Annotated in this window: 54 protein-coding genes and 1 tRNA gene (1 of these 55 cut by a window edge); 24 read left to right on the top strand and 31 right to left on the bottom strand. The window is 68.1% G+C overall.

The window, feature by feature from the left end:
- On the bottom strand, positions 1-228 hold the beginning of the coding sequence (leuA, locus tag NBRGI_RS43145) for a 2-isopropylmalate synthase (protein ID WP_029904150.1). Its footprint begins 1,566 nt before the window's first position; the window shows 228 of its 1,794 coding nt (coding positions 1-228); its start codon is at positions 226-228; its stop codon lies off the left edge, out of view.
- A 239-nt stretch (positions 229-467) separates the two neighbouring features.
- On the opposite strand from leuA, the gene NBRGI_RS43140 reads away from it, so the two are divergent.
- The 4 genes from NBRGI_RS43140 to NBRGI_RS43125 all read left to right on the top strand — a co-directional run bounded on the left by NBRGI_RS43140 (position 468) and on the right by NBRGI_RS43125 (position 5,704).
- Positions 468-1,235, top strand: a complete 768-nt coding sequence (locus tag NBRGI_RS43140) for a sulfite exporter TauE/SafE family protein (RefSeq protein ID WP_029904148.1) — start codon at positions 468-470, stop codon at positions 1,233-1,235.
- Between the two features lie 81 nt (positions 1,236-1,316).
- Positions 1,317-2,942: an alpha/beta hydrolase gene (locus NBRGI_RS43135; protein WP_029904146.1), complete on the top strand. Its 1,626-nt coding sequence runs from the start codon at positions 1,317-1,319 to the stop codon at positions 2,940-2,942.
- 185 nt (positions 2,943-3,127) lie between these two features.
- Complete coding sequence (locus NBRGI_RS43130) at positions 3,128-4,780, top strand: GMC oxidoreductase (RefSeq protein ID WP_235211304.1); 1,653 nt, start codon at positions 3,128-3,130, stop codon at positions 4,778-4,780.
- 81 nt (positions 4,781-4,861) lie between these two features.
- Positions 4,862-5,704 carry an ion transporter gene (locus NBRGI_RS43125; protein ID WP_029904142.1) on the top strand — a complete coding sequence of 281 codons (843 nt, stop codon included), beginning with the start codon at positions 4,862-4,864 and terminating at the stop codon, positions 5,702-5,704.
- Here the strand turns inward: NBRGI_RS43125 and NBRGI_RS43120 are convergent.
- The 4 genes from NBRGI_RS43120 to NBRGI_RS43105 form a co-directional block, all read right to left on the bottom strand.
- Positions 5,682-6,893: a low temperature requirement protein A gene (locus tag NBRGI_RS43120; RefSeq protein ID WP_029904140.1), complete on the bottom strand. Its 1,212-nt coding sequence runs from the start codon at positions 6,891-6,893 to the stop codon at positions 5,682-5,684. The genes NBRGI_RS43125 and NBRGI_RS43120 overlap by 23 nt on opposite strands.
- Before the next feature lie 102 nt (positions 6,894-6,995).
- Positions 6,996-7,454 (bottom strand): SRPBCC family protein, encoded by a 459-nt coding sequence (locus NBRGI_RS43115; protein ID WP_029904138.1) that lies wholly within the window; start codon positions 7,452-7,454, stop codon positions 6,996-6,998.
- Positions 7,455-7,640: 186 nt separating this feature from the next.
- Positions 7,641-7,826, bottom strand: a complete 186-nt coding sequence (locus NBRGI_RS43110) for a DUF1918 domain-containing protein (protein WP_029904136.1) — start codon at positions 7,824-7,826, stop codon at positions 7,641-7,643.
- Between the two features lie 64 nt (positions 7,827-7,890).
- Entirely contained in the window at positions 7,891-8,478 is a 588-nt protein-coding gene (locus tag NBRGI_RS43105) for a TetR/AcrR family transcriptional regulator (protein WP_029904134.1), read from the bottom strand.
- A 58-nt stretch (positions 8,479-8,536) separates the two neighbouring features.
- Here NBRGI_RS43105 and NBRGI_RS43100 point away from each other — a divergent pair, with 58 nt between their 5' ends.
- On the top strand, positions 8,537-9,112 hold the full coding sequence (locus NBRGI_RS43100) for a dihydrofolate reductase family protein (protein ID WP_029904132.1): 576 nt from the start codon (positions 8,537-8,539) through the stop codon (positions 9,110-9,112).
- A 37-nt stretch (positions 9,113-9,149) separates the two neighbouring features.
- Positions 9,150-9,725, top strand: a complete 576-nt coding sequence (locus NBRGI_RS43095; protein WP_029904130.1) for a dihydrofolate reductase family protein — start codon at positions 9,150-9,152, stop codon at positions 9,723-9,725.
- Between the two features lie 160 nt (positions 9,726-9,885).
- Here NBRGI_RS43095 and NBRGI_RS43090 read toward each other — a convergent pair whose 3' ends face one another.
- Entirely contained in the window at positions 9,886-10,308 is a 423-nt protein-coding gene (locus tag NBRGI_RS43090; RefSeq protein WP_029904128.1) for a secondary thiamine-phosphate synthase enzyme YjbQ, read from the bottom strand.
- Positions 10,309-10,481: 173 nt separating this feature from the next.
- Between NBRGI_RS43090 and NBRGI_RS43085 the strand changes: the two genes are divergently transcribed.
- Both NBRGI_RS43085 and NBRGI_RS43080 read left to right on the top strand, forming a co-directional pair.
- On the top strand, positions 10,482-11,747 hold the full coding sequence (locus tag NBRGI_RS43085) for an aspartate kinase (RefSeq protein ID WP_014981150.1): 1,266 nt from the start codon (positions 10,482-10,484) through the stop codon (positions 11,745-11,747).
- 3 nt (positions 11,748-11,750) lie between these two features.
- Positions 11,751-12,785: an aspartate-semialdehyde dehydrogenase gene (locus NBRGI_RS43080; RefSeq protein WP_029904125.1), complete on the top strand. Its 1,035-nt coding sequence runs from the start codon at positions 11,751-11,753 to the stop codon at positions 12,783-12,785.
- A gap of 45 nt (positions 12,786-12,830) precedes the next feature.
- On the opposite strand, the gene NBRGI_RS43075 is transcribed toward NBRGI_RS43080, so the two are convergent.
- The 5 genes from NBRGI_RS43075 to NBRGI_RS43055 form a co-directional block, all read right to left on the bottom strand.
- Positions 12,831-15,272 carry a glycoside hydrolase family 3 protein gene (locus NBRGI_RS43075; RefSeq protein ID WP_029904123.1) on the bottom strand — a complete coding sequence of 814 codons (2,442 nt, stop codon included), beginning with the start codon at positions 15,270-15,272 and terminating at the stop codon, positions 12,831-12,833.
- Positions 15,273-15,419: 147 nt separating this feature from the next.
- Positions 15,420-16,022, bottom strand: coding sequence for a TetR/AcrR family transcriptional regulator (locus tag NBRGI_RS43070; RefSeq protein ID WP_029904121.1), 603 nt, complete (start codon positions 16,020-16,022; stop codon positions 15,420-15,422).
- Between the two features lie 75 nt (positions 16,023-16,097).
- Positions 16,098-17,018: a class A beta-lactamase gene (bla, locus tag NBRGI_RS43065; RefSeq protein ID WP_029904119.1), complete on the bottom strand. Its 921-nt coding sequence runs from the start codon at positions 17,016-17,018 to the stop codon at positions 16,098-16,100.
- Between the two features lie 119 nt (positions 17,019-17,137).
- Complete coding sequence (locus tag NBRGI_RS43060) at positions 17,138-18,625, bottom strand: catalase (RefSeq protein ID WP_029904110.1); 1,488 nt, start codon at positions 18,623-18,625, stop codon at positions 17,138-17,140.
- Between the two features lie 60 nt (positions 18,626-18,685).
- Positions 18,686-19,126 (bottom strand): Fur family transcriptional regulator, encoded by a 441-nt coding sequence (locus NBRGI_RS43055; protein ID WP_029904108.1) that lies wholly within the window; start codon positions 19,124-19,126, stop codon positions 18,686-18,688.
- Between the two features lie 310 nt (positions 19,127-19,436).
- On the opposite strand from NBRGI_RS43055, the gene NBRGI_RS43050 reads away from it, so the two are divergent.
- Both NBRGI_RS43050 and NBRGI_RS43045 read left to right on the top strand, forming a co-directional pair.
- A complete protein-coding gene (locus NBRGI_RS43050; RefSeq protein WP_029904106.1) occupies positions 19,437-20,789 on the top strand; it encodes a serine hydrolase domain-containing protein in 1,353 nt (450 codons plus the stop codon).
- 66 nt (positions 20,790-20,855) lie between these two features.
- A complete protein-coding gene (locus tag NBRGI_RS43045) occupies positions 20,856-22,211 on the top strand; it encodes a serine hydrolase domain-containing protein (RefSeq protein ID WP_029904105.1) in 1,356 nt (451 codons plus the stop codon).
- Positions 22,212-22,218: 7 nt separating this feature from the next.
- Here the strand turns inward: NBRGI_RS43045 and NBRGI_RS43040 are convergent, their stop codons facing one another.
- Complete coding sequence (locus NBRGI_RS43040) at positions 22,219-22,956, bottom strand: TetR/AcrR family transcriptional regulator (protein ID WP_029904103.1); 738 nt, start codon at positions 22,954-22,956, stop codon at positions 22,219-22,221.
- A 161-nt stretch (positions 22,957-23,117) separates the two neighbouring features.
- Here NBRGI_RS43040 and NBRGI_RS43035 point away from each other — a divergent pair, with 161 nt between their 5' ends.
- The 3 genes from NBRGI_RS43035 (at position 23,118) to NBRGI_RS43025 (ending at position 27,252) form a co-directional block, all read left to right on the top strand.
- Positions 23,118-24,668: an MFS transporter gene (locus tag NBRGI_RS43035; protein ID WP_029904101.1), complete on the top strand. Its 1,551-nt coding sequence runs from the start codon at positions 23,118-23,120 to the stop codon at positions 24,666-24,668.
- A gap of 773 nt (positions 24,669-25,441) precedes the next feature.
- The gene (locus tag NBRGI_RS43030) at positions 25,442-26,668 is read left to right on the top strand and encodes a cytochrome P450 (RefSeq protein WP_029904099.1); all 1,227 of its coding nucleotides are present in this window, start codon (positions 25,442-25,444) and stop codon (positions 26,666-26,668) included.
- Positions 26,665-27,252, top strand: a complete 588-nt coding sequence (locus tag NBRGI_RS43025; RefSeq protein WP_029904097.1) for a TetR/AcrR family transcriptional regulator — start codon at positions 26,665-26,667, stop codon at positions 27,250-27,252. Before NBRGI_RS43030 ends, NBRGI_RS43025 begins: the two co-directional genes overlap by 4 nt.
- Positions 27,253-27,258: 6 nt before the next feature.
- Here the strand turns inward: NBRGI_RS43025 and NBRGI_RS43020 are convergent, their stop codons facing one another.
- The 4 genes from NBRGI_RS43020 to NBRGI_RS43005 all read right to left on the bottom strand — a co-directional run bounded on the left by NBRGI_RS43020 (position 27,259) and on the right by NBRGI_RS43005 (position 31,438).
- Positions 27,259-28,488 (bottom strand): FAD-dependent monooxygenase, encoded by a 1,230-nt coding sequence (locus tag NBRGI_RS43020; RefSeq protein WP_029904095.1) that lies wholly within the window; start codon positions 28,486-28,488, stop codon positions 27,259-27,261.
- Between the two features lie 99 nt (positions 28,489-28,587).
- The gene (gene atzF, locus NBRGI_RS43015; protein ID WP_148311183.1) at positions 28,588-30,306 is read right to left on the bottom strand and encodes an allophanate hydrolase; all 1,719 of its coding nucleotides are present in this window, start codon (positions 30,304-30,306) and stop codon (positions 28,588-28,590) included.
- Positions 30,307-30,355: 49 nt separating this feature from the next.
- Complete coding sequence (locus NBRGI_RS43010; protein ID WP_051728473.1) at positions 30,356-31,057, bottom strand: GntR family transcriptional regulator; 702 nt, start codon at positions 31,055-31,057, stop codon at positions 30,356-30,358.
- Positions 31,058-31,093: 36 nt separating this feature from the next.
- Positions 31,094-31,438 carry a hypothetical protein gene (locus tag NBRGI_RS43005; RefSeq protein WP_200882298.1) on the bottom strand — a complete coding sequence of 115 codons (345 nt, stop codon included), beginning with the start codon at positions 31,436-31,438 and terminating at the stop codon, positions 31,094-31,096.
- A gap of 89 nt (positions 31,439-31,527) precedes the next feature.
- Here NBRGI_RS43005 and NBRGI_RS43000 point away from each other — a divergent pair, with 89 nt between their 5' ends.
- The gene (locus tag NBRGI_RS43000) at positions 31,528-32,541 is read left to right on the top strand and encodes an SCO2522 family protein (RefSeq protein WP_029904087.1); all 1,014 of its coding nucleotides are present in this window, start codon (positions 31,528-31,530) and stop codon (positions 32,539-32,541) included.
- Positions 32,542-32,914: 373 nt separating this feature from the next.
- Here the strand turns inward: NBRGI_RS43000 and NBRGI_RS42995 are convergent, their stop codons facing one another.
- From NBRGI_RS42995 to NBRGI_RS42985, 3 genes are all read right to left on the bottom strand, one after another.
- Positions 32,915-33,340: a GNAT family N-acetyltransferase gene (locus NBRGI_RS42995; RefSeq protein WP_158440036.1), complete on the bottom strand. Its 426-nt coding sequence runs from the start codon at positions 33,338-33,340 to the stop codon at positions 32,915-32,917.
- 246 nt (positions 33,341-33,586) lie between these two features.
- Positions 33,587-34,327 carry an SDR family oxidoreductase gene (locus tag NBRGI_RS42990; RefSeq protein WP_029904083.1) on the bottom strand — a complete coding sequence of 247 codons (741 nt, stop codon included), beginning with the start codon at positions 34,325-34,327 and terminating at the stop codon, positions 33,587-33,589.
- Positions 34,328-34,422: 95 nt separating this feature from the next.
- On the bottom strand, positions 34,423-35,604 hold the full coding sequence (locus NBRGI_RS42985) for a DUF418 domain-containing protein (RefSeq protein ID WP_029904081.1): 1,182 nt from the start codon (positions 35,602-35,604) through the stop codon (positions 34,423-34,425).
- A 125-nt stretch (positions 35,605-35,729) separates the two neighbouring features.
- On the opposite strand from NBRGI_RS42985, the gene NBRGI_RS42980 reads away from it, so the two are divergent.
- Positions 35,730-36,485, top strand: coding sequence for a TetR/AcrR family transcriptional regulator (locus NBRGI_RS42980; RefSeq protein WP_200882297.1), 756 nt, complete (start codon positions 35,730-35,732; stop codon positions 36,483-36,485).
- 254 nt (positions 36,486-36,739) lie between these two features.
- Here the strand turns inward: NBRGI_RS42980 and NBRGI_RS42975 are convergent.
- The 3 genes from NBRGI_RS42975 to NBRGI_RS42965 form a co-directional block, all read right to left on the bottom strand.
- Positions 36,740-36,813: transfer RNA gene (locus NBRGI_RS42975), tRNA-Pro, on the bottom strand.
- Positions 36,814-36,893: 80 nt separating this feature from the next.
- Positions 36,894-38,411 (bottom strand): hypothetical protein, encoded by a 1,518-nt coding sequence (locus tag NBRGI_RS48880; protein WP_029904077.1) that lies wholly within the window; start codon positions 38,409-38,411, stop codon positions 36,894-36,896.
- 38 nt (positions 38,412-38,449) lie between these two features.
- Positions 38,450-39,412, bottom strand: coding sequence for a metallophosphoesterase (locus NBRGI_RS42965; RefSeq protein ID WP_042254997.1), 963 nt, complete (start codon positions 39,410-39,412; stop codon positions 38,450-38,452).
- A 159-nt stretch (positions 39,413-39,571) separates the two neighbouring features.
- Here NBRGI_RS42965 and NBRGI_RS42960 point away from each other — a divergent pair, with 159 nt between their 5' ends.
- Positions 39,572-40,036 (top strand): GatB/YqeY domain-containing protein, encoded by a 465-nt coding sequence (locus tag NBRGI_RS42960; RefSeq protein WP_014981176.1) that lies wholly within the window; start codon positions 39,572-39,574, stop codon positions 40,034-40,036.
- Between the two features lie 69 nt (positions 40,037-40,105).
- Here NBRGI_RS42960 and NBRGI_RS42955 read toward each other — a convergent pair whose 3' ends face one another.
- Positions 40,106-42,472, bottom strand: coding sequence for a penicillin-binding protein (locus NBRGI_RS42955; RefSeq protein WP_029904072.1), 2,367 nt, complete (start codon positions 42,470-42,472; stop codon positions 40,106-40,108).
- Positions 42,473-42,831: 359 nt separating this feature from the next.
- Between NBRGI_RS42955 and NBRGI_RS42950 the strand changes: the two genes are divergently transcribed.
- Positions 42,832-43,155, top strand: a complete 324-nt coding sequence (locus NBRGI_RS42950; RefSeq protein WP_014981178.1) for a WhiB family transcriptional regulator — start codon at positions 42,832-42,834, stop codon at positions 43,153-43,155.
- A 97-nt stretch (positions 43,156-43,252) separates the two neighbouring features.
- On the opposite strand, the gene NBRGI_RS42945 is transcribed toward NBRGI_RS42950, so the two are convergent.
- Positions 43,253-44,374: an ArsA family ATPase gene (locus NBRGI_RS42945; RefSeq protein WP_029904069.1), complete on the bottom strand. Its 1,122-nt coding sequence runs from the start codon at positions 44,372-44,374 to the stop codon at positions 43,253-43,255.
- Positions 44,371-45,390, bottom strand: a complete 1,020-nt coding sequence (locus NBRGI_RS42940) for an ArsA-related P-loop ATPase (protein ID WP_029904067.1) — start codon at positions 45,388-45,390, stop codon at positions 44,371-44,373. Before NBRGI_RS42940 ends, NBRGI_RS42945 begins: the two co-directional genes overlap by 4 nt.
- A gap of 194 nt (positions 45,391-45,584) precedes the next feature.
- On the opposite strand from NBRGI_RS42940, the gene NBRGI_RS47915 reads away from it, so the two are divergent.
- The 3 genes from NBRGI_RS47915 to NBRGI_RS42925 all read left to right on the top strand — a co-directional run bounded on the left by NBRGI_RS47915 (position 45,585) and on the right by NBRGI_RS42925 (position 47,265).
- On the top strand, positions 45,585-45,746 hold the full coding sequence (locus NBRGI_RS47915) for a DUF4177 domain-containing protein (RefSeq protein WP_014981181.1): 162 nt from the start codon (positions 45,585-45,587) through the stop codon (positions 45,744-45,746).
- A 13-nt stretch (positions 45,747-45,759) separates the two neighbouring features.
- Positions 45,760-46,227 (top strand): RidA family protein, encoded by a 468-nt coding sequence (locus NBRGI_RS42930; protein ID WP_029904065.1) that lies wholly within the window; start codon positions 45,760-45,762, stop codon positions 46,225-46,227.
- A gap of 246 nt (positions 46,228-46,473) precedes the next feature.
- On the top strand, positions 46,474-47,265 hold the full coding sequence (locus NBRGI_RS42925; protein ID WP_029904063.1) for an MBL fold metallo-hydrolase: 792 nt from the start codon (positions 46,474-46,476) through the stop codon (positions 47,263-47,265).
- Between the two features lie 66 nt (positions 47,266-47,331).
- Here NBRGI_RS42925 and NBRGI_RS42920 read toward each other — a convergent pair whose 3' ends face one another.
- Entirely contained in the window at positions 47,332-48,006 is a 675-nt protein-coding gene (locus tag NBRGI_RS42920) for a Crp/Fnr family transcriptional regulator (RefSeq protein ID WP_011206875.1), read from the bottom strand.
- A gap of 218 nt (positions 48,007-48,224) precedes the next feature.
- Positions 48,225-48,452, bottom strand: coding sequence for a hypothetical protein (locus NBRGI_RS42915; RefSeq protein ID WP_014981184.1), 228 nt, complete (start codon positions 48,450-48,452; stop codon positions 48,225-48,227).
- 238 nt (positions 48,453-48,690) lie between these two features.
- On the opposite strand from NBRGI_RS42915, the gene nth reads away from it, so the two are divergent.
- The 4 genes from nth to NBRGI_RS42895 are packed head-to-tail and all read left to right on the top strand — an operon-like array spanning position 48,691 to position 51,944.
- On the top strand, positions 48,691-49,392 hold the full coding sequence (gene nth, locus NBRGI_RS42910) for an endonuclease III (protein ID WP_051728478.1): 702 nt from the start codon (positions 48,691-48,693) through the stop codon (positions 49,390-49,392).
- The gene (locus NBRGI_RS42905; RefSeq protein ID WP_029904057.1) at positions 49,389-50,027 is read left to right on the top strand and encodes a TlpA disulfide reductase family protein; all 639 of its coding nucleotides are present in this window, start codon (positions 49,389-49,391) and stop codon (positions 50,025-50,027) included. The genes nth and NBRGI_RS42905 overlap by 4 nt, the downstream gene beginning before the upstream one ends.
- Positions 50,024-50,740 carry an NUDIX hydrolase gene (locus NBRGI_RS42900; RefSeq protein ID WP_029904056.1) on the top strand — a complete coding sequence of 239 codons (717 nt, stop codon included), beginning with the start codon at positions 50,024-50,026 and terminating at the stop codon, positions 50,738-50,740. Before NBRGI_RS42905 ends, NBRGI_RS42900 begins: the two co-directional genes overlap by 4 nt.
- Positions 50,741-50,750: 10 nt before the next feature.
- Positions 50,751-51,944, top strand: coding sequence for a MarP family serine protease (locus NBRGI_RS42895; RefSeq protein WP_029904054.1), 1,194 nt, complete (start codon positions 50,751-50,753; stop codon positions 51,942-51,944).
- Positions 51,945-51,995: 51 nt separating this feature from the next.
- On the opposite strand, the gene NBRGI_RS42890 is transcribed toward NBRGI_RS42895, so the two are convergent.
- From NBRGI_RS42890 to NBRGI_RS42875, 4 genes are all read right to left on the bottom strand, one after another.
- Complete coding sequence (locus NBRGI_RS42890) at positions 51,996-52,931, bottom strand: alpha/beta fold hydrolase (protein ID WP_014981189.1); 936 nt, start codon at positions 52,929-52,931, stop codon at positions 51,996-51,998.
- A gap of 45 nt (positions 52,932-52,976) precedes the next feature.
- Positions 52,977-53,507, bottom strand: a complete 531-nt coding sequence (locus NBRGI_RS42885; RefSeq protein ID WP_029904052.1) for a phage holin family protein — start codon at positions 53,505-53,507, stop codon at positions 52,977-52,979.
- Complete coding sequence (nhaA, locus tag NBRGI_RS42880; RefSeq protein WP_235211307.1) at positions 53,504-54,760, bottom strand: Na+/H+ antiporter NhaA; 1,257 nt, start codon at positions 54,758-54,760, stop codon at positions 53,504-53,506. The genes NBRGI_RS42885 and nhaA overlap by 4 nt, the downstream gene beginning before the upstream one ends.
- Positions 54,761-54,939: 179 nt before the next feature.
- Positions 54,940-56,284: acetate--CoA ligase (locus NBRGI_RS42875; protein ID WP_029904048.1), on the bottom strand; the 1,345-nt coding region annotated here is incomplete at its 5' end.

Raw genomic sequence — 56,284 nt, 5'->3', positions numbered from 1 at the left:
GTCGCGCAGGTCGACCGCGCACCAGCCGGGCGCGACGTCGATGATCTTGTCCGGCCAGGTGCGGTCGGGCACCGAGACGGGCTCGACCTCCTCGGCGAACGGACGGTACCGGAAGGTCGGCATCGACGAGTTCTTCTGCGCGTTCCAGCCGGGCTGGTCGGCCGGCGCGGGCTTGGACGGCGGGGTGATGGTGCGGGAGCCGGATACGAAGGCGTCAGCGGGGGACATGGCGATTTTCTCCGAGGGGGTGTGGTGTTTCCCAAAGGTTTGGGTCGACCGGCGCGGCAAAACCCCGCGACGGGAGCCGGTCCAATCAGAACCCGTCGCGGCGGCCGAGAAGAAGTGCCCGCTGCATGATGTCGGCGAGTTTACCGGGTGGCAATACACGGGCGGAAGCCCGGTCCCGTCGTCGGGTCATCCGACGTCGGCGCTAGCGTTCGGCAAAGAAGCAAGGAACGGATTCTCCTATGACATGGCTCGAACAGCTCGCCATCTTCGGCGCGGGCATCGCGGCGGGCGGGATCAACACGATCGTCGGGTCGGGCACCTTGATCACCTTTCCGGCGCTGCTCGCCTTCGGCTTGCCGCCGGTGACCGCGAACGTCTCCAACACCATCGGCCTGGTCCCGGGGGCCGTCAGCGGTGTCCACGGTTACCGTCGTGAGCTGGCCGGACAGCGCGAACGCCTGGTGCGCCTTGGTACCGCTTCGCTTCTCGGCGGCATCACCGGCGCGGTGCTGCTGTTGACGCTGCCCGCGAACGCGTTCAAGGCGATCGTGCCGGTGCTGATCATCCTGGCGCTGGTCCTTGTGGTCGTGCAGCCCCGGTTGTCGCGCTGGGTGAAGGCGCGGCGCGCGGACGGGGCGGGGCCCGCGCCGAAGCACGGCGGGCCGGTGCTGTTCGTCGCGGTGTTCGCGACCGGCATCTACGGCGGCTACTTCGGGGCTGCCCAAGGTGTGCTGCTGCTCGGTTTGCTCGGTGTTCTCGTGCACGAGGACATCCAGCGGCTCAACGGCGTCAAGAACGTGCTCGCGCTGATCGTGAACGGCGTGTCCGCGCTGATCTTCATCGTGATCGCGGACGTGAACTGGCAGGCGGTCGGGCTGATCGCGCTGGGCTCGATCATCGGGGGTCAGCTCGGTGCGAAGATGGGCAGGCGAATGCCGCCGAACGTCTTGCGTGCGGTCATCGTCGTGGTCGGCACCATCGCGGTGGTCCGGCTGTTGATGTCCTAGGAGGTGGTCAGTGCCGGCTCAGGGTGCAATTCATCCCTGCGGGGGACGACGGCCGCGTCCGCGCGGCACAAGATAATCGATATGCGTGGGTGGAGGATCGTCGTTGTCGCTGCGCTCGCCCTGCTGGTGGCGCCGCTGAGCGGCTGCGGCACCCCGGACGAGCACGAACAGGCCGTGGCCGACCTGGCCGGGCAGGCCGACGCCGCCGCGACCCCGCGGCTGGACTGGGCGTCGTGCCAGGACCAGGCGTTGAGCAAGCTGCAATGCGCGAGCGCGACCGTCCCGCTGGACTACGCGCAGCCGCAGGGGGAGACGATCGAGCTCGCGGTCGTGCGTCAGCCCGCGACGGATCAGTCCCGCCGGATCGGCACCCTGTTCACCGCCGCGGGCGGGCCGGGCGGTTCGGGCCTGCAGTGGGCGGCACGAGGCGAGATGTTCCCCGGCGAGATCGCGCGCCGCTTCGACGTGGTGACCTTCGATCAGCGCGGTACCGGCCGCAGCGCGCCGGTTCGCTGCTTTGCGAATCCTGAAGAGCAGCAGCGTTTCTGGGCTGCCGCATGGCTGCCGCCGGTGACCGCCGAGCAGGAGGCGCAGCAGGCGCGGGCCAGCCGCGACCTGGCCGCGGGCTGTGCCGCGCACAGCGCCGCCTTGCTGCCGCACCTGACCACGGTCGACGCCGCCCGCGACCTCGACCTGCTGCGCCGCGCGGTCGGCGACCGCCAGCTCACCTTCGAAGGCGGTTCGTACGCAAGCTATCTCGGCGAGGTGTACGGCGCGCTCTTCGGCGACCGGGTGCGGGCGCTGAGCCTCGGCTCGATGATCGACCCGGACGCCTACACCTCCGATACCCGCACCGAGGTCGCGAACTCCGCGGCGGGCACCGAGGAGGTGCTCGCGGAGTTCTTCCGGCTGTGCGCGCAGGCGGGTCAGCCGCGCTGTGCCTTCGCGAGCGCCGGTAAGCAGACCACCGCCGATCCGGTCGGCCAGATCCGCACCGAGCAGAAGCCGACCGGCGGTGAGGATCTGCGCGCCAGGGACAACGCGCTGCTGGACCGATTGCGGCAGGGGCCGATTGTGGTCGGCACCGGGGACCGGGCTCGTTCGGTCACCTATCACGAGGTCATCGCCCCGCACGCGCTGCTGCTGTACGACTCCGAAAAGGGTTGGCCCGCACTGGCGCAGCTGCTCACCGAGGTGGAGCGCGGTGCGGAGGGCAACCCCGACGTGGTGCGCACCGTGCTGGGCGCGAGCGCGCTGCCGGCCGGGTTCCTGGACTCGTTCACCGCGATCTCCTGCGCGGACAACACTTTTCCGCGTGACCCCGCGCAATGGGCCGCGCTGGCAAGGGATTTGAGTGCGCAGAGTCCGATCTACGGCGCGTTCTGGCTGGCCATCCGCCAGCCGTGCGCCGCGTGGCCGGCTCCCGAGGGCGGCTACCCGCAGCGGTACGCGGGTCCCTGGATCATGCGCTCGGACGTGCCCGCGCTGCTGTTCAGCAACCGATACGACCCGGTGACGCCGCTGTCCGCGGCCCGCACCGCGCAGCAGGCCTTGGTGAACGCGCGCCTGGTGGTCATCGACGACGGCTATGGCCATGACACCACCACCGACTGCACCCGGCGGCTGCAGGAGCGCTACCTCATCGATCAGCAACTCCCGGCGCCGGGCGCGACCTGCGAGCCGGACGAGGCGCCGTTCGCGCGGTGAATCCGGCTCGGCGACCGTGCCGTCAACCGGGGTCGACCCGGCTCGTTGCCCAGGCGTCACCTGGCCGTTGCCCGCTGCGCGCGCCCGAATGCGGAAGTCCGCCAGGGCAATAGCAGGCGGACAACCGGTGACGGCCCGTGAACGACTGTTCAGCGCACGGGAATACCGGTAATCTGCGCTCGGCCATGCGTGATGAGGGAGGTGGCTGGGTGCGTAGACGCGCCTTCTTCAAAGCTGCGGGTGCAGCCGCCCTGCTGGGCGCTGCCGCGGGTTCGGCGTCGTCGCTGACGGCCGGCGTGGGGTCCGCGGATCCCGTCTGGAATCTGCTGTTCCAGGCCTGGGTGCCGGAAATCTTCGCCCCGCTGCCCGATCCGCCCGAGCATTCGCCCGCGATCGTGATCGGCTCCGGCTTCGGCGCCGCGGTCACCGCGTTGCGGCTGGCCGAGGCCGGTATCGCCAACACGGTGCTCGAACGCGGCTCGCGCTGGCCCAATGATCCCTGGCGCGAGATCTTCACCGGCGACGACCTGCCCGACGGCCGTGGCTTCTGGCATCGCACCAGCTTCACCGGCGTGTCCAAGGTGCCGGTGCATTTCGCGAGCTTCGGCGGCGTGCTCGACTGCACCAGCTACCCCGGCATCGATGTCTGGCGGGCGGCGGCGGTCGGCGGCGGCTCGGTGATCTTCACCGGCGCGATGGTCGCCCCGGAGCGCCGTTTCTTCGACCACGTCTTCGGCGGCACCGTCGACTACGGCGAGCTGGATCGCGTCTACTACCCCCGGGTGCGAGAGATGTTGCGGCTGAACACGATGCCGCAGGACATCTACGGTTCGACGCCGTTCACGCACTCTCGGGCCTGGGACGATCAGGTGCGCAAGGCCGGCTACCAGCCGCTGCCCAACGACTCGATCTTCAACTGGGAAATCCTGCGCGCCGAACTCGGCGGCGGCTCCCGTCCGTCGGGCACCGCGGCGCGCAGCAACCTGGGCAACTCCAACGGCGCGAAGTTCGACCTGAACCAGAATTATCTGCGCTACGCCCAGGGCACCGGCCGATCCGCGATCTTCCCCGGCCATCAGGTGGAGTCGATCGCCCAGGAGCCGGGCGGCCGGTACTCGCTGATCGTGACGAAGCTCGCGCCGACCGGCGAGGTGCTCGGCACCCGCACCCTCACCTGCGATCAGCTGTTCCTCGGCGCCGGTTCGGTCGGCACCTCGGAACTGCTGGTCCGCGCGCAGGCCACCGGCACCCTGCCCAACCTCAACGAGCACATCGGCGACGGCTGGGGCACCAACGGTGACGTGGTGCTCGGCCGCGGCGCGAGCGCGCTGGCCGGACTCGGACAGGGCGTGCCGAGCGCGAGCCGGATCTTCGACGAATCGGGTGCGCCACTCACCCTGGAGAGCTGGTACATCCCCGGTATCCCGTTCGAGACGGGCGCGCTGGCCTCGCTGGGCATGGTGCTCGACGGGACGCGCGCGCGGTTCGGTTACGACCGCGCGGCGAACCGGGTCGGCTTGAGCTGGCCCGCCGAGAACCGCGCGGACATGGTCGCGGCCGCCCGCGCGGTCGATCACCGGATCGCCGAAAGGGCCGACGCCGTCCTGGAATACGGTGCGCTGGGCTACGACGCCAACGCCCTGTTCACCGCGCATCCGCTGGGCGGCGCGGTGCTCGGCCGGGCCACCGACGGCTACGGCCGGGTGCACGGCCATCCCGGTCTGTACGTGATGGACGGCGCCGCGATCCCGGGCAGCACCGGCACGGTGAACCCGTCGCTCACCATCGCCGCGCTCGCCGAACGCAATATCGAGGCGATCATCCGCCAGGGGAAGTAGCGCCCTCGCGCGGTCCGTGCCGTCGCGCGGACCGCGTACTACCCTCGGCCTGACCATTCAGTGTCGAAAGGGATCCGCGTCGTGGCCTATGTCAGTCCCACTCCGGTCGGCGAGGAGCTTCCGGAGGGCGATTACCCGCGCAAGCCGCCCGCGCTGTGGACCGATTTCGTGATGCTCGCGCTGGCGATCGTCTCGGTGGTGCTGGTCGTCTGGATCACCTTCTTCCCGGTCGCCGCGCAGACGCATCGGGTGATCGTGCTCGTCGACTGGTCGATCTGCGGAATCTTCGCGGTCGAGTTCCTGTGGCGCTGGCGCCGGGCGGGCTGGCCGTGGACGTTCCCGTTCGTCTACTGGTACGAGGTCCTCGGCATGATCCCGGTGACCAGCCCGTTCTTCCGCGGCTTCCGGCTGCTGCGGATCGTGGTGATCCTGGTCCGGCTCGGCCGCGTCGCCGACCGGATCTTCGGCGACCGGATCACCGCCGCGGTGGTCAACCGGTTCGTGACGACCATCGTGGACGTGATCAAGCGTCCGATGACGATCGCGGTGATGGACGAGGTGGCGCACGTGCTGCGCACCGGCCACTACACCCGCAACATCGCGGCGGCGCTGGAGGAGAACCGGGCCGAGATGGACGAGATGATCCTCGAGCTGATCAAGAAGGACCCGCAGGCCGGCCGGGTGCGCTACATCCCGTTCCACGACGAGATCATCCGGTTGATCGCCGACACCACGTTCCGCATCGTCTTCCAGGTGCTCGCCGATCCGCGTACCGACGAGCTCGTCTCGGATATGTTGCGGGAGAACATCGATCAGATCCGGGACGCGGTGCGCGACGGGGTCCGGGTGGCGCCGTCGGCGTACGGGCCGACGGCGGCCGAACACGGGGTCGCGCACAAGCTCACTCAGGTGCGCCGTGCCTGATCTGGTCGCGGGGCTGGGCGAATCGTACGGTTTCGAACAGGGTTAGCACCGCGAGCACTGCGCAGAGGATGCTCAGTGAGATCAGTGCGGGCAGCGCCGCGGCGAGCGGGATCAGCGCGAGCAACAGCACGACGGTGACCACCCGGGGCACGCTGATCGCCCCTGTCGCATAGTGTTTCGCCCCGATCAACGCGATCAGATACAGCACCACACCGCCGTACAACGCGAACAGCGGGATGCCGTAGAGCGCGTCGCTCAGCGTGTGATGTGAGGCGTCCCCGACGTAGTAGAGCACCTTCTTCAAACCCAGTGAGAGCCCGATGATTCCGACGATCATCGGGAAATGCCAGAAGGTGTACGCGCCCCGCGCGATCTTGATCTGCCGTGCGCCGTCGGCATGTTTGAGCTCGTGTTCGATCGACAGCGCGGCGACATCGAAATAGGTCCACCACAGCAGCCCGGAGATGGCCAGGCCGAGCAGGGCGCCCACCGCGATCGGCCACGAGATCGGCAGCCCGGCCACGCCGATGCCGATCGAGACGATCGATTCGCCGAGCGCCACGATGATGATCAGCCCGTAGCGCTCGGCGAAATGGCTCGCCGAGTTCAGTCGCCAGTCGGTGCCCGCGAGCAGGGTCCACAGGTAGTCGCCCGCGATCGCGGCGATCCACAGGGCGATCTGTACCTTGCCCTCGGTCATCGCGGCGATCACCAGCAGCGTGGTGCCGATCGTGATCGAACCGAGCGACCAGCGCAGCACCTGGTTGCGCAATTGCGCGTCCTGCGCGCTGGCCAGCCAGAACATGAACACGTGCACCAGACGCACGACCAGATACGCGATGGCGAAGACCAGCGGGCCGTACCAGCCGCCCGCCATATCGTGGAACGCCTCGGGAATGGTGAGCGCGGCGAGGAACGCGCCGCCCATCGCGGTGAACATCGCGACCCTGGCGAAGCCTTCGTCGGCGCGGATCACGTTGCCCAGCCACGAGTAGGCAATCCACAGCCACCACATCAGGGCGAGCACGAGAAAGGCGCGCAGCAGGTTCTTCGCGCTGGTCTCCTCCGCCGCCAGGTCGGTGACCATGGTGAACGCGAACACGAGCACCAGGTCGAAGAACAGCTCGAGCTGCGTCACCGACGCACCCTCGGCCACCGGCTGAAGCCGAACCCGTTTGGAACCGATCATGGTGCACATCGTCGCACCCGGACGCCGTCGATGCCGGTCAGGCGAGGCGCGTGTGGCGGCGATTTCGCTCTCGGCACACGCGGGCAGGGTTATTCGTCATGGCTATACGGCTTGAAAGTTTTCCGTTTCGGGAAACCGTTCGGCAAACTCGATGAAATTCTGCACGGCGGTCTCGTTGAGCTTTCGCACGGTGCGCTTGAGTAGTAGGCCGGGCACCGGGATGGGTAAGTAGATCTCCACGTGATACCAGACCCGGGTGCCGTCCGCGCCATCGGAGATCTCGAAGAAGCCGCCGCCCTTCGCGTTCCTGGTGCTGTCGGTGACCTGCCAGGACACCCGATCTTCGGCCCAATCGTATTCCAGCACCTGCATATCGGAGCTGCCCAGGATTTCGGTCTTCACGAATACGCGCAGGGGTCGTCGCGCTTCGTCACGGGACGCGACGCGGGCATCGGTATATCCCGGCGACCATTCCGGCAGCATTTCCACGGCGGCCAGGGCATCGAGGACCTGCGCGGAATCGGCGTCGACGACGAATCGGATATCGGTTCTGGTGCGCATGAAAAACCTTCCGACCCCCGATGGACAACGGCCCGATTGTCTCCAGCACTTCTCGGTCCGTCAACCTTCTGGTACGGATTGGTGGTTCGTGCACACCTGCGACGTGCACTTATGTGTTCGAGGTGAAGATCGACTACGCGGTGTACAGCTTCCGCGTGGAAGGTTCGGGAGGTGACGTCGCGATCTTCAGTCTGCCGGTTCGACTATCGCGTCCGGTCCCGGATACACCAGGGATTCGCGTCCGTCGCTGTAGCGGACGAGATAGGGCGGCGACCCCTCCGGGCCGCGTACCTCGATGATCTCCCCTTGCCGATCACCTCGCCCCACCACGTGTCCGTGCACGAGCAACCGGTCTCCGACCTTCGCCATCATCGACTCATTATCGAATGTGTGTGACGGCGCTCACTGGGTTTCCGATCGTTGCGACCGTTTGGTCTCAGCCCTTGATCACCCGATCCACCGCCGCCTCGATGAGGTCCTGGCTCTGCTCCTCGGTGAACACCTCGGGCAGCGTGAGCCGGTCCACGATCAGCCAGTTCAACGCGAGATAGAGCAGGAGGACCGACTTTTCGTCACCGGGCAGCCCGGCATCGAGGTGATTGCGCACGTTGAACTCGATGTCGGCGCGCACCCGATCGGTCAGCACCGCACGCAGCTCGGGCCGCCGCGTCGCCTCCAGGCGCAACTCCAGCAGTGCGAGGTAACCGGTGCGGAAGGCCTCGATCCTACCCACGACCTCTTTCATCAGCGTGACGATGTGCTCACGGGTCTGCGGTCCTGTGGCGAGTTCGGCCATGGCGGCCTCGCTCGGCTGCAGCCGTTCGTAGAAGCGCCCGCCTGCCTGAGTGAGCAGATCGTCGCGGTTGGCGAAGTAGTTCGACGCGGTACCCGCGGGCACCCCGGCGTCTTTGTCCACCGCGCGAAAAGTGAGGCCGCGCGCTCCGTCCCTGGCCAGGACCTCGATGGCCGCGTCGAGCAGCGCCTGCCTGCGCTCGTTGTTGGTCCGCACTTGACACCACTCCATCTGTAGTACTACATTCTGACCACTACAAAGAGAGTACAACAGTTTAGGTGGTACCGGAATGCGAAAGCTTGTCTACTACGTCGCCGTGTCGCTCGACGGCTACATCGCAGGTCCGGCGGGGGAGTACGACTTCTATCCGCAAAGCGACGAGATGGGCCGCTGGCTGAACGCGGAGTATCCGGAGTTCGTCCCGACCGGACTCCGGGCGCAAGTCGGCATGGCCCTGGATCAGCCGAACACGCGGTGCGACACCGTGCTGATGGGTCGCCGCAGCTACGAACCCGGCTTGGCCATGGGCATGACCAGCCCGTACGCGCATCTGAAGCAGTACGTGGTGTCGAGCACGCTCGGCCGGATCGATGATCCCGCAGTGGAATTGGTGGAGTCCGACCCGCTCGCGCTGGTGCAGCGGCTCAAAAAGGAAGAGGGCGGCGACATTTGGTTGTGCGGCGGCGGCAACCTCGCCGCACAGCTGCTGAGCGAACTCGATGAACTGATCATCAAGAGCTATCCGGTGATCGCGGGCAGCGGGATCTCGGCCTTCGCCGGCGAGTTCGGTCCGACCGTGTTCACCCCGGCCCGGCGCAAGGAATTCGACAACGGCGCGCAGGTCAGCTGGTTCACCCGCGCCTGATCGCTGTCTCTCCCACACCCACGAAAGAGGCTCTGTAATGCGAAAACTCACCTACTTCGTCGGCATGTCGCTCGACGGCTACATCGCCGCACCCGACGGCGACATCAGCTTCTATCCGTTGCCCGAGGACTTCGTCGCGTGGATCGGACAGGACTATCCCGAGACCCTGCCCACGCACGCGCGGCCGCACTTCGGTGTCGCCGTCGACGCGCCGAACCAGCAGTTCGACACGTTGGTGATGGGCCGGGGCACCTACGAACCGGCCTTGGCGGTGGGGCTCACCAGTCCGTACGGCCATATGCGGCAGTACGTGGTGTCGAGCACGCTCGGCCGGATCGATGATCCCGCAGTGGAATTGGTCGAGTCCGATCCGACGGCCCTGGTCCAACGGCTCAAAAAGGAAGAGGGTAAGGACATTTGGCTGGCCGGCGGTGGCAAACTGGCGGCCGCTCTGCTCGATGAGATCGACGAGTTGGTGATCAAGAGCTACCCCGTGGTCGCGGGCCAGGGCGTGCGCGCCTTCGACGGCGCGTTCCAGCCGACGCTGTTCACGCCGACCGCGCGCCGCGAGTTCGGCAACGGCAACCAGGTCACCTGGCTCACCCGCGCCTGACCCGACAATGGCGGCGGCCCAGCGTCTTTCGCTGCGGCCGCCGCCATTCGGCGCTTCACGCGCCGCGGACCCGGTCGTAGATCAGGTACAGCGCGCCGGTCTCGGTGCTGGACAGATCGGTCAGCGACCAGCTCGTCGCGGGGAAGCCGTCCGTTCGGCCCTAGGTGGCTTGGTCGCTGAGGAAGGACAGGCGCACCTGGCGGTCGGGGTTGTCGATATTCAGGTCGACCAGGGCGACGGATTGCCAGGTGCCAAGGGCCAGCGCGCCGTCGATCACCGGGATGGTGGCGTAGGGCGCGATCAAGGCGGGCATCACGTGCGAGCGTCCGTGTCCGCGCGATCCGTGCGCGTGCCGCCAGCGATCGTCGGCGGGCAGCAGCTCGCGCAGCGCCGCGAGCAGATCGTCGTCGCTGCGCGCGCCGAGTTCCATCACCGCGATCCCGGCCGTCGCGTGCGGCACGAACACATTGAGCAGCCCGTCACCGCCACCGGAGGCTTCGCGTACGAACGCCGCGCACTCCCCGGTGATGTCCTGCACGACTTCGGTCCGTCCGGTGGTCACCGCTAATACCGTGCTCTTCATCACTCCATCGTGCGCCATCGCTCAGCCCTCGGCGCGAACTACGCGACCGAGTCCGACCAGCGCGCCGGCTCCCGGGCGGCGGCCGGCTGAGGAGGTAGCGGCAATCCGCTGGACCACGGCCGGTACGCTGGGTGGCTGTTAGCAGCTGGTTGTCGATCTTGGAGGACCCTGTCGTGGCTCTCGTTGTTCAGAAGTACGGAGGATCCTCGGTGGCAACCGCCGAGCGTATCCGGCGCGTCGCTGAACGGATCGTCGAGACGAAGAAGCAGGGCCACGACGTGGTGGTCGTCTGCTCGGCCATGGGTGACACCACCGACGAACTGCTCGACCTCGCCCAGCAGGTCGCGCCCGCGCCCCCCGCGCGGGAAATGGACATGCTGCTCACCTCGGGTGAGCGCATCTCCAACGCGCTGGTCGCGATGGCCATCCACTCACTCGGCGCCGAGGCCCGTTCGTTCACCGGCTCCCAGGCCGGCGTGATCACCACCGGCGCGCACGGCAACGCCAAGATCATCGACGTGACGCCGGGACGGTTGCGCCAGGCGCTCGACGACGGACAGATCGTGCTCGTCGCCGGTTTCCAGGGCGTCAGCCAGGACAGCAAGGACGTCACCACGCTGGGTCGCGGCGGTTCCGACACCACCGCGGTCGCGCTGGCCGCGGCGCTGGAAGCCGACGTCTGCGAGATCTACACCGACGTGGACGGCGTCTTCACCGCCGACCCGCGGATCGTGCCGGACGCGCAGCGGCTCGAGCAGGTCTCCTACGAGGAGATGCTGGAACTCGCGGCCTGCGGCGCGAAGGTGCTGATGCTGCGCTGCGTCGAATACGCGCGCCGCTACAACGTGCCCGTGCATGTGCGTTCGTCCTATACCGACAAGCCGGGCACCTACGTTTACGGATCGATGGAGGACATCCCCTTGGAGCAAGCAATCCTCACGGGCGTCGCGCACGATCGCAGCGAGGCCAAGGTAACCGTGGTCGGTCTGCCGGACGTGCCGGGCTACGCCGCCAAGGTGTTCCGCGCGGTCGCCGACGCCGAGATCAACATCGACATGGTGCTGCAGAACATCTCCAAGATCGATACCGGCAAGACCGACATCACCTTCACCCTGCCCAAGACCGACGGCGCGCGCGCCGTCGAGATGCTCACCAAGCAGCAGGACGAGATCGGCTTCTCCCAGGTGCTCTACGACGACCACATCGGCAAGGTGTCGCTGGTCGGCGCGGGCATGAAGAGCCACCCGGGCGTCACCGCCAAGTTCTGCGAGGCGCTCGCCGACGCGGGCGTGAACATCGATCTCATCTCCACCTCCGAGATCCGGATCTCGGTGCTGGTCAAGGACACCGAACTGGACGAGGCCGTCAAGGTGCTGCACCGGGCCTTCGAGCTGGGCGGCGACGAGGTCGCCGTGGTGCACGCGGGAACAGGACGATAAGCCATGGGCATCCGAGTAGGCGTTGTCGGCGCGACCGGTCAGGTCGGCGCCGTCATTCGGAAACTGCTGGAAGAGCGCAACTTTCCGGCCGACGAGGTGCGTTTCTTCGCCTCGTCGCGCTCGGCGGGCAAGACGCTGCCGTGGCGCGGCGGCGAGATCGTCGTCGAGGACACCGAGCTGGCCGATCCGGCCGGGCTGGATATCGCGCTGTTCTCCGCCGGCGCCACCATGTCGCGCGTGCAGGCCCCGCGCTTCGCCGCCGCGGGCGTCACCGTGATCGACAACTCCTCGGCGTTCCGCAAGGACCCCGACGTGCCGCTGGTGGTCAGTGAGGTCAACCCGGAGCAGACCCGCAATCTGGCCAAGGGCATCATCGCGAACCCGAACTGCACCACCATGGCCGCGATGCCGGTGCTCAAGCCGCTGCACGATATCGCGGGACTGCGCCGCCTGATCGTGTCCAGCTACCAGGCGGTGTCCGGTAGCGGCCTGGCCGGCGTGGAAGAGCTCGCGACGCAGGCGCGCGCGGTGATCGACGACGCCGAGCAGCTCACCCACGACGGCAGCGCCCTCGATTTCCCGGCCCCGAACAAGTACGTCGCGCCCATCGCGTTCAACGTGCTGCCGCTGGCCGGTTCGCTCGTCGACGACGGCTCCGGTGAGACCGACGAGGATCAGAAGCTGCGCAACGAGAGCCGCAAGATCCTCGGGCTTCCCGACCTTTTGGTGAGCGGAACCTGCGTGCGCGTCCCGGTGTTCACCGGGCACTCGCTGTCGGTGAACGCCGAATTCGACCAGCCGCTCTCGGTCGAGCAGGCCAAGGAGATCCTGGCCAAGGCGCCCGGCGTCAAGCTGGTCGAGGTGCCGACGCCGTTGCAGGCGGCAGGCGCCGACGACTCGCTCGTCGGCCGGATCCGGCAGGATCCGGGCGTGCCGGACGGCCGTGGCCTGGCCCTGTTCATCTCGGGCGACAACCTGCGTAAGGGCGCTGCGCTCAACACCATTCAGATCGCCGAGGTTCTGCTCAGCAATCGCTGACCCGGTGCTGCGGCCGTGCTCGCGCACGGCCGCGGACCGGTGTGCCTACGCTTCGATCTGTGTGGTCAGCGGTCGTTCGGCGAACGAGTGGCCCGCCTCGATCTCGTAGACGCCCGGTACCGGCCGCCACGCGTCGCGGTCTTCGTCCCAGATCTGGAATGCCCTGTCCGGGAGGGTGATTCGCGCCTCGACCAGCTCGCCGGGGTCGGCTTCCACCCGCGCGAACCCCGCCAGCCAGCGGGCCGGTCGCCCCACCGAATCCGCGACGGGCGCGAGGTAGACCTGCACCACCTCACCGCCGCGGCGGGCGCCGGTATTGCGCAGCCGCACGGTAACCGTCGTCGCCTCCCGCTCGATCGACTCGTATTCCCATGTGGTGTAACCGAATCCGTGCCCGAACGGGTAGGCCGGCGTGCTGCCCGCCCGCTCCCAGGCGCGGTAGCCGATGAACAGGTCCTCCCGATAGACCAATTCGCCGTCGGTCGGCGTGACCTCGGAGACCGGGCAGTCGGCCAGGGCGACCGGCCACGTGGTCGGTAGCCGCCCGCCCGGTTCGGTGACGCCGAGCAGGACCTCCGCCAGCGCCGCCCCGCCCTGCTGGCCGGGGAACCAGCTCAGCAACACTGCCGAAACCTGGTCACGCCACGGCATTTCCACCGGCGAACCGGCGTTGACGACCACCACGGTGTGCGGATTGACCTCGGCTACGCGGCTCACCAGCTCGTCCTGTCGGCCGGGCAGGCGCAGGTCGGTGCGATCGAAGCCTTCCGATTCCACCTGCTCGGTAGTGGCGACCACGACCACCGCGACGTCGGCGTTGCGGGCCGTCTCGACGGCCTCGGCGATCAACTCGTCCGGGTCGCGCTGCGGGTCGGCGTGCCCGAGGGTGAACAGGACGGCCTGGATGGGCATGTCCGCGAACTTCATCGGAGTGTGCGTCATCGTCACCTCGACCGTCGTCCCGGCCGTGAGCTCGACGGTGCCGCGCGTGGTGGGGGTGCCGAAGAAGGCTTCGAAAGGATCGGAGCCGGTGAGGGTTTCGGTGCCGTCGAACAGCACAGAGTCGCCGACCGTGAGCCGGAAATCGCCGATCCCCTTGGTGCCGAACGCGTGCGCACCGGTTTCCTCGGGCGTGAAGGTGCCGTGTACCTCGACCGTGTGCAGGTCGGCGTAGGCGACGCCGTCGGGGAGTTCGCCCAGCCAGTTGACCATGCCGTTGGGCAGCGAACTCTCGCCGAGCAGTGCGCCGTCGGCGTCGAAAATGCGGGCGCGCAGATCGAATCCGCGGTCGGCTGCGCCGAGTTCGTCGCTCGGGGCGGCGCCGATCGCGTAGGTCAGGGCGCCGGGCGGCAGCGCGGCGGTCAGTCCGTCGAGCGGGGAGACCACCGACGCGGGGAACACGGTCGCCGAGCCGCCGCCGAGAATGCGCGCATCGCGGGCGGCGAGGCCGAGCAACGCCACCTTCGTCCCGTCCTTCGCCAACGGCAGCGCGGGCTGTCCGCCGGCCGGCTCGTTGCGCACCAGAACGAAACCGCGAGCGGCGATTTCGTGCGCCAGCGCGACGCCATCGATCTCGTCCGGCAGTGTGGTCACCGCAGGCTCGGCCCCGTCGAGCAGGCCGACCCGCGCCGCCAACCGCAGCACGTTGCGTACCGCGGCATCCACCACGGACTCGTCCACCTCGCCGTTGCGCACCGCCGCGGCCAGCGCCTCGCCGTACACGCCACGCGGTCCCGGCATCGCGACATCGAGTCCGGCGGTGATCGCCGGGACCGTCGAGCGGGCGGCGGTCCAGTCGGAGACGACGAAACCGTCGAAACCCCATTCGCCGCGCAGTATTCCGGTGAGCAGCGCGTGGTGCTCGGTCATGGTCGGGCCGTTCACCCGGTTGTACGCGGCCATGATGCCCCACGGGCCCGCGTCGCGGACGATCGCCTCGAACGGCGCCAGATACAGTTCGCGCAGTGCGCGCGCGGACACCACGTTGTTCACGGTGAAGCGGTCGGTCTCCGCGTCGTTGGCGACGAAATGTTTGACGGTGGTGCCGATTCCGCCGTCCTGCACGCCGCGGACGTACCCGGTCCCGATCTGTCCGGTGAGGTACGGATCCTCCGAGTAGCACTCGAAATGCCTTCCGCCGAGCGGAGAACGGTGCAGGTTCACGGTGGGCGCGAGCAGTACGTGCACGCTCTTGCGCCGCGCCTCCTGTGCGAGCAGCCTGCCCGCGCGCCGGGCCAGCTCCGGATCCCAGCTCGCGGCAAGCGCGGTCGGCGAGGGCAGCGCGATCGACGGATCGTCGGCCGTCCAGTGCACCCCGCGCACGCCGATCGGCCCGTCCGACATCACCAGCGAACGCAGCCCGATCTCCGGCAGGGCGGGCAACGACCACATGTCCTGCCCCATCAGCAGCCGGGCCTTCGCGTCCAGGTCGAGTCTGCCGATGGCCGCCGCCACGACTTCCTCGCGGGCCGGGTCGAGCTGGGTCATGGTGAACTCCTTTGTCTCGCAATGACAATGCGCGTGGCGGTCGCGAAACAGTCGGCGGTCGCCACGAAGGGCGGAGCGTGCGGCGGGCGCCGCCGCCGTGCTCACCTAATCAATGGTAGGTGAAGTTACTATTTCGTTATCTTTGGATCAGTCTGCGGGGTCAGTTTCCGGTCCGAGCAGAGCGATGAAGTTCCGGAAGGAATCACCCATGTCAACAGTCTGCGGGTCGAGCAGCCATTGCGTCTGCAAACCGTCCATCACCGCGAGCAGCAGCGGTGCTACCTGTTCCGGAGTGCGCCCGCCCGCGAGTCGGTCCCCGAATTCCGCCCGCAGCAGCTCGGCGATCTTCGTCCTGGCGTTCGCGTACCGCTCGACGAAGTAGGCGCGCGCCGGATGCTGTCCCGTCACGCTCTCGGCCGCGAGCGCTGTGAATGTCTGCACCACCCCCGGCCGCATCGCGTTGTACTCCACCAACTGCGCGATCGAGGACAACTGTGAACCCGCCGCGGGCCCCGCCAGAAACGCCGCGGTATCCCACCGATCCCGGGCCTCCAGCACCGCGACCAGCAGTTCCTCCTTGCTCGAAAAGTAGTGCAGCAGCCCGGGCTGCGTCAGCCCCACCCGCTCGGCCACGGCCGCCAGCGAAGCCCCTCGATATCCCCGCTCCGCGATGACCTCCCGCGCCGCCTCGAGAATCTCCTCCCGCCGCCGATCCGCCTGCGCCGCCCGACCTCCACGTCCCTCTGTCACCGCCCGAGCCTAATCCGGCGGTCGCGCTGTGCCCTCGATCTCGCCCGGTGCGAGCCGCGCACGGAGCATCGACGGTCAGCGCAACTTTTCGACGACGAGTCTCGTGGCGGCGGCCACGAGATCGTTGCTGGGCTCGGCTGCTTTGGTGGATTTGCGGGTTTGGATGGCGATGACGAGGGGAGCGCGGCCGCCGTCGGGCCAGGTGACGGCGGCGTCGTTGGCCATGCCGTAGTCGCCGGTGCCGGTTTTGTCACCGGTGGTCCAGCCGGCCGGAACACCGGCGCGAATTCGTTTGTCACCGGTGGTGTTCGCCTTCAGCCACGTGGTGAGCTGTTCGCGTTCAGGAGCGCCCAGGGCATCGCCCAAGACCAGGGCGCGGTAGTCGGCGGCGAGCGCGGCGGGGGTGGTGGTGTCGCGTTCGTCGTCGGGCAGGGCGGTGTTGAGATCCGGTTCCCAGCGGTCGAGGCGGCTGACCTGGTCGCCGAGCGTGCGCAGGAAGGCGGTAAGCCCTTGCGGCCCACCGAGTTCGCGCAGCAGCAGGTTGCCCGCGGTGTTGTCGCTCTGGGTGATCGCGGCGTCGGCGATCTGCGCGATGGTCATGCCCTCGGCCACCTTGGTGCTGGTGACCGGCGAATAGGTGACCAGGTCGGCTTCGGTGAAATGCACGACCCTGTCGAAGTATCCCGTGGCGAGCGGGTGCGCCTTCAGTAACGCGGCCGCGGCGAGTCCCTTGAAGGTGGACAGGAAGGGCATGCGCTGGTCGGCGCGATTGGTCAGCGTCTTCGCGCTGCCGGTGTCGACGGCGAACAGCCCGAGCTGGGCGTCGTACTGCTGTTCCAGCGCCGTCAGTTCCGCGGTAGCGGCAATGGCCGCGGTGCTCGCCGCGGATGATTCGGTAAGTGCCGCAGGAGAATCGGTGCCACAGCCGGCCAGCAGCGGCAGGACCAGCGCGGCGGCGGCCAGTGCCACCCGGGTAGCACGTGTGAACCGAATCATCCCACCACTTTCGCAGGCGGGTGATCATCCGGCAAACTGCGACCGTGGTCCGGTTGACCTGCGTAAACGGTCGCGGGATGCGCATGTGCGCACCCCGCGACCAGCAATCACGGCGGCGCTCAGCCCTGCGCGGGCGGCGGTGTCGGCGCGCCGTCGAGCCCGGCGCGCACCCCCTCCTCGATTCGCTTGCCGATCTCGGGATCCACCTTCGTCCAGTACTCGAAGACCCGGCTCAGCACCGGCTCCTGCACGCCGCCGAGCACATGCCCGACGACGTTGCTCACCAGGCGATCGCGCTGCTCATCGTTGAACACCTCGCGCACCAGGGTGCCCGGCTGGGTGAAATCCCCGTCTTCAGCGTGCTCGAGGTAGCCCGCTCGCACCATGGTCGGTTCGAAGTCCCAGAGCCCGCCGTCGGGCGCCTGCGCCGGATCGGCGTGCGGCCCGCCGAACGAATTGGGTGCGTACACCGGCACATTCGCGTCGTTGTAGAAGTACCGCATGGCGCCCTCTTTGGAGTAGGAGTTCACCTGCGCGGCGCGCGGCAGGTTCGGCGGCAGCTGCGCATAGTTGGTGCCGATCCGGTAGCGGTGCGCGTCCGCGTAGGCGAACACGCGGCCGAGCAGCATCTTGTCGGGCGAATAGCCGATGCCGGGAACGACATTCGACGGCTCGAAGGCGGCCTGCTCGATATCGACGAAGTAGTTGCCCGGGTTGCGGTTCAGCGTCCACTTGCCGACCTCGATCAGCGGGTAGTCCTTGTGCGACCACACCTTGGTCAGGTCGAACGGATTGAACCGGTAGCTCTCGGCCTCGGCGACCGGCATCACCTGGACGTGCAGCGTCCAGCTGGGGAACTCGCCGCGTTCGATCGCGTCCCACAGATCCTTGCGGTGGTAGTCGGCGTTCTCGCCGGCGATCCGGTCGGCGTCGGCCTGGGTGAGATAGTCGATGCCCTGGTCGGTCTTGAAGTGGTACTTCACCCAGAAGCGTTCGCCCGCGGCGTTGATCCACTGGTAGGTGTGCGAGCCGTAGCCGTTCATGTGCCGGTAGGTCTTCGGGATGCCGCGATCACCCATCAGCCAGGTCACCTGGTGTGCGGTCTCGGGGCGCAGCGTCCAGAAGTCCCACTGCATGTTGTGGTCGCGAAGTCCGTTGCCGGGCAAGCGCTTCTGCGAACGGATGAAGTCGGGGAACTTGATCGGGTCCTTGATGAAGAAGACCGGGGTGTTGTTGCCGACCAGGTCGTAGTTGCCGTCTTCGGTGTAGAACTTCACCGCGAAACCCCGTGGGTCGCGCCAGGTGTCGGGGCTGCCCTGCTCACCGGCGACGGTGGAGAACCGGGCCAGCGACTCGGTGCGCGCGCCGGGCTGGAACAGCTTGGCCTTGGTGTAGCGGCTGACGTCGTTGGTGACGACCAGCTCGCCGTAGGCGCCCGCGCCCTTGGCGTGCACGATCCGCTCCGGCACCCGTTCCCGGTTGAACTGGGCGAGCTTCTCGATCAGGTAGTGATCGTGCAGCAGGATCGGGCCCTGGGCGCCCGCGGTGAGCGATTCGTTGTCGCTCTCTACCGGAGTGCCGGTGTTCGTCGTTGTCGGCTTGGTCATGTTCGAAGCCTCCTCGTCGGTGCGGATGTCCCAGGGGTGGGCTGTTCCCCCGGGACTCGATCAGGATTCTTGCCGCGCGGATGTACGGCATTGCGGGCACAGACCCCAGAAAACGACTTCTGCCTCGTCGATCGCGAACCCGTGTGCGTCGTCGGGTTCCAGGCACGGGGCTGCGCCCACGACACAGTCGATGTCCACGACCGTGCCGCAGCTGCGGCACACCAGATGGTGATGGTTGTCTCCGGTCCGGGTCTCGTACAGCGCCGCCGATCCGGCGGGCTCGATCCGGCGCAGGATCCCGGCATGCACGCAGGCCCGCAGGACGTCGTAGACGGCCTGGGTGGAGACCGAACCCAGCGCTTGCCGGACGGTGGCGGCCACGCGATCCGCATCGGTGTGCGGTGCGGCCGCGACCGCGTCCAACACCGCGATCCGCGGGGCGGTGACCCGCAGACCGGCCGCGCGCAGCTGCGCCTTGGCGTCGGTGTCGTTGGTGTGCATGGCTTCGATACTCCTCTCTTTTCTGGAATGAGTCAAGAAAAGGAGGGGTGCGTCATGCGTGGAATACTTCCGGGCCGGTGGTCGTTGATCACCACTGTCGGCGTCCGGACAGCCCCGGGCCTCACCCTTTGTCGCTGCGTGCGACCACTCGCCGAGAGGCGCTTGTGGGACGTCGACACGAGTCGTGACGCTGGCGTGGCGTCCGGCGACTCAGCGCCGCCAGGTCGTAGGACCTGGCGGCGTTTGTGGTTTCTGACGCGCCGGGCCGGGCTGGCCCGATCCGGGGGAGCGCGGCGATAGCCTCGTGCGCATGGGGCGATGCACTGGATTCCTGGTCGGGTTCGCCGCGCTGGCACTGGTGGCCGGGAACCTGTGCACCGGCATCGCGCAGGCGGCCCCCGACCGCGCGTCCGGGGACGTGCGCTGTGCGGTGTCGCCGGGTCGCGAGTTCGCTCGCGCCGAGCCCGAGCAGGTCGGCCTGGACCGCGATCGGCTCGCCGACGCGCTGACCTTCGCTGCCACCCGTGCCCGTTTCAACGTGCAGGTGTTCCGGCACAACTGCCTGATCGGCGAGGGGCCGACGAACGCGCAGACCGGCAACGTCGCGTGGAACATCTGGAGCTCCACCAAGAGCATCGTGTCACTGCTCGCGGGAATCGCTTGGGACCGTGGCGCACTCGATCTCGACGCGCCGATCGACCGGTACCTGCCCGCGGGACTCGGGGACGCCGAGCATCGCTCGATCACGGTGGAGAATCTGCTCACCGAGACCTCGGGCATGCGAGTCGGCGCGCTCACCGAGGGCATCACCGGTGTTATCCCGATCGACCCGAACAGCGCGGTGCAGGCCTTGGGCATGCCGCTGGACCATCCGCCGGGCACGACGTTCCGGTACAGCCAGCGCAACGTCGACCTGCTCACCTATGTCATGGAGCTGGCGGTGGGCGAGCCGTTGCAGCAGTTCGCGCAGCGTGAGCTGTTCGACCCGCTCGGCATCGAACGCGGCGACTACTACTGGGCCCGGGATCGCGCCGGGCACACCTACGGTTACGCCCACTTGATGATTCCACCGAACGATTTCGCCAAGCTCGGCTTGTTGGTGAGCAACGACGGGCGTTGGGGCGCAAAGCAAATCGTTTCGACGGAGTATCTGCGCGCGGCACTGCGGCCCTCCGAGCCGAACGAGTGCTACGGCTACCTGTTCTGGCTCGGGCCCGAGTGCGCGGCGCCGCTCTACAATGTGCCGGAAGACATCTTCATGATGGACGGGCTCGGCATGCAGAACGTCTTCGGCATCCCCAGCCTCGATCTGACGGTGGTCTGGACCGGCTTCTTCGGCAACAAGAGCAGCGGCGGATTGACCGGCACCCTGCAGAATCAGGCGGAACTGCCCTACGAATTCTTCCGGAGACTCTTCGCCGCCTTCCATGATCGGCCCCTGCCCGACCCCGGACCGTTCGTCGAGCCGCCGGTGCGGCTGGACCCGCGGACCTACGTCGACGAGGACATTCTGCTCGCGGTGTTCGGCATCGGCCCGAACGCCTATCCGGGGTGCAACGTCTTCTCCTGCCTGGACTATCCACTGGCTCCGCCCTTTTGGGATACCGCGCCGGGCTGCGCGATTCTGCTGTGCCTCGGGCCCGGTGCGCCAGGAATTCGCTGAATCTCGGCCCGGCCGGCATCCGTCATTCCCCGGTCGGTCCTGGACGCACGCGATAACCTCGTGTCCATGGGGCGATTCGGTGGATTCCTGATCGGGTTCGCTGCGCTATCGCTGGTGGCGGGCCACGGCGTCGTCGCGAGCGCGCAGGCCGAGCCTGGCCGGATATCGGAGACGGCGAGTTGCGCGGTGTCGTCCGGTCGCGATTTCGCCAGGGCCGAACCGGAGCAGGTCGGCCTGGACCCGCATCGGCTCAATGCCGCATTGCAGTTCGCCGCCACCCGAAATCGGTTGAACGTACAGGTGTTCCGCCACAACTGCCTGATCGGCGAGGGGCCGACGAACGCGCAGACCGGTGATACCGCGTGGAACATCTGGAGTGCCACCAAGAGCGTGGTCTCGCTGCTCGCCGGAATCGCCTGGGACCAGGGCAAGCTCGATCTCGACGCCCGGATAGACCGGTACCTGCCGCCGGGGCTCGGCGATGCCGAACATCGCTCGATCACCGTGCAGAACCTGCTCACCGAAACCTCGGGGATGAAGGTCGGCGTGCTGACCGAAGGCGCCACCGCGGTGATTCCGATCGATCCGAACAGCGCGGTACAGGCGTTGGGGGTGCCGCTGGACAACCCGCCCGGCACCGTTTTCAGCTACAGCCAGCGCAACGTCGATCTGCTCACCTACGTCATGGAACTGGCGATCGGCGAACCGCTCCAGCAGTTCGCGCAGCGGGAACTGTTCGACCCGCTCGGCATCGAACGCGGCGACTACTACTGGGCCCGGGACCGTTCCGGACATACCTACGGCTACGCCCACTTGATGATCCCGCCCAACGACTTCGCCAAGCTCGGACTGCTCGTCGGCAATGACGGGCGCTGGGGCGCAGCGCAACTCGTCTCGCAGGAGTATCTGCGGCAGGCGCGCACGCCGTCGGCGACCAACCGGTGCTACGGCTATCTGTTCTGGCTCGGGCCGGGTTGTGCCGAGTCCGCGGCGATTCTGCCGGCCGATGTGTACATGATGGCCGGACTCGGTATGCAGAACGTCTTCGTCATGCCGAGTCTCGACCTCACGGTGGTGTGGACCGGGTTCTACGGCAACGTCAGCCGGTACGGTCTGTCCGGCGTGATCCAGAACACCCAGGAGCTGCCGTACGAGTTCTTCCGCAGGCTCTTCGCGGCGTTCCACGAGCCGCCGATGCCCGACCCGGGACCGTACGCCGAACCGCCGATCCGGCTCAATCCAGGCCAGTTCGTCGACTACAACTTCGTGCTGGCGGTTTTCGGTGCGGGGCCGTTCGCCTATCCCGGCTGCAACGTCCTGTCTTGCCTGAATTCGCCACTCGCGCCGCCATTCTGGGATACCGCGCCGGGTTGCGCCATCATGGTCTGCCTGGGTCCCGGCGCGCCCGGCATTCGCCGGTAGAGCTCGTTCAATCCGCGCGGCGCAGTGCGCCTTCCAGGCCGTCGAGGATGAATTCCAGCTGGCGCACGAACAATTCGTCGCGTTCGGCGGACAGATCGTCCGTCGGCGGTGCGGCATAGCGTTTGTGCAGATACGGATAGCCGCGGGCGGCGGACTCGGCGGCGGGCCAGATGCTCGCGTACCACTGCGCTTCGCTGAGACCGCTGCGCTGCACCACCCGGAGCGAGGCGGCCTCGGACATGGTGATGCCGAAGGCGTAGCCGAGGATGGTGCTCATCGCGAGATCGGCTGTGGCCGAATCCATTCCGGCCCGCTCCAGCACACCGAGGAAGCCGTCGGTGCCGCGCATCATGTTCGGCCCCAGGTACAGGGTGCCGATCTCGCCGATCATCGATGACAGCCACGGGTGGCGCAGCATGGTGCGGCGCAGCGCGACGGTGAAATCGGTGACCGCCGCACGCCAGCCGCGCGGGTCCGCCGGATCGGGGACCGGCAGTGCGCCCAGTGCGGCGTCGGCGACCAGTTCGATCAGCTCGTCTCGATTGGCCACGTGGGTGTACAGCGAGGTCGCGCCCGCGTTGAGTTCGGCGCCGAGTTTTCGCATGCTCAGCGCTTCGAAGCCCGCGCTGTCCAGCAGTTCGAGCGCTGCCGCCACGATCTGCTCGCGGCTGAGCGCGGGCTGTTCGCGTCGCGGTTTACGCGGCCGTGCCCACACGGAGGCGATCGGTTGTTCCTTGGCTGGCATACGTCTGCTCCTTCCGGGCCTCGGGCCAGCATAGCCGCCAGGACCGCACATCGTTCGGGCTGTCGTACACCGTTGGGTATTGCGCACAACGTTCGCCGACCGTACAGTGTTCGGATATCCGCACGGTGTGCGGCTGGGCTTATTCGAAAGGGTTCGCGAACATGACCGAATCGACCGACGAGGTGGCTGTCGCGGCGCGTGATCCGCGCCGCTGGCTCATCCTGATCGTGCTGTGCTTCAGCTCATTGGTGCTGGTCATCGACAACATGGTGCTGAATGTGGCGATCCCGCAGATCGCCACCGACCTGGGCGCGGGCGCGCAGGACATTCAGTGGATCATCGACTCCTACATCCTGGTTTTCGCCGGACTGCTGCTCACCTCCGGCAGCCTGTCCGACCGGTACGGCCGTCGGCTGGTGATGGTCGTCGGCCTGTTCCTGTTCGGCGCGGCGTCGGCGCTCGCGGCCTTCGCTACCACCTCGGAGTTGCTGATCGGCGGTCGCGTGCTGATGGGAATCGGCGGCGCGTTGATCATGCCGAGCACGCTGTCGATCCTGATCACCGTCTTCGACGAGCAGGAACGCCCGAAGGCGATCGGCGCGTGGAGCGCGGTCTCGGTGGTCGGCATGGTCGGCGGCCCGGTGTTCGGCGGCTTCCTGCTGGATCACTTCTGGTGGGGCTCGGTGTTCGTGTTGAACGTGCCCATCGTGGTGGTGGCGATCGTCGCGGCGTTCGTGCTGATGCCCGAATCCAGGGGGCCGTGGCGCAAGCCGGACCTGCCGGGCATGCTGCTCTCGGTGCTCGGCATGACCGCGCTGGTGTGGACCATCATCGTCACCCCGATCGACGGCTTCACCGCGCGGGGCACCTTGACGGCGTTGGTGATCGCGGTGATCTCGTTGGCAGGCTTCGTGATTCGTGAGCTGAGTACCGAGTCGCCGATGGTGCCGCTGGAGCTTTTCCGCAACCGGATCTTCACCGGCTCCAGCTTCTCGCTGGTGCTGCTGACCTTCGCCAGTGGCGGACTGCTGTTGGTGCTGACCCAGTACCTGCAATTCGTGCTCGAGTACACGCCGACGCAGACCGCGTTCGCGTTCACGCCGATGGCCGTCGCGGTGCTGGTGTGCAACGGAATCGGGGCGTCGCTGGCCGGCAAGGTCGGCAACCGGTGGATCGTGGCGACGGGCCTGATGATCACCGCGAGCGGGTTCGGCGTGCTGGCGACACTGGACGTGGACGAGAGCTTCTGGCTGCCCGCGCTGGCGCTCGCGCTGCTGGGCAGCGGCATGGGTCTGGCCATGCCCGCCGCGATCGGCGCGCTGATGAGCGCGGTGCCCGGGGATCACGCCGGCGTCGGCTCCGCGCTCAACGACACCATCCAACAGGCGGGCGCCGCGCTCGGCGTCGCCATCCTCGGGGCGGTGCTGGCCGGCAGCTACACCGGCCACATGCCGGACACCGCACCGGAACACGCCAGGGAAGCCATCTCCGATGCGCTGGCCGTGGCCCGCGCCACCGGTGACGGCGCGCTGGCCGCCGCCGCGCGGTCCGCGTTCACCGTCGCCATGTCCACCACGTTCGTCGCGGGCGCCTGCGCCGTGCTCGGCGCGGCCGCCCTGGCGCTGGTGTTGATGCGTGAACGCGCCGGGCGCGCAGAGAATTCGGAGCAAGAGGAGAAGATCACGCCGGAGCCCGTCGGCGTGGACCGCTGACCCTGTCGCAGTGCGGTCATGAGGTCGCTGGGTGAGTGCGCATAGTTCGGTGGAACCGGGGGCGGGTGGGCAGCCTGCTGCGGTGGGGTGCGCCGTGGCAATTCCCCTCGGCCTCGGCGCGAACGCCTACGACCGCATGTAGTAGGCCTGGTCCGGGTGGACCAGGCTTTCCGGCCGACTCCTACAGCAGGCCCCACCAATACAGCACACAGGCCAATACCCAGACCACCACGGTTTCCATCGTCGTTCCAATCTCCTTGGCGCACTTGTCTCCATCATCGGCTATCCGGGACCGCGTGCTACAAACTCCGCACATTCGTCGCCGTATCGGCACCATCACCTGCAATTTTTCCCCTACAAGGTGTTCTTAAGTGCGTGCTAAGCCGTCGACGGCATTGTTTGAGTCACACCGAATACACCGGGTGCTCCGGTTGACGGGGTGCAGAGCCACCACCGGGGGTGGGGAACGGGGCTCGACCTGTCTTCGAGGGGTTGGCAGGTCGGGTCCCGGGGGTTGAGAGTGCCTGCCGGGCCGGTCCACGAGGGGTGACCGGCTCGGTAGGCCACTCGGGACGCGGGCATACGCCTTCGATGGCTCTTCCCGGAGCTGGCCGGCAACTCGATGTTGCCACTGCCGAAGGTAACCACGGGTGCGCAGGCGCCGGTCTCGGGTCGGACGCGCGGCCGGACCGGTTTCGGAGGGTGATCGGTCCGGGTCGGCACGGTTAGAACTTGTTCTAGACACTTTCGACATTTTGTCTTACCGTCACTACATGTTGATCGATGCGTATCGTCCGGCTCCGGTCTTCGAGTTGTGCTCCGGCCCCACCTGGGTTTCGCCGTGGGAGATGTATGCCGCACTGCGTGAACACGATCCGGTCCACCACGTGGTGCCGCCGGCCCGCCCGGCCGACGACTACTGGGTGCTGACCACCCACGAGCACGTGTACGCCGCCGCCCGCGACAGCGCGACCTACTCGTCGCGCGACGGGCTGACCGTGGAATACGGCGAGCTGGAACAGATCGGCCTCACCGACAACCCACCGCTGGTGATGCAGGATCCGCCCGAGCACACCGACTTTCGCAAACTCGTCGCCCGCGGCTTCACGCCGCGCCAGGTGCGCGACGTGGAGCCGGTGGTGCGGCAGTTCGTGCGCGAACGCCTGGACGGCCTCGCCGCCGACGGTGGGGGCGATATCGTCGCGGGGCTGTTCAAACCGCTGCCGAGCATGGTGGTCGCGCACTATCTGGGCGTGCCCGCCGCGGACCGGGGCCGGTTCGACGGCTGGACCGACGCCGTCGTCGCGGGCAGTACCGATCGGGCGAGTACCCAGGCGATGCCCGCCTCGATGGCGATGATGGGTTACTTCGCCGAGCTGATCAAGCGGCGCAGAACCGATCCGGGCGACGATACGGTATCGCTGCTCGTACAGGCGGGGATGGCGGCCGACGACGTCGATGTGCGTGGCCTGGTGCAGATCCTGGCCTACACCTGGACCATGGTGGCCGGGGGCAACGACACCACGACGGGCCTGCTCGGGGGTGCTGTCCAACTGCTGCAACAACATCCGGACCAGCGGGCGGCGCTGGTCGAGGACAGGGACCGGATCGGTACGGCCATCGAGGAATTCGCCCGGCTCACCGCACCGGTGCAGTGTTTGGCACGCACCGCGACGCGGCCACTTCAGCTGGGCGGCAAGTCGATTCCCGCCGGACGCAAAGTGCTCCTGGTCTTCGGCTCCGCCAACCGGGACGAGCAGGCGTTCGGCCCCGACGCCGCCGAACTCGACATCGAGCGGAATCCGCAGCGTATCCTCACCTTCGGCCACGGACCCCACCACTGCCTCGGCGCCGCGGTGGCCCGTATGCAGGCCCGGGTCGCGTTGGAGGAACTACTCGACCGCTTCCCCGACTATGTGGTGGATATGGATTCGGTCGAGTACGCGACGGGGCCGTATGTCCGGCGGCCGACCACCCTCGCCTTCCGGTGCGCGGCATGAGCGGCTGGCTGGCGGACGGTCGCGCGGAGTTGGCGAGCGAGCGCATCCTCGACGCGGTGCGCGCGCTGTTCATCGAAAAGGGCGTCAGCGGTATCGGCATGGCCGAAGTGGCCGAGGCCGCGGGATGTTCGCGGGCGACGCTCTACCGCTACTTCGAGAATCGGCAGGCGCTGTACGTGGCCTTCGCCGGGCGCGAGGCGCGCCAGGTGGTCGAACGGGTGTGGCGTGACCCGGCCCGCCCTGCGGCGGCGGACCCGGCGGACCGCTTGCTCGACGGGCTCACCGCGTTGCTCGCCGAGGTGCGCAAGACCCCGCACCTGGCGGTATGGTTCGCTGCGGACAACGCCGGAATCGTTGCGCAGCTGTCGAATTCGTCCGCGGTGCTGGACGCGCTCGCCGCCGACTTCGTGTCCGGATTCCGCCCCGGCCTGCCCGCGAAGGCGGCGCAACGTGTCGGGCAGTGGGTGATCCGCGCCATGGTCTCGCTGCTGACCCTGCCTGGGGACGGCGAGGACGAAGAGCGAACCATGCTGCGTACCTTCGTACTTCCGTTTCTGCTGGACGAACGGACCGTGGTCGAGTAGCCCTGACTATCCGGCGATGCTGTGCGCCGGGTAGTCAGGCAGTTCATAGGACTCGGTCTTGGTGAACATCTTCATCATCAACGGCCGCAGCGCCTTCGAGGTCATCAGCTTGCTGAGCGTCTGGCCTGCCCTGATGCCCAATGCAGTTCGGGGTGTCATGGCCTTCAGGCCGCCGGGAGCGAGTTCCTGCGCCTTCGCGATGAACGGGCGCAGTACCTCCTCGTAGCGGGCCAGTGCCGGCTCGGGATCCGCGGCGTGCGAGGCGATTTCACCGGCCAGCACATAGGCGCCGAGCAGTGCCATCGCGGTGCCCTGCCCGGACAAGGGTGAACCGCAGTAACCCGCGTCGCCGAGCAGCACGACCCGGCCCTGCGACCAGGCGGGCATATCGATGCGCGCCAGCTCGTCGAAATAGAAGTCGGTCGCCTCCGGTATCGCGGCGGCGATCCGCTCCGCCTCCCAGCCGCCACCCGCCAGCTTGCGCCGGAGCAGATCCTGCTGGGCCGCGACATCGCGGCGCAGCGCGGGGTCGGCCGGCATGCGCACCGTGATCAAGGCCTTCGAGGTGGCCGGGTCGGCGTCCGGGCGCAGTCCGATATTTGCCGCGCCGACCAGCGAGTGCATGGTGAACCAGTGGTCCTCTGCGTCCGCGGCGCTGGGCATGGTGAAGAAGGACATGTACCCGCCGAGGTAGGTGGAGAACTGCTCCTCGGGGCCGAACACCATCCGGCGGGTGGCCGAGTGCAGGCCGTCCGCGCCGATCAGCACGTCATAGCGGGCGCTCGTGCCCGAGGCGAAGGTGACGTCGACGCCGGTTCCGTCCTGGCGGACATCGGTGATCCACTCGCCGTAGCGGTAGTCCACGCCGCCTTCGGCCGCCAGCGCGTCGAGCAGGACCTGGTTCAAATCCCCACGGGTGATCTCGATTTCGGCGATGGCGCCCTTGCCGTCGAACAGCTCGGTCGGCATCCGGACAACATCGCGGCCCGCGGCGTCGACGAACTTCATGCCGCGCTCGTCCAGTTGGACGGCGCGGATGCCCGGCATCAAGCCCATCCGTTCGGCGACCTCGGCGCTCGGCCCCCGCAGGTCGACCGCCTGTCCGCCCGGCCGCGGCGCGGCGGCGCGCTCGACCACGGTGGCCCGGATGCCGGCCCGAAGCAGTTGCAACGCAACGGCATTGCCGCCGATACCGCCGCCTGCGACGAGGATGCGGGGCTGGGTGTGGAGGCTCATCTGTTGTTCCCTTGCTTGCGCGAATGTCTTAGACATATGTCTACAGCAGGCTGAGACATATGTCTAGTACAAATGTGCAAGACGAGCGTTCAGGGGGGATCAGCGCTGGATATAGGCCTTCCATCCGCCGAACGAGGTGATGTCTGTGGCGGTGATCGCGGCGTCGTAGGTGCATGCGAAGCCGATCACCGAACGGCCATCGGACAGTTCGATGCTGGTCAGCGCCATGGGGGCAGGCAGGGCCGCCAGGAACTCGCCCAGCCCGGCGGTAGCGACGCGGAACAATTCACCGGCGATGGGGGCGCCTAGGCCCGCACCGTGCCGCACTAGTCCGGGTTTCGCCGGGGTGGTGTCCAAGGCGGTCAGGCGATAGGCGTCCGTCGTGCGGATGTCTCCGGCGAAGCGCGCGCCGATCTGCTCGAGCTGCCAGTGCAGCGGTTGACCGCGCAGGTGCGCGCCGAAGACGGCGAGTTCGACACCGTGCTGTACCAGCAGCGGCGCGGTGTCGGCGGCGAGCAGGCGGGCGGCCAGATCGATGCCGACCTGATCGGCGAACGCGGCGGTCACCAGCATGACGCCGAACGGCGCACCGTCGGCGGTGGGTGCGCCGGGCACCGCCACGGCCGCCAGATCGAGCAGGTTGCAGAAGTTCGTGTAGGTGCCGAGCCGGCGGTTGATACCCAGCGGATCCGCCTGCACCGCGGCGATACTCGGATGCTCGGTGGTGGTCGGCAGCAACAGTGCGTCGTAGTCCGCGAGCAGCTCGGCGGCCTTCGCGCGGGCGCGAGCCAACGCGTCGAGATCTGCCGCGAATCCCGGACCCGTTGTCGCACCGGCGGATTCGATGATCGCGGCGACCGTCGGGTCCGCGCCGGCGGGCGCGGTGGCCAGGAACTCGCCGACCGCGGCATGGCGTTCGGCGACGATCGCGCCGTCGTAGAGCAACCGCGCGGCGTCGAGCAAGCCGGAAATGTCGACCTCTTCGAACTTCGCTCCGGAATCGGCCGCGGCGGCGACAGTTCTGGCGAAGGCTTCGCGATACGGTGCACACAGTGCGACGAGGTCGGCCGCGCGCGGGACCGCGATGCGCGCCGCCGCAGGCGCCGCCAACCGGACATCGGCCGGCCAGCTGCGACTGCGCGGATCGCGCGGCTCGGGCCCGCACATCACCGCGGCCGCCGCCACCGCCGTGTCGAGATCGTCGGCGAAGACGGTGACCGCGTCGTAGTCCGCGCACGCGGGCACCACGCCGTGCGTCGGGATGATGCCCAATGTCGCCTTGACGCCGACGATTCCGTGATAGGCCGCAGGCACCCGGCCGGAACCCGCGGTGTCGGTGCCGATCCCGAGATCGGCGATACCCAGCGCGACGGCCACCGCCGAACCCGAACTGGACCCGCCGGAGATCAGCGCCGGGTCGTGCGCGTTGCGCACCGCGCCGTACGGACTACGGGTACCGACCAAACCGGTCGCGAACTGATCGAGATTGGTTTTGCCGAGCACGACCGCGCCCGCCGCGACCAGCCGCTCGACCGCCGACGCGGTGCGCTGTGCGGTGTAGGCGAACTCCGGGCACGCCGCCGTGGTCGGCAAGCCCGCCACATCGATGTTGTCCTTGACCGCGACCAGCAGACCGGCCAGCGGCAGCGCCGCGCCCGCGGCCAGCCGTGCTTCGACGGCGGCGGCCTCGGCGGCGACCGCCTGCTGGTCGCGCAGCGTGATCCACACTTCGGGTCGATCCACCTCGGCGATCCGCTGATACGCGGCGGTCACGCGTTGGGTGGGTGTCGCGGTCTTGGCTGTATCGCCGGTGGTCATTCGGTCGACTCCGATCACTGCTGGTGGGATTGCGGGGTTTCGGCGCGGTCTATTCGGCGGCCATCGCGGCGATGGCCCGGGTGACGCGGTCGAGCACCACGTCCAGCGATGCGCCGATATGCGTGTGCAGCAGCTGGTAGGCGAGGGAAAGATCGTCGGCCAGTACGGCATCGAGGATGCCGAGGTGTTCGGTGATGGTGGTCTCGATGCGGTTGTTGACCATGAAGTCATACATCCGGACGTGCCGGATGCGGGAGTTCACCGCCTGTAAAGCCCGCACCATTTCCGCGTTGCCCGCAGCGGTGAGCAGCGTGACGTGGAATTCTTCGTCGCGCACCACGAATCCCGGCTCCTGCGCCGGCGGGTCGGCGCGCAGTGCCAGCCACGCGTCGCGTTCCGCCTCGAGCAGGGCGCGATCGTGGGACACCGCGGGGTTCCTCAGCGCACGCTGTATTCCGCCCAGCTCCAACGTGATTCGCAGCTCGTAGAGGTCACGGATCAACGGAATGCTCGGACGCACCGGGCTGAACCCGAACTCCTCGCGTTGCAGCAGGCCGTCCGCGCAGAGCACGGTCAGCGCCTCACGGATCGGTGTCCGTGAGATCCCGAACCGCGCCGCCAGTTTCGGCTCGGTCAGCCGCTCCCCGAACTTGATATCCCCATTCATCAACTCCCCGCGCAGCGCCGCATACACCACGTCGCGCAGCGCCCGCCCATCCGCACTCTCCAGCGTTCCCGCCCGTGTCGACATACCTGTATACGCTACCGACCTCGCATTTCCGCAACATCACCCCAAGTAAGCACCCCGTAACTCGCCCACTCGAAGCGTGCGCAACTCGGCCCGCAGCTCGGGCTGAGGATCAAGAAGCCGCCGCGGTACTTCCGCCCGGACGACCGACCGGAGTTCCAGCAGCTTCGGCCCGGCCACGTAGTGGCGTCCGCGGGTCGCGCCCCGCGTGGCCAGCAGTCCGATCTCGGTCCAGGCTGTGAAGTCTCGCGACGCGGTGCGCTCATCGATCGCCGCGCGCACGAGGTAGCCGTGCCTGCGGATGCGGAATCCGATCAAGGCGTCGTCCAGGATGTCGGCAACAGTGCGCCGGGGGTTGGCTGGGGGTGGGAATGGGGCGCACACTTTCAGAGTCGGCGTGCGTGGGAACGGGGCTGGTCCAGTTGGATGAGGTGGCGTGTGCGCGCCGGGACGCGATGGGGTGCTGAGCCGTGATGGGCTACAGCGAGCACGGGGAACAGGCCCGGATCGAGCAGGTGCCGCTGTCGCATCTGTCGCTCGAGGTCGGCCATTTCTCGGTGCCTCAGATCGCGCACGATATGGATCAGGTGCTGCGTCGGTTTCGCGGGATCGCGCCGTTGGCCGATGCGTTCATCGCCGTCGCCCGCGCGGAATTCGGCTCCCGAGTGCGAGTGAGTACCTGCTATTTCGTCGACGACTACACCGCGCCGAACGCCGATCCGCGCGACATCCTCGGCAAGTTGCTCACCGCGGCGGACGAAGCCGGTGTGCGGATCGACTATCTGGCCCGCCAATCAGGTTGCGCGACGGGGATTCCGGGGGACGACGGCGGGTCATCAGGTGCGCCGATCAGCCTCGCTGAGCTGGTCGCGGCCAGTATCGTTGCCGAGCCGGACGTTTCGTCGTCGGCCGGGCGTCGCCCGCCGACCGCGGAGTCCGGCTGGTTGTGCAACGGCCGCCGCCCGTCGGACGGCGAACAACCGCAGCACACCTGGATGCTGCCGTTTCGGCCCGCGGAAGAGTTCGGCCGAAGCGAGCATTCGATCTTCCTGGATGTGCAGTTGTGGAGTGAGCGCACCGAGTCCGCCAACGGGCGCAACGAAGCTCACCGCCGGTGGTCGGCGCCGATGCTCGCCGCGGTCTGGCAGCTGCTGCGGCTCGGCGTGCTGCGCCACCACGGTGCGGCGGTCGTGCGGCCGCAGGTCGTCGCGCCGGAAGCGCAGTGGCCGAGCCGGTGGCAGGAGCTACCGGCAGTAATGCGACTTGCCCACGATGCGCCACCGTTCGCGGCCTATCGGTCGATGTCGATCGTGCCCAAACATCGTGCCGCTCTGGTCCATTCGACGCAGGTGATACTGGATCACCTGGATGTGGATCGTGCCGTGATCGATCAGCTCATCGCCGGCGGCGCCGCGGAGGAGGTGCCGGTGACGGTGTCGCGCAAGATCTCCGACCGCGTTTCCCATTTGCTGTGGGACGGAACGTGAATGGCACCGCTGCTGGTTGGGTAGTGGTCCGCATGAGGCCGGACTCGAATCGGTTCCGGCCCGCTGCGCAGATCTGGCGGTGCATGACTGGGTGCTGACCGCCGTCTGCCAGGCGCTGGCGCAGGCGGACCGATTTCCCGCGGCCGCGCCGCAACGAGGTGAGATCCCGGCTGCCGTGCCACAACATCTGGCGAGCCTGTGGATGCCCCGGGGCGCATACCCCCGCCGATTTACGCGGTCTGCAATCCGATCCGGGATTCTCTAGGCAGTGGACCACGCTGATCTGGCAAGTGCGCGATCGGCTTTCCGTGGCGCAATGGAATTCGCATCATGAACGTGGCTCTCACGCTCGACGTTCGAGAATCGTGGTCCGTCAGAGTTTGTACTCGAGTATGTCGCGAGGCTCGCCGATGCCGAAGTAGTGTTCCTCGTAAGCGGTCCAGGTGAAACCCATTCGCTTGTAAAGGTTATAGGCCGACTGGTTGGTTGGCCGGACGGTTATCAGGATGCTGCGCACCGAGTGTCGGCTGCACAGCTCGATCGCCTGCGCTAAAAGGGTTGACCCGTAACCCCGGCCGCACTTGCTCTCGGTGACGGCGAAGCTGAGCAACCAGGCACGCCGATCGGGAGTGAGGGCGACCAACAGGTGCCCGCAGACGACGTCGTCCACTTCCGCGACCAGCCAGTCGCAGCCGTGCAGGTCGAAGAGCTGGCGCAACACGAAATAGGGGTAGGCGTCGGCCCCGAACCGTTCCTGCTCGACCGCCGCGACACGGGCGAGATCGGAGAGTGCGGCCAACCGATACACGGGCGTCGTTGACGCTGTCGCGATGTCCACTGTGTTCCCTTGCGCGGTAACGCGGGTCATAAATCAACAGCGTAGGCGTTTGCTCGCATGTTCGGCGGCTGCACGGCACACGCTGTCCGGATCGAGGTAGTTTATGCGCCATTGCGTTATTCCGTCGGGGCGGCCCCGGGATCACCGGGGTGGCCCCGGTGAAATTCGGCGGAATATCTCGTTGCTCGATATTCGCCGATATGCGCCTCAGGCGATCTTTCCGGTTCCCGCGCCGCCTTCGGCGATCCGAATGTGCTGCGCAGTGACCGCTTCGGCGGCGTCGCTCGCCAGAAACACGACCACGTCCGAGATTTCGGTTGTTTCGCTCACGGGGCCGAGTAGGCGCGCCGTGGCGGCCGCGTCCGGGTCGGGGCTGCCGGTCGTCGCGCTCACCGCGTTGACGGCGATGCGCCGCGGCGTGAAGTCCGCGGCCAGGACGCGGGTGAACTCCGCGATTGCCCCCGCGGCGGCCTCCTCGACGGTGGTGCCCGACGGGGCGGCGTTCGCGACGGTGATGACCCGCCCGCCGTCGGCCAGATGCGCCGAGGCGAGTTGCAGGCCGTGCAGCACGCCGCGCGCCGGTGTCGCGAAGGCGCTGTCGAATTCGTCGGCGGTGAGTTCGGCCAGGGGCGTGGTGAGCGCGGCAGCCGTGGTGGTCACCAGCACGTCCCAGCGCCCGCACTCTTCGAGCAGCGCCTGCACCAGTTCCTCGTATTCGAGACGATCGCCGATATCGGCCGCGAGCGCCAGCGCGGAACCGCCGGAACCGGTGATCTCCTTGACCACATCGGCGGCCGATTCCGGTGCGTGCGGGTGCTGGATCACCACTTGCGCGCCCTGCGCGGCGAGCGAAACGGCGATCTTCTTGCCGACGCCGGTGTCGCCACCGGTGATCAGCACGGTCTTCCCGGCCAGCGTTCCGGTGACGTCCTCGGCGGGTGCGCGCATGATTCAGCCTTTCGGAGGGGGGCGAAACCGATTCTGCCCCAAGGCGAGCCACCCTCCCGGCCGAACCGCGCCGAGCAACGCGATGGTGAGGGGTGTCACCCCGGCGTGCTGCGCCAGGCGGGGCGGTGGGCATTGGTGATCCACCGCAGGACCCATTCGGCGGGGCCGTACCGGTAGCGGCGTAACCACACCGCGCTGACCGCCAACTGGAGTCCGAAGATGAGCACCGCCACTGCCATGGTCGCGGCCGGCGACAGGCGGCCCGCCCAGCCGCAACCGATGCCGGTGAACAGGAGCAGGCCGATCGCGGATTGACCGAGATAGTTGGTCAGCGCGATCCGTCCGGCCGGGGCCAGCGCGGTGCGGATCCACGCGGTGCGGGGGCTGTGCATCAGCCGTAGCAGCGTCGCGACGTACGCGGCCGACAGCAGCGGCGCGGTGGCGACGCTGACCGCCACCGCGAGCGTCGTGCCGGTGCCGCCGCCGAGGGTGTAGAGCACGCTGCCCGCCAAGCCGATCGAGAACCCGATCCACTGGATGCGGCGCAGCACCGGTTCGTCACCACGTACCCGCGCCAGCAGCTTGCGGCGCCCCGCGATCAGGCCGAGCAGGAACATGGCCAGAGCGGTCGGCCCCTGCAGGGTAATGGCCTGCAGAATCAGCAGCGGGAGTCCGTCGAGGTGGGTGCCGATGATCTCGCCCCAGCCACCGAGCATGGCCGCGGTTGTTTGCTCGGCGTTGGCTCGCGCCTGTTCCGGCGCGGGCAGCCATGCCGAGGTATTCAGGAACAGGCCGCTGATCAGCAGGCTTGACAGCACCAGGCCGTAGAGCACGCCGGCGATGCGCAGCGCGGTCCGATCGGTGACCCGTCGCAGCAGGAACAGGGCGAGACAGGCGAGCGCGTACGTGGTGAGCACGTCGCCGCCGTACAGGAACACGATGTGCGCGACACCGATGAGGAACAGCCCGGCGATGCGCCGCAGCATGCGCGGCTCGAACGCCGCGCCCGCGTCGGCCGCCGAGGTCAGCTGCAAGGTGAAGCTGTAGCCGAACAGGAACGAGAACAGCAGATAGAACTTCATGTCGACGAAGACCGTGGACAGTCCGCGAACCACCTCGTCGACGGGGCCGGCGAACGCCGGATCGGTCACCAGGTTCCCCGGGTAGCCGGACGACATGAACGTGATGTTGACGATGAAAATGCCCAACAGGGCGAAGCCGCGTAGCGCGTCTACGTCGTAGACGCGGGTGCGCGGCGTGACCAGTTGATCGGTCATGGGGTGCCAGCTTCCTCGATTGACCGCGAGACTTAAATGTCTAAGGGATACTATCCAATAGATACTATCTATGCGACTAGTATGCAACCGGTCCTGATGTGCCGATCCCGAGGAAGGTGCCCGCAGTGCCCGACGAGGCAATGCCCGCGGAACTGAGCAGGTTGTGGCGGCTCGCGTCGCCACCGCAGCGGCTGGGACGGCCCGCCGAGCTCGACGTCGACCTGGTGGTGCGCAAGGCCGTGGAACTGGCCGATCGTGACGGGCTCGCGGGCGTCACGCTGATGAAAGTCGCCCTGGGCTTCACGAAGATGGCGCTGTATCGGCACGTCGGGTCCAAAGACGAGCTCTTCGAGCTGATGGCCGATCACGCGGCGGGCCCGCCACCCGAATTCCCGCTGGCGCCCGCCGATTGGCGCGCCGAGCTGCGGCGCTGGGCGCACGCGCTGCGCGCCACCCACCTACGGCATCCGTGGCTGCCGCAGCTGCCGATCTCGGGTCCGCCGCGTGGCCCGAACACCGTCGGCTGGATGGACGCGCACCTGCGGGTGCTGGCCGGCACGCCGCTCGACTGGGCCACCAAGGTCGCCGTCATGATGCTGGTCAGCGGTCACGTCCGCCAAGCCAGCCTGCTCACCCAGCAGCTGGCCGAAGGACGCGCGGACACCGGTCTCGACGAGGCCCAGGTCAACCAGGCCTACACCCGCTCCCTGGCCGCCCTGGTCGACCCGTCCCGCTACCCGGAAGCCGCGAAACTCTTCAGCTCCACCGTCTTCGACCCCCCGCCCGCCGCCCCCGCCGACCCCACCGAAGACCCGGACTTCACCGTCACCCTGGAGATCATCCTCAACGGCATCGCCCAGGAAATAGCCGCCGCCGAGTGAGCGCGACTGTGTAGCGAGAGGTCGGAATTCGAGATCGTGGTCAGTCGACGCCGAGGTCGAGTTGTAGTGCAGCGGCACTTCTGAGACGAGCATGTCGACATCGCGATTGATACGCAGGCACGGCTCCGTCTTCGTGGGGTAATCGCTGCAGTGGTAGGCGGCGCAGCCCTCGACTCTGCTCGCGAAAGAACCATCGGAAACAAGTTCGCCCCCTGCCGTTGGGCAGGGGGCGAACTGTTCGTCTCAACCACGAGTCGGGGTGACAGGATTTGAACCTGCGACCTCTTCGTCCCGAACGAAGCGCGCTACCAAGCTGCGCCACACCCCGTGAATCGAACCTGCAGTAGCTTACAACAGGGACGGCCTGGACGTTAAACCGCCTGTTCAGCGGGGGTATCGCGTGGCGGTCTAGCCGTCGTGCGCGCGGATGCTGGTGAAGATGCGCTTGGCGGTGTCGGCGTCGAGGGCGTTCGGCACGCCGGTGTCGGCGGCGATCACCATGACGAAGTTGCCGCTGTCGGTGGGGTAGGCCACGGTGAAGACCGAGTAGGCCGTCGCACAGCCGGGCTTGGCCTGGGTGACGGTGCCCTTGGTCTCCACGAACATGCCGTGCTGGGTGCCGTCCAGCGATTCGAGCGGCACCGGCGCGCTCGGCGTGCCGTTGGACGAGGCGGTGTAGGCGAGCTTGGCCGTCCGGGTACCGAGATCGGTTGCCGCCGTGGCGGAATCGGGGCTCTGCGAACCGGTGAGGAAGGACACCGTGCGGGTGGAGCCGGGGCAGTAGCCCTTGCCGTCGCTGGCATATCCCTTGCCCGCGACCGCGTTCGGTGGTTCGCCGAACCCGCCGATGGCGGTCTCCGGCGCGATCGTCCAGCCGCTGGGCACGTCGTACGCGGCGCCCCGGTCGGGCGCGACGACCACCTGATAGCCGGGGATCACCGGGGTTTCGTTGCGGCCGTTGGGGTTGGTGGTCGGCGCCGCGGAGGTGGTCTTGGTCGGGGCCGGCTCGGTGCTCGCGCTCGGTGTGAGCGCGCTGACCATGGACGGCGAGTTCTCTTGCGCCGCAGAGTCGTCCGAGCCGCGCATGGCCAAAGTGACCGCTGTCACCGCACCCGCCGCGACCAAGAGCACCACGAGTCCGATCAGTAACGCCGCCTTGCCGCGACCACCCGGCTGCTGTCCGCCCGTGCCATGGCCGGGTGCCTGCGGCGGCCCGCCGAACCCGCTCTGCGGCCCGTAGCCGCTCGGTTGGCTGTACTGCGGCGTGCCGTACGCGGGGGCTTGATACTGCTCGATCGGCGGCACCTCGCCGTACTGGCCGGGCGCCGGTTGCCATTGCAGCCCGGGGTCGGGCTGGCCTAGTCGAGTGGCCTGTGGATAACCGAGCAGCGTCGGCGCGGCTTCGGCCGCGCGATGCTGATTCGGGTCGGCTCCCAGGCTCGGCTGCCACAACCCGGCCGGCTCACCGAAACCGCCGCCCTGCGCGGTCCCGCCCGACACCGGCTGTGCCAGCAGCGTCGGGTCGGCCTGCGCCGGGGACTGCCATCCCGGGGGCTGGGCGGTGCCGCCCGGCTGCCACTGCACCGTCGGCGCGGGCGCGCTCGGCCCCGGCTGCCACTGATAGTTGGGGCGTGCCTGATTCGGGTCGGTTCCGGCATGCTGGTCGGGCGCAGCGGCATTCGGCTGCCATTGCAGCGTGGGATCGGCGCCCTGGCCCGCTTCAGCCTGGCGTTCGGCCCAGCCGGCCGGCGGCTGCCAGGTTTGATGGAAGCCGGAGTCCCGCTTCCACGGTCGGCCCTGCTGTTCGGCACCCGCGTCCTGGGGCGCGGACGGGTCGAATTGCGCGTCGCCGGACGGGTACGGGTACGGCACACCGGGCTGGCCCAGAACCGTCGGGTCGTTGCGCCGGTCGTCGAATCCACTCACAGTTGTCCCCTGCCTGACACAAGTCTCGGCACGCGACCTTAGCGGGCGATGGCCTCCGATGCGGACACGCCCTGGCCCGAGTCCGTCGCCGGACGCTTCGGGGGCGCGGCGACCAGCGTCAACAGGGTCGCCTCGGGGCGGCAGCAGAAGCGGTACGGCGCCCACGGCGAGGTACCGACGCCCGCGGAGACGTGCAACTGGGTGTGCTCACCCCACTTCGACGGGCCCTTCACCCGGGACCGGTCGATACCGCAGTTGGTGACCAGCGCGCCGTATCCGGGCAGGCACAGCTGACCGCCGTGCGTGTGCCCGGCCATGACCAAGTCGTAGCCGTCGTCGGCGAAGCGGTCCAGCACCCGCGGCTCGGGCGAGTGGGTCAGGCCGATGCGTAAGTCCGCCAACGGGTTCGGGGTGCCCGCGATGGTGTCGTAGCGGTCCCGCTGCAGGTGCGGGTCGTCCACGCCCGCGGTGGCGATGCGGATGCCGGCCACCTCGAGGTCGCGGCGCACGTGCGTCAGGTCCAGCCAGCCGCGCTCGGTGAAGGCCGCGCGCAGGTCTTTCCACGGCAGCGGTGCGCCGTAGACGCGGCGGTGATCCTTCTTGAAGTATTTCAGCGGGTTCTTCGGCACCGGCGCGAAGTAGTCGTTGCTCCCGAAAACGAAAAGCCCCGGGCGGGAAAGCAATCCGCCGAGGGCCTGGACTACCGCGGGTACCGACTTCTGGTGGGAGAGGTTGTCGCCGGTGTTGACGACCAGATCCGGCTCCAGCCGGTCCAGTTCGCGCAGCCACTGCTGCTTGTGCTTCTGGCCGGGCGTCATGTGCAGATCGCTGATGTGTAGCACCCGCAGCGAGGACGACCCCGGCGCGAGCACCGGCATGGTTGCCTCCCGCAGAACGAAGGCGTTGCGTTCGACCAGCGAGGCGTAGCCGATTCCGGCCACCGCCGCCCCAGCGGCTCCCAACGCGGTCGTGCGGACAGCAGAGGTCGAGATCACGGGCATTTGCCCAGCATAGGTGACCCCGCTGCGGATCGCCGAGTGTGTTTACGCACAAGGCCTTGCGCGAGCGCCCTCGATCGGCGTGCACGCGAGCATCGATATTCGCCCGCGGCGGGGCAAATGTGGTGGGCGCTACGCGCGCGAGCGGCTACCGTGAGCCTCATGTCGGAACTCAAAGCGCAACTGCGGACGGATATGACCGCCGCGATGAAAGCCAAGGATACGCTGCGTCTTTCCACCTTGCGGATGCTGCTCGCCGCGATCCAGACGGCCGAGGTGGCCGGTGCCGAGGCCCGTGAGCTCTCCGACGCCGACGTGATCGCCGTGCTGCAGAAAGAGGCGAAGAAGCGCAGCGAGTCGGCCGAGATCTACACCCAGAACGGGCGTGGCGAGTTGGCGGCCAACGAACACGCCGAGGCCAGGATCATCGACGAGTACCTGCCGACCCAGCTGTCGGAGGCCGAGGTCGCCGATCTCGCCGATACGGCGATCGCCCAGGTGGCCGAGCAACTCGGCGAGCGTCCCGGCATGCGCCAGATGGGGCAGGTCATGAAGATCGCCACCGCGCTCGCCGAGGGCAAGGCCGACGGCTCGCGCATCTCCGCCGCGGTCAAAGCACGCCTCTGAGCGGCACGTGCGGCACGGGCCGCGCAACGCGAAGGGCCGCGAACTTTCCGAGTTCGCGGCCCTTTTGCGTCAGCGGGGGATGGGGATCGGGATCGGGATGGGCGGCAGCAGCGGTGGCGGCGGCAACCCGGGGATCCCCGGCGGTGGCGGCGGACCGGGCGGCGGCGCGGCCCGTTGCGTGCCGTCACTGACGTAGAGCGTGATCACCGAGCCGGGGATGGCCGAGCCGTTCGGCGCGGTACCCATCACGGTGCCCTTGGCCTGGGCGCCCGGCCCGGTCACCGGCGTCACCTGGAACCCGGCGCCGACGAGGGCGGCGGTCGCCGCGCCCTGGGTCATGCCCACCACATCGGGCACCTGGGCGTTGTTGGAGCCGCGTACGTACTTGTCGTCCAGCGGCGGCAGCGCGGGCGGCGGGAAGTGACCGAGCACGGGCTTGATCGAGTTGAACCAGCTGCGTGCGGGCTCGTTACCACCGAACAGGTTGCCGTCGCCGCAGTTGCGCAGCGGGAACGAGCAGATCTCGCCCGGCGTCGGGCTGTCGCCGTACACGTAGGTGGCGGCGGCCAGCGAGTTGGTGAAGCCGAGGAAGGCCGAGGAGCGGTGGCTTTCCGTGGTGCCGGTCTTGCCCGACAGCGGCGCGGCCCACCCCGCGGCCTGGGCGGCGCCCGCGGCGGTGCCGCTGATGTCGTCCTTGCTCATCGCGTTGGCCAGGGTGTTCGCCAGGCCGGGTTCCACGACCTGCTCGCAGGCCTGCTGGGTGAGCGGCACCTGCTTGCCCTGCCGGTCCACGACCTCCTTGATCGGGTTCGGCGGGCACCACTTGCCGCCGGAGGCGAGCGTCGCGGCGACGTTGGACAGTTCCAGCGGGTTGATCGCGACCGGGCCGAGGGTGAAGGAGCCGAGGTTCTGCTCCTTGATCATGTCGGCGAGGCTCTGGTTGCCGTGGCCGGAGGTGCCCGCCTCGGTGTAGGAGCGCATGCCGAGCCGGACCGCCATATCGACGGTGGGGGTCACGCCGACGGCCTGGATCAGCTTGACGAACGCGGTGTTCGGCGAGGTCGCCAGCGCCTCGGTCACCGACATCGGCGACTTGTACTTGCCCGCGTTCTCCACGCAGTAGGTGGCGGCCGGGCAGCCGCGGGCGCCACCGTTGCCCATGCCCTTGGCCTCGAAGCGGCCGGGCACGTCGAGCTGAGCGTTGATGCCCAGGCCCTTCTCCATGGCGGCCGCGGTGGTGAAGATCTTGAAGATCGAGCCCGCGCCGTCGCCCACCATCGAATACGGCTGCGGCTGCACGGTTTCGTTCGCGTCGCGGTTGAGTCCGTAGGTGCGGCTGCTCGCCATCGCGATCAGCGGATGTGAATCCTGGCCGGGCGCGACGACGGACATCACCTGGGCGATGTTGTCCAGATTCGGGTTCGCCGAGTCGGTCACCGAGCGCTTCACCGAGTCCTGCACCGCAGGATCGAGCGTCGTCCGGATCAGGTAGCCGCCTTTGTCGATCTGCTCGCGGCTGATCCCCGCGTTGGCGAGGTACTGCAGCGCGTAGTCGCAGAAGAAACCGCGGTCGTGCGCGGCGATGCAGCCGCGCGGCAAACCCTTGGGCTCGGGCAGCACGCCGAGCGGCTTGGTCTTGGCGTCGCGGAACTCGTCGGCCCGGCTGGGGATGTTCTGGATCATGGTGTCCAGCACGGTGTTGCGCCGGGCCAGCACGCCCTCGGTGTTGGTGTAGGGGTTCAGCTTCGAGGAGCTCTGCACCATGCCGGCGAGCATCGCCGCCTGGGAGACGTTCAGCTCCGAGGCGTCGATGCCGAAGTAGGTCTGCGCGGCGTCCTGGATGCCGTAGGAGGAGTTACCGAACGGGACCAGGTTCAGATACCTGGTCAGGATCTCGTCCTTGGTGAGCTCGCGGTCCAGGGTGAGCGCCATCCGGATCTCACGGATCTTGCGGGCGGGGGTGGTCTCGATCGCGGCCCGGCGTTCGGCGTCGGTCTTGGCCACGACCAGCAGCTGGAAGTTCTTGACGTACTGCTGGTCCAGCGTCGAGGCGCCCTGCTGCACCTCGCCGCTCGAGGTGTTGGTCAGGAACGCGCGCAACGTGCCCTGCCAGTCCACGCCCTCGTGTTCGGCGAAGCGCCGGTCCTCGATGGAGACGATCGCCAGCTTCATGTCGTTGGAGATCTTGTCGCTGGGCACTTCGAAGCGGCGTTGCTCGTACAGCCAGGCGATCGGTGCGCCGCTCGCGTCGACCATGGTGGAGACCGCGGGCACGGTGCCCTCCACCAATTCCGAGGACACGTTGTCGACGGCGTCGGCGGCCCGGTTCGAGACGAACCCGAAACCGCCTGCGAGCGGGAACAGCAACCCGGCGACGAGCACGGCAGCCAGCAAGCAGCTGCCGGCCAGCCTCGCGAGCGTTTGTGTGATCGGCACGATCCTCAGACTACGGGGTGCGCTCGGAGCTCTCTTCCGTGCGTTTACCGGAGCGAGATTGATGACGGGTAATGGGCGTGTCGCGCGAGCGAGTCTGGCGTGTCGCGGGACGGCGCGCCGCGAATAACCCGGCCTCGCCGCCGCTCCGGGGATTTTGCAGGGACGGACGTACCAAAAAATCCGGGGGCGGTCTTGCGCTAGCCCCATACCTTTACCTAGATTGAGAACCCAGTGTGATAGAGCTAACACTCAAAGTGGAATGTGGTGCAGTTCGCAGCGGGGTTTGGGTTGCTGCGACGCTGACACGCGATTCTGGAGCGCCGTTGACCCGGTGTTCGGACTGCAAAGGGGCACACCAAATGCACATGACAACCCCCATCGCTCGATTGGACGTGGAGCAGGCCGAAGCAAGGATCGCCTGGGTAGCCCAGGCCCGATGCAAGGAAGTGGATCCCGATCAGTTGTTCGTTCGCGGCGCTGCCCAGCGCAAAGCCGCGACGATCTGCAGGCACTGCCCGGTGCTGATGCAGTGTGGTGCCGACGCGCTCGACAATCGAGTGGAGTTCGGTGTGTGGGGCGGTATGACCGAGCGGCAGCGGCGCGCGCTGCTCAAGCAACACCCGGAAGTGACCTCCTGGGCCGATTTCTTCCAGGCCCAGCGCCAACATCAGGTGGCAATGTAGCCCCCGTGCACCCTCGGAACTGAGCCTGCGAAAGCGGGCTCAGTTCCGTTTGGGGGCAAAAGCTTCCGTTTGGACCTATAGCCGATGCGCCTATGTATCAAGCAGATGCTCGGTTGGTGGTCAGTTGATCACCTACGGCACGCAGCGCCTCGAGATCGGACACCTCGAACGGCAACGCGGTGACCGCGACGATCGGTACCCGCGGATGCGCCCCCGTAAACCGGTGCAGCAGATGCTGTTCGCGCTTGTCCGTGGCCACGCGACGGGCGTGAATGCGCAGCACCGCCGCGGTCAGCGGGTCCGAGTCCGCCAGTTGCTCCGCCACGGTCGCCGCGCGCCCGGCCGACAACGTGCTCAGCGCCGGATGCGTCCGGTTGAGCACCAGGCCCGCCAGCGGCATCCGTTCGGTGGACAGCCGGTCCACGAAGAACGACGCCTCGCGCAGCGCGTCCGGTTCCGCGGCCGCCACCACCAGAAAGTGGGTGCCCGGCTTGGAGAGCATCGCGTAGGTCCGGTCCGCGCGATCCTGGAAGCCGCCGAACAGCGAGTCCAGCGATTGCAGGAAATTGGATGCGTCCTTGAGCATCTGGCCGCCGACGATGGTGGACACCCCGCGCACCGCCAGGCTCATCGCGCCGGTGACCAGCCGGGTGACGCCGCGCCCCGGCGCCATGATGACCCGGATCATCCTGCCGTTCAGGAAGTTTCCGAGCCGCTTCGGCGCGTCCAGGAAGTCGAGCGCGTTGCGCGACGGGGGAGTGTCGACCACGATCAGGTCCCACTCCTTGCGCGCGGCCAGTTGACCGAGCTTCTCCATCGCCATGTACTCCTGCGTCCCGCCGAACGACGAGGCGACGGTTTGGTAGAAGGGGTTGGCGAAGATCTGCTCGGCCTTCTCCGGGCTGGTGTGCTCGAGCACCATGTCGTCGAAGGTGCGGCGCATGTTCAGCATCATCGCGTGCAACTCGCCCTTGGCCTGCGGCCCGAGCGGCACCCGCTGCGGCGAATTGCCGAGATCGGCGACCCCGAGTGACTGCGCCAGCCGGCGCGCCGGGTCGATCGTGAGCACCACGACCTTGCGGCCCTGTTCGGCCGCGCGCAACGCGATCGCCGCGGCGGTGGTGGTCTTGCCGACCCCGCCCGAGCCGCAGCAGACCACGACACGCGCCGTCCGGTCTTCGATGATGCTCGAAATATCCAGTGGCGCGGGCGCGGTCATTTGACCCCTTGGGTACTCAAGTGTTCGGCCAGTTCATATAAGCCGCCGAGGTCCATGCCCTCCGGCAGCGCGGGCAGGTACAGGCGGGACACGTCGACCTTGGCGAGCTCGGCCGCGCTGTCGTCCTGCGCCTGCAAAGTGGCGGCGTGCTCGATGGTTTCGGTGATCAGGCCCTGGAAGTCGTTGTCCGGCAGGGTGATCCCGGCGCCGGCGAGCCCGGCGCGGACGGCGTCGGTGTCCACCGCGCCCCGGGCGGCCGCGGCGCGCAGCTCGGGCGGCAGCTGACCCTCGGTGGCCCGGTTCACGATGACCGTGCCGATCCGCAGATCCGCGGCCTTCAATTCCGCGATGGCGTCGGCGGTTTCCTGCACCGGCAGCGCTTCGAGCAACGTGACCAGGTGGATCATCGTCTGATCCGAGTGCAGCAGCTTCGAGACGCCCTCGGCCTGGGAGGCGATCGGTCCGCCCTTGGCCACCTCGAGCATGGCCTGGGTGACGTCCAGGAAACTGGCGATCCGGCCGGTCGGCGGCGCGTCGACCACGATCTCGTCGTAGACCCGCTTGCCGTCCTTGCCGACCCGGACCGCGGTCTCCTTGATCTTGCCGGTCAGGATGACGTCGCGCAGGCCGGGCGCGATCGTGGTGACGAACTCGATGGCGCCCATCCGGCGCATCGCCCGGCCCGCGAAGCCGAGGTTGTAGAACATGTCCAGGTATTCGAGAAAGGCGTGCTCGATGTCGAGCGCGAGCGCGACCACCTCGCCGCCGCCGTCCGCGGTGGCGATCCGGGTCTCGGTCGGCGGCAGCGGCGGCAGGTCGAACAGCTGGGCGATCGACTGCCTGCTCTCCACCTCCACCAGCAGCACCCGCCGTCCGCCGGCCGCGAGGGCCAATGCCAGCGCCGCGGCCACGGTCGACTTGCCCGTGCCGCCCTTGCCCGAGACGTAGTGCAAGCGAGCCTTCTCGGCACGTTCCGGCCACCCTTTTTCGAGCTCGGGCTCGGCCGAAAGCGGCACTGCTGTTGGTACTCCCACGTTCGCGAGCCTATAACCCGTTCTGAGATCGCGCCCGAGGGATCCGCCTAGTGCCTGGTCCAGGCGGTGTATCTGTACCAGACAGTAGGATTTCGGGGCGTTTCGCCCACCGCAGGCGGGCGCGGGGAACGCGATGCCGCAGGCGCGCTCCGGGGGCCGGCAACTAGGCTCCTCCCATGAGTGAAGCGAGCTTGTGGGAGTACGCGACCGTGCCGCTGTTGACGCACGCGACCAAGCAGATTCTCGACCAGTGGGGCGCCGACGGATGGGAGCTGGTGACCGTGTTGCCGGGGCCCACCGGTGAGCAGCACGTCGCCTACCTCAAGCGTCCGAAGTAAGGAGACGACGCAGATGACCACAGCAACCCAGTGGGAAAGCAATCTCGCCCGGCTCGGCCTGACCCTGCCGCCCGTCGCGCCGCCGGTCGCCGCCTACATCCCGGCGATCCAGACCGGTTCGCTGGTCTACACCTCGGGTCAGCTGCCGTTCGTGAACGGTGAGCTGTCGGCGGTCGGCAAGGTCGGCGCCGAGGTGAGCACCGAGCAGGCACAGGAAGCCGCCCGCCTCTGCGCGCTCAACGCGCTCGCGGCCGTGCACGGACTGGTCGGGCTCGACCGGGTGGTGCGCGTGGTGAAGGTGGTCGGATTCGTCGCCTCCGCACCGGGATACAACGACCAGCCGGTCGTGATCAACGGCGCCTCGGAGTTCCTGGGTGAGGTCTTCGGCGACGCGGGCGTGCACGCGCGCTCCGCCGTCGGCGTCTCCGAACTGCCCAAGAACACCCCCGTCGAGGTCGAGATCATCGTCGAGGTGCAGTAATTCGGCCGCGCGGGCGCGGCGGGTTCGCGGCCCCCTTGTGTCCCGTGTCCGAGCGGTCGAGACTCGCGCCTTCGGCGCATGCGCTTCGACCGCTCGGACATGGGACGGCCGCGAACGGTCGCTCGTCGGGCTCGCTCCGTTGTGGCTGAGTGGGGCGGTCACGTGCGCGGCATGTGAAAGCCGCGCGCGTGGTTGTCTTTTGGGTAGACCACTTCTGATCGGCTGATCGCACTCGAGGACGATGGCATGGCACTTGAACATCCCGCGTATGGGCAACTACGGCAGGTCACCCCGACAGCAGCGGTATTGCTCGCGGACAATCCCGGCCAGATGACGTTGCAGGGCACCAACACTTGGATCCTGCGCGCGCCGGGGCGATCGGACTGCGTGGTGGTCGATCCCGGTCCGAAGGACAAGGCGCACAGTGCGAAGATCGCCGAGGTCACCGGCGGCGAGATCGCGCTGACGCTGATCACGCATCGGCATCACGACCACACCGGCGGCATCGACCGGCTGGTGCAGCTCACCGGAACCGCGGTGCGCGCCAAGGACTCCGAGTTCCTGCGCGGTTCGACCGCAGCGCTGGCCGACGGTGAGGTGATCGAGGCCGCGGGCTTGCGCATCACCGTGCTCGACACCCCGGGCCACACCGGCGACTCGGTGAGTTTCGTGCTCGACGACGCCGTGCTGACCGGAGACACCATTCTCGGCAGCGGCACCACCGTGCTCGATTCCAGCGACGGCACCCTGGCCGACTATCTGTCCTCGCTCGACCGCTTGGTCGAGGTGGGCGCGGGCAAGGCGCTGCTTCCCGCGCACGGGCCGGATCATCCCGACCTGGCGCCGGTGGCCCGCTACTACATCGAGCACCGGCAGGAACGACTCGAACAGGTCCGTGCGGCGTTGCGGGAGCTCGGTCCCGACGCGGGTGCGATGGCCGTGGTGCGCCGGGTGTACGCCGACGTGGACAAGCGGTTGTGGCTCGCCGCCCGCAGTTCGGTGCAGGCCCAGCTGGAATACCTCCGCGCCGAGGGCTGACGCGCATCGAAAACGTGCCTGCCGGATTCATGGAGCTGTGAATCCGGCAGGCCGTACACCGATGAACTAGCGCGCGCGACGGGCCAGGCGCTCGGAGTCGGAGATGAGCACGCTCTTGCCCTCCAGCCGCAGCCAACCGCGGTGCGCGAAGTCGGCGAGTGCCTTGTTCACGGTTTCGCGGGAGGCGCCGACCAGCTGGGCGATCTCCTCCTGGGTGAGGTCGTGGGTGACGCGCAGCGCACCGGCCTCCTGGGTGCCGAACCGCTGTGCGAGCTGCAGCAGCGCCTTGGCGACCCGGCCGGGCACGTCGGTGAAGATGAGGTCGGCCAGGTTGTTGTTGGTGCGACGCAGGCGCCGGGCGAGGACGCGGAGCAACTGCTCGGCGATCTCCGGTCGCTGGTCGATCCAGGACTTGAGGGCGTCGCGGTCCATCGTCACGGCACGCACCTCGGTCACCGTGGTGGCGGTGGAGGTACGCGGGCCCGGATCGAAGATCGACAGCTCACCGAACATGTCCGACGGGCCCATGATGGTCAGCAGATTCTCCCGGCCGTCGGGGGAGCGACGTCCGATCTTCACCTTGCCCGAGGTGATGATGTAGAGCCGGTCGCCCGGTTCACCTTCGTTGAAAATGACATGACCACGTGGGAAATCCACGGGCTGCAATTGCTTGGCGAGGGCGGCCACCGCAGTGGGCTCGACGCCCTGGAAGATGCCTGCTCTGGCGAGGGCCTCGTCCACTTATGTGCTCCTTATGGGAAATGGCTCTGTACTGGACCGAAAGCGACTCGGCCAACAGCGCAGTCTACGCGGCATGATGACAGCGTAGTGACAGACACCACGTAACGGGTGGATTGCATGGCGCAGCGAGGAACCGTACCAGTTTCTGATCTTGGCTTTCGCGGGCACCCACGTGGTTACCGCAGCTCTAGCCGCCGGGTCCGTCGGTCACTTCGGGGTCAGCTTGCTCGCGCCACATCCAGCTCTTCGCCGCGGGCGCGGCGCTTGCGCATCCGTGCCACGGCAGCGGGCAGGCCGAGCCTCGTCAGCTCTTTCACTTCTGCGTTGCTTGCCTTGTCCAGGTACTGCTGAACCTCTTCGTCGGGTTCGAGAAGTTTGCGGAGCCGGTTCTCGACCCGCTCCATACCCAGTGCGAACAGCATCAACAGCACTGGGAAGAGCACCACAGCGAGTCCTTGCATACGGAGGAGTAAACACGGTCTAGGTCTCAGATGGAACACGGCAACCGAACTGGACGGGCAACGCCGGCCGACAGTTCCGTATGGTGGACGGGTGCGTGTCACCCCTTCCAACGCCGCCGGAAACGGACGTGCGACTGCCGCCGCGGCGACCGATGCGCAAGCCGCCGCGGTCACTGCGCCGAAGCGGAAAACCCGCGCGCGACAGGCGGAAACCCAGCTCGGGCTGGTCCGCCGCGCGCGCCGGATGAACCGTGTGCTGGCCGAGGCTTTTCCGGACGCGCACTGTGAGCTGGATTTCACCACGCCGCTCGAATTGGCGGTCGCGACAATACTTTCCGCGCAGTCCACCGATGTGCGGGTGAATCTCACCACGCCCGCGCTCTTCGCGAAGTACCCCGACGCCCGCGCCTACGCCGAGGCGAACCGCGCGGAGCTGGAGGAATACGTTCGCTCGACAGGTTTCTACCGCAACAAGGCGAACTCGCTGATCGGCCTCGGGCAGGCCCTGCTCGAGCGGCACCACGGTGAGTTGCCTCACACCATGGACGAATTGGTGCAGTTGCCCGGCATCGGGCGCAAGACCGCGAACGTCATCTTGGGCAACGCGTTCGGCGTGCCGGGCATCACGGTCGACACCCATTTCGGTCGCCTGGTGCGCCGCTGGCAGTGGACCACCGAGGAAGACCCGGTGAAGGTCGAGCACATCGTCGGTGAGCTGATCGAGCGCAAAGAGTGGACGATGCTCTCGCATCGGGTGATCTTCCACGGCCGCCGGGTGTGTCATGCCAGGAAGCCGGCCTGCGGTGTGTGCGTGCTCGCCAAGGACTGCCCGTCCTTCGGCGCCGGTCCCACCGATCCCGACACCGCGGCGGATCTGGTCAAAGGTCCCGAGAAGGAGCATCTGCTCGAGCTGGTCGGCCGGTGAGGGGAGTCCCGGTTGCCTGGCGATGGGCGCTGGCCGGATTGATCGCTGTGCTGGCGCTGACGGTCGCGCTGTGGCCGCGCGGCAACCGCGACGCCGACCCCGCGACGGATACCGCACGGTCCCCGGGCAGCGCCGGAGTTGCCGAACAGCAACGCGCCGCCGCGGGTCTCGCGCCGTGCCCCCGCCCCGCCCCGGGCGCGCAGAGCGCCGGCCCGCTCGCCGGTCTCACGCTGAACTGCCTGGCCGACGGTTCGCCGGTGGAGCTGGCGGCCGCGCTCGCGGGTAAGCCGGCGCTGCTGAACCTCTGGGCCTACTGGTGCGGGCCGTGTGCGCAAGAATTGCCGTATTTGCAGCAGTTCGCCCGACGCGCCGGAAACGCGATTACCGTGCTGACCGTGCACAGCGACCCCGACGAGGCCAAGGCGATCGCCCGGCTGACTGGACTCGACGTGAAACTGCCTGGTGTACTCGATGCCGACACGCGGGTGCGGACCGTCGTCGGCGCCCCTGCGGTGCTGCCTGTTTCGGTGTTGGTCCGGGCGGACGGTTCGGTGGCACGGGTGGAGGTGCGCGCGTTCACCGGGGTCGACGACATCGCGAACACCGTCGCACGGGAGCTGGGAGTAGCCGCATGACCGTCCCTGTGCCCCAGGACATTCCGAAGTGGCTGAGCCGGGCCACCGACCCCGACACCGATTCGTCGGACACCCTCACGCTCGCGCGCACGCTGCGCCGCGCCATGACGATCACCACGACCCCGCGGCAGGCGGCGGTGCTCGTGCTGTTCGGCGGGTCGCCGGAAGCCGACCCCGCCGCGCCCGGCGGGCTACCCGCGGACGCGGAGGTGTTGCTCACCCAGCGCGCCGCCACCCTGCGCCAGCATCGCGGCCAGATCGCCTTTCCCGGCGGCGCGGTCGATCCCGGTGACACCGGGCCCATCGACACCGCACTGCGCGAAGCCTGCGAGGAGACGGGGTTGGACCGCTCCGGTGTCGAGCCGCTGGCGATCCTGCCGAAGCTGTTCGTGCCGCCCTCCCGATTCGACGTGACACCGGTCGTGGCCTACTGGCGCACGCCGAGCGCGGTCGGGGTGGTCGACGCGAGCGAGACCGAGCGAGTGGTCCGGGTGCGCCTGGCCGAGCTGCTCGACCCGGCCAACCGGTTCCTGGTCCGCGGCAGCCTCGGCTACCAGAGCCCCGCCTTCCAGGTGGACGGCATGCTGGTCTGGGGGCTGACCGGGGGCATCCTCGCCGGAATCTGTAAAACCGCGGGCTGGGAACAAGAGTGGGACCACACCGACGTACGTGATCTGGAGACGGCACTGGCTGCAGTGGGAATGACCTTATGAGGGAGCGTCGGTGAGCTCATCCGCATGGCTCGATATCGCTGTCGTGCTGCTCGCGCTGCTGGCCGCCTCGTCCGGGTGGCGGCAGGGCGCGGTGGCCTCGGCGCTGGCCTTCCTCGGCGTCGTGCTCGGCGCGGTCGCGGGTATCCTGATCGCGCCGCACATCCTGGTCCATGTCGACGAGGGCCGCACTCGGGTACTGACCGGTGTGCTGCTCATCGTGCTGCTGGTGATCATCGGCGAGGTCGCGGGCATGGTGCTCGGCCGGGCCGCGCGCAGCGGCATGCGGCATCCGTTCACCCGCAGTGTGGACAGCGTGGTGGGCGCGGCGTTGCAGGCCGTGGCCGTGCTGGTCACCGCGTGGCTGCTCGCGTTGCCGCTGGCCACCTCGTCGCAGCCGTCGATCGCCACGGCGATCAACGGCTCGCGGGTGCTCACCGATGTCAACCAGGTGGCGCCGAACTGGTTGCGCCGCTTGCCCAACGAGTTCTCCAAGCTGCTCAACACCTCCGGCCTGCCGGACGTGATCGGCCCGTTCGGCCGGGCGCCGATCGCGGCCGTCGAGCCGCCGGACGCGAGTGTGCTCGGCAGTCCGGTCGCGGGCTCGTTGCAGCAGAGCGTGTTGCGCATCCGCGGTGTCGCGCCGAGTTGCCAGCGGGCGCTGGAGGGTTCGGGCTTCGTGATCGCCCCGGAGCGGATCATGACCAACGCGCACGTGGTCGCGGGCACCACCAGCATCCAGGTCGATTCGGCGACCGGGCCGCTCGACGCCACCGTGGTGCTGTTCGATCCGTCGACCGACGTCGCGGTGCTCGCGGTGCCGGGGCTGACCGCCCCGCCGATCCCGCAGGCGCCGGCGCCTGCGCGGTCCGGTGACAGCGCGATCGTGCTCGGCTACCCCGGCGGCGGGCGCTACACCGCCAGCGCGGCCCGGGTGCGCGAGACTCTGGATCTGACCGGTCCGAACATCTACCGCGACGGCACGGTGGAGCGGCAGGTCTACACCGTGCGCGGGTTGGTGCGCGCGGGCAATTCCGGCGGACCGCTGGTCGATACGGAAGGCCATGTGCTCGGCGTCGTGTTCGGTGCGGCTGTCACCGACGACGACACCGGCTATGTGCTGACACTGGCCGAGGTCCGTGCGCAGCTGGACGCCGCGCCGGGCGTGAACGCCCCGGTCGGCACCGGAGCCTGCGTGCTGAGTTGACGACGCGGTTCGAGGGCGGTCTTCGAGCGGCCGCCCTCGACGTCGCCGAAGTTACGCCAGCAGTTTCGCCAGCTCCGCGGTCACCATCTCCGGATTCTCCTGGTGCGCATAGTGTCCGGCGGCGGGGATGGGGGTCAGTTGCCGATTGGGGGACAGATGCTGACCGCGCCGGAAGGTGCTCGCGAGCACGTACGGATCCAGATCGCCGCGCATGGCCAGCACCGGTATCCGGATCGGTTCGCGCATGGTGGCCATGAACCGGCGGCCGTCCGGCCGCCACTGGCTGCGGAAGGCCCAGCGCTGATACTCCAGCGCACAGTGCGCGGCACCGGGGATCTGGATGGCCGAGCGCATCCGTCGAGCGGTGTCGACGAATTCGGTGGTGCCCGACCATGATCCGCTGACCCGCTGCCGCAGCAGCCGTTCGGCCTCGAAGCCGTCGCCGGTGGTCAGCAGCCGTTCGCCGTAGCGTGGCAGCTGGTAGCGCAGGAAGTTGGGCAGCCAGGTCGCGCGCTGGTGGCGGTTGTGCAGCACCGCGCTCTTCAACGCCGCGGGATGCGGTGAACTCACCACCGCGATCGAGCGGACCAGCCGGGGATGCAGTACCGCGGTGGCCCAGCAGACCAGTCCGCCGTCGGCGTGCCCGACCAGGGTCGCGTCGGGGTAGCCGAGGGCGCGGATGAGTCCCGCGATATCGCCGGCCAGCGTCCAGCCGTCGTAGCCGCGGGGTGGTTTGTCGCTGTCGCCGTAGCCGCGCAGATCCACGGCCACTGCCCGGTAGCCGTGCGCGGCGAGCCCGGTGAGCTGATGGCGCCAGGACCACCAGAAGTCGGCGAAGCCGTGCAGCAGTACGACCAGTGGGGCGTCGGTGCGGTCCGGGGCCGCGTCGACCACGTGGAAGCGGATGCCGTTGGCATGGACGTCCCGATGCGCCCACGGGCCGTCGTAACGGACGCTGGACGGATCCGGAATTGAGTGCGACGACACGCCGATGCAGCCTAGTTGTCGAGGTATCCGCGCGCGAGCGAGCGGTTACGAAGCGGGTTTGTCCAGGGCGGGACGGCCGTCGTTGGTCAGCGCCGGACGGTCCTCGTGCGCCGCCGCGCCGAGACCGTGCGGCAGCACCGCGCGGGCCTGCTTGAGCGAGTCGATCGTCTTCTCCGGCGCGCGCAGCTTCTTCACCCGCAGGTAGCCGAGCAGCGCCAGCAGCGCGGTCGCGACGATCATCAGCGCGAACACGATCAGGAAGGCCGCCCAGCGGGCCAGCCACACGTCGAGCAGTTCGCCGAGGAAGAAGAAAAAGAAGAACGTGCTGAACAGCAGGACGGTCAGCGCGAGGATGAAGTAGACGCTGCCCTGCAGCCCCTTCTTGATCTCTCCGGTGACCTCTGCTTTGGCGAGCGCGACCTCGGCCCGGACCAGCGTCGACATCTGCTCGGTCGCGTCGCGCACGAGGCTGCCGAAACTGGCGCTGCCGGTGGGGTTCGCGTCGGACAAGGGAATGGAGGTCACTGTACGACCGCGCTGCGCGTCGTTCCCGTTACCGCCGTTTGTGTAACTCACTTGGTCGACCCTTCTCCCTGTCCCGGCACTGCGTCCTCGTCTTCTCGTTGTAGCGCACGCGCGTCTCGACGCGCCTGGTGGACACGCCCTCGCCGCAACAGTAGCGCCGAACCGGCGAGCGACGCCGCCATTGATGTGACCAACACAGCGGCCTTCGCCAATTCCGCGGCCGAGCCGTCGCCGACATCGGCCAGTGCGAGTTCCGCCACGAGAAGGCTAACGGTGAAGCCGATCGCGCCGAGCACCGACAGGGCGAACATGTCGCGATACCCGAGTCCGGCGGGCCGCTTGGCCACGCCGAACCGGATTGCGAGCCAACTGATCCCGAAGATGCCCAGGGTCTTGCCGAGCAGCAACCCGAGAATTACCGCCAGCGCCAGCCTGTCGCTGAACAGTTCGCCGAATACCTTGGCGTCCAATGGAACTCCGGAGGCGAACAACGCGAACAACGGGACGCACACGCCGGCCGAGATCGGCTGGATCAGATGCTCGAGCCGAGTGGCCGGCGCCTCTTCTTCGCCGGGGTCGGGGCGCACCCTGGTGAGCAGCCCGAGGATCACCCCGGCCAGGGTCGGGTGGATGCCTGCTTCGTGCAGCGCGTACCAGGCGATCAGCGCCAGCGGCACGTACAGCCACGGGGTGCGAATCCGCTTGTGCTGGGCCAGCGCCCACAGCGCGCAGCAGGCCGCGGCGGCCAGCAGCCACAGCAGCGCCAGCGTCGTGGTGAACAGCACCGCGATCAAGACGATGGCCATCAGATCGTCGACCACGGCCAAGCTGAGCAGGAATACCCGCGCGCTCGCCGGAATGCGCGAACCCGTCATGGCGAGCACGGCCAGTGCGAACGCGATATCGGTGGCGACCGGGATGGCCCAGCCCCGATCCATCCCCGGCACGCCGAGGCCGACGACCACGGCGATGAGCGCGGGGGTGACCACGCCGCCGACCGCGGCGATGATCGGCAGGGCCGCGCGTTTCGGATCGGCCAGCTCACCGACGACGAGTTCGCGTTTGAGTTCGAGGCCCGCGACGAAGAAGAAGACCGCGAGCAGACCGTCTTTGGTCCAGTCGGCCAGGGTGAGATCAAGGTGCAGCGGCGGGATGGCGAGCACCGTCTCGGTCATCGTCACGTAGCTCGCGCCCCACGGTGAGTTCACCCACAGCAACGCCACGGCGGCCGCGACCAGCAGAATGGCACCGCCGACGGTTTCGGTGCGGAGATAGCGGGATAGTTCCGAGCGCACTTGCGTGATCACGGGGAACCTTTCGGCAGGGTCGGTCGGGGCTGCGACCATGCCTTCCCGGCGCATCGGCGCCGGGTACACGACCGCATGCCGACCAGACTTCCCGGCACACCTTACGCAATCCTAACGGTAAAGGCCGGTGACTAATACAGCCACCGGCCTTAACATGCGTGCCTCGGTCTTCGGGGTTACGCCTTGCCGGCCCGGATCGCCTCGAAGACGTTCGGATCGACCAGTGTCGAGGTGTCGCCGAGTTCCCGGCCTTCCGCGACATCGCGCAACAGCCTGCGCATGATCTTGCCGCTGCGCGTCTTCGGCAGCTCCGGCACCACGTGGATCTCCCGCGGCCGTGCGATCGGGCTGATCTCGCGCGACACCTCCGCCTTCAGCTCGTCCACCAGCGCGGTGCCGGTGTTCTCGGCCTCCGCGGTCAGGATGACGAACGCGACGATGCCCTGGCCGGTGGTCTCGTCGCTGGCGCCGACCACGGCGGCCTCGGCGACCCCGGAGTGACCGACCAGCGCCGATTCCACCTCGGCGGTGGAGATCCGGTGGCCCGATACGTTCATCACGTCGTCGACCCGGCCGAGCACCCACAGGTCGCCGTCGGCGTCGAGCTTCGCGCCGTCACCGGCGAAGTACCAGCCCTGCTCGGCGTAGCGCTCCCAGTACGTGGCCCGGTACCGCTCCATGTCGCCCCAGATGCCGCGCAGCATCGACGGCCACGGCTGGTCGAGCACCAGGTAGCCGTTGGCCTCGGTTTCCCCGCGCTGCACCGGCTTTCCCTCTTCGTCGACGACCAGCGCCGAGATGCCGGGCAGTGGCGCCATGGCCGCGCCGGGTTTGGCTGCGGTGACGCCGGGCAGCGGCGAGATCATGATCGAACCGGTCTCGGTCTGCCACCAGGTGTCCACGATCGGGGTGCGGCCCGCGCCGATGGTGTCGCGGTACCAGCGCCAGGCCTCCGGGTTGATCGGCTCACCGACCGAACCGAGCAGCCGGATGCTGGACAGGTCGTGTGCGTCGGGGATCTCGCGGCCCCATTTCATGAACGTGCGGACCAGTGTCGGTGCCGTGTAATAGATGCTGACGCCGTACTTTTCGACGATCTGCCAGTGCCGGTGCTCGTCCGGGAAGTTCGGCGTGCCCTCGTAGACGACCTGGGTGGCGCGGTTGGCCAGTGGTCCGTAGACGATGTAGCTGTGGCCGGTGACCCAGCCGATGTCGGCGGTGCACCAGTAGACGTCTTGTCCGGCTTTGTGATCGAAGACGTTGTGGTGGGTGTAGGCGGTCTGGGTGAGGTAGCCGCCGCTGGTGTGCAGGATGCCCTTGGGTTTTCCGGTGGTGCCGGAGGTGTAGAGGATGAACAGCGGGTGCTCGGCGTCGAAGGCCTGCGCCTCGTGCTCGGGCGACGCGTTCGCCACGGTCTCGTGCCACCACAGGTCGCGTCCCTCGGTCCACGGCACCTCGAGGTCGGTCCGGCGGACCACGAGCACATGCTCAACGCTGTGCGGCACATCGCCGTTCGCATAC

Origin of the sequence: Nocardia brasiliensis IFM 10847 (assembly GCF_000710915.1) — a bacterium.
Classification (GTDB): domain Bacteria; phylum Actinomycetota; class Actinomycetes; order Mycobacteriales; family Mycobacteriaceae; genus Nocardia; species Nocardia brasiliensis_A.
Note: the sequence above shows the minus strand (reverse complement) of the source record. Positions and strands in the feature narration are given on the sequence as shown.

What these genes read in the sequence shown, in the direction of transcription:
- atzF (WP_148311183.1), bottom strand. Translation starts at nt 30,306, where the DNA reads ATGACCACCGGCGATACAGCCAAGACCGCGACACCCACCCAACGCGTG.
- NBRGI_RS43035 (WP_029904101.1), top strand. Translation starts at nt 23,118, where the DNA reads ATGACCGAATCGACCGACGAGGTGGCTGTCGCGGCGCGTGATCCGCGC.
- NBRGI_RS43055 (WP_029904108.1), bottom strand. Translation starts at nt 19,126, where the DNA reads ATGCACACCAACGACACCGACGCCAAGGCGCAGCTGCGCGCGGCCGGT.
- NBRGI_RS43000 (WP_029904087.1), top strand. Translation starts at nt 31,528, where the DNA reads ATGGGCTACAGCGAGCACGGGGAACAGGCCCGGATCGAGCAGGTGCCG.
- NBRGI_RS43060 (WP_029904110.1), bottom strand. Translation starts at nt 18,625, where the DNA reads ATGACCAAGCCGACAACGACGAACACCGGCACTCCGGTAGAGAGCGAC.
- NBRGI_RS47915 (WP_014981181.1), top strand. Translation starts at nt 45,585, where the DNA reads ATGAGTGAAGCGAGCTTGTGGGAGTACGCGACCGTGCCGCTGTTGACG.
- NBRGI_RS42985 (WP_029904081.1), bottom strand. Translation starts at nt 35,604, where the DNA reads ATGACCGATCAACTGGTCACGCCGCGCACCCGCGTCTACGACGTAGAC.
- NBRGI_RS43130 (WP_235211304.1), top strand. Translation starts at nt 3,128, where the DNA reads ATGCGTGATGAGGGAGGTGGCTGGGTGCGTAGACGCGCCTTCTTCAAA.
- NBRGI_RS42950 (WP_014981178.1), top strand. Translation starts at nt 42,832, where the DNA reads ATGCACATGACAACCCCCATCGCTCGATTGGACGTGGAGCAGGCCGAA.
- NBRGI_RS43045 (WP_029904105.1), top strand. Translation starts at nt 20,856, where the DNA reads ATGGGGCGATTCGGTGGATTCCTGATCGGGTTCGCTGCGCTATCGCTG.
- NBRGI_RS43010 (WP_051728473.1), bottom strand. Translation starts at nt 31,057, where the DNA reads ATGTCGACACGGGCGGGAACGCTGGAGAGTGCGGATGGGCGGGCGCTG.
- NBRGI_RS43030 (WP_029904099.1), top strand. Translation starts at nt 25,442, where the DNA reads ATGTTGATCGATGCGTATCGTCCGGCTCCGGTCTTCGAGTTGTGCTCC.
- NBRGI_RS43100 (WP_029904132.1), top strand. Translation starts at nt 8,537, where the DNA reads ATGCGAAAGCTTGTCTACTACGTCGCCGTGTCGCTCGACGGCTACATC.
- NBRGI_RS43075 (WP_029904123.1), bottom strand. Translation starts at nt 15,272, where the DNA reads ATGACCCAGCTCGACCCGGCCCGCGAGGAAGTCGTGGCGGCGGCCATC.
- NBRGI_RS43115 (WP_029904138.1), bottom strand. Translation starts at nt 7,454, where the DNA reads ATGCGCACCAGAACCGATATCCGATTCGTCGTCGACGCCGATTCCGCG.
- bla (WP_029904119.1), bottom strand. Translation starts at nt 17,018, where the DNA reads ATGATTCGGTTCACACGTGCTACCCGGGTGGCACTGGCCGCCGCCGCG.
- NBRGI_RS43090 (WP_029904128.1), bottom strand. Translation starts at nt 10,308, where the DNA reads ATGAAGAGCACGGTATTAGCGGTGACCACCGGACGGACCGAAGTCGTG.
- NBRGI_RS42900 (WP_029904056.1), top strand. Translation starts at nt 50,024, where the DNA reads ATGACCGTCCCTGTGCCCCAGGACATTCCGAAGTGGCTGAGCCGGGCC.
- NBRGI_RS42960 (WP_014981176.1), top strand. Translation starts at nt 39,572, where the DNA reads ATGTCGGAACTCAAAGCGCAACTGCGGACGGATATGACCGCCGCGATG.
- NBRGI_RS43110 (WP_029904136.1), bottom strand. Translation starts at nt 7,826, where the DNA reads ATGATGGCGAAGGTCGGAGACCGGTTGCTCGTGCACGGACACGTGGTG.
- NBRGI_RS42930 (WP_029904065.1), top strand. Translation starts at nt 45,760, where the DNA reads ATGACCACAGCAACCCAGTGGGAAAGCAATCTCGCCCGGCTCGGCCTG.
- NBRGI_RS43140 (WP_029904148.1), top strand. Translation starts at nt 468, where the DNA reads ATGACATGGCTCGAACAGCTCGCCATCTTCGGCGCGGGCATCGCGGCG.
- NBRGI_RS43025 (WP_029904097.1), top strand. Translation starts at nt 26,665, where the DNA reads ATGAGCGGCTGGCTGGCGGACGGTCGCGCGGAGTTGGCGAGCGAGCGC.
- NBRGI_RS43095 (WP_029904130.1), top strand. Translation starts at nt 9,150, where the DNA reads ATGCGAAAACTCACCTACTTCGTCGGCATGTCGCTCGACGGCTACATC.
- NBRGI_RS43105 (WP_029904134.1), bottom strand. Translation starts at nt 8,478, where the DNA reads ATGGAGTGGTGTCAAGTGCGGACCAACAACGAGCGCAGGCAGGCGCTG.
- NBRGI_RS43020 (WP_029904095.1), bottom strand. Translation starts at nt 28,488, where the DNA reads ATGAGCCTCCACACCCAGCCCCGCATCCTCGTCGCAGGCGGCGGTATC.
- NBRGI_RS42925 (WP_029904063.1), top strand. Translation starts at nt 46,474, where the DNA reads ATGGCACTTGAACATCCCGCGTATGGGCAACTACGGCAGGTCACCCCG.
- NBRGI_RS42945 (WP_029904069.1), bottom strand. Translation starts at nt 44,374, where the DNA reads ATGACCGCGCCCGCGCCACTGGATATTTCGAGCATCATCGAAGACCGG.
- NBRGI_RS43120 (WP_029904140.1), bottom strand. Translation starts at nt 6,893, where the DNA reads ATGATCGGTTCCAAACGGGTTCGGCTTCAGCCGGTGGCCGAGGGTGCG.
- NBRGI_RS43135 (WP_029904146.1), top strand. Translation starts at nt 1,317, where the DNA reads ATGCGTGGGTGGAGGATCGTCGTTGTCGCTGCGCTCGCCCTGCTGGTG.
- NBRGI_RS43050 (WP_029904106.1), top strand. Translation starts at nt 19,437, where the DNA reads ATGGGGCGATGCACTGGATTCCTGGTCGGGTTCGCCGCGCTGGCACTG.
- NBRGI_RS43040 (WP_029904103.1), bottom strand. Translation starts at nt 22,956, where the DNA reads ATGCCAGCCAAGGAACAACCGATCGCCTCCGTGTGGGCACGGCCGCGT.
- NBRGI_RS42965 (WP_042254997.1), bottom strand. Translation starts at nt 39,412, where the DNA reads ATGCCCGTGATCTCGACCTCTGCTGTCCGCACGACCGCGTTGGGAGCC.
- NBRGI_RS43080 (WP_029904125.1), top strand. Translation starts at nt 11,751, where the DNA reads ATGGGCATCCGAGTAGGCGTTGTCGGCGCGACCGGTCAGGTCGGCGCC.
- NBRGI_RS42990 (WP_029904083.1), bottom strand. Translation starts at nt 34,327, where the DNA reads ATGCGCGCACCCGCCGAGGACGTCACCGGAACGCTGGCCGGGAAGACC.